This window comes from Pseudomonas sp. NPDC086251, from assembly GCF_044746405.1.
Taxonomy (GTDB): Bacteria; Pseudomonadota; Gammaproteobacteria; order Pseudomonadales; family Pseudomonadaceae; genus Aquipseudomonas.
Window position 1 is genome coordinate 1 of the sequence record NZ_JBIVBY010000026.1, and the last position, 57,671, is coordinate 57,671.

Below are 57,671 nucleotides of genomic sequence, written 5' to 3' on the forward strand. Positions count from 1 at the left end.
GGGGCCATAACCCCACTCAGACGCCGGATAGATGAAAGCAAGCCAAACACGCATCAAAAACAGTATTGCAGAAAAGGGGGTAACCATAGATGTAGGAGCCGAGCTTGCTCGCGAAGGCGGTGTATCAGGCGACATCTTTATTGGCTAAGCGGCCGCTTTCGCGAGCAAGCCCGCTCCCACAGGGGATCTTCAGCGAACACAAAATCAGTGAACGACCCCGATCAACTGTAGGAGCCGAGCTTGCTCGCGAAGGCGGTGTATCAGGCGACATCTTGATTGGCTGGGCGGCCGCTTTCGCGAGCAAGCTCAGCTCCTACAAGGGGCGTGTCAGGACTTTGCTTCTTTGGTCCCCAGCACGTCGCGAATGCTGTCGACCACGTTGCTGTCCTTGATCACATCGTTCAGCCAGCCCTCGAGCGGCATGTTGCCCCATTTGATCGCGCGTTCGATCAGGTAAGGGACGGGGCTCTGCGGCTCGGTCTGTTTGAAGAACTGGGCGATGCCTGCCAGCAGGGTGAACGCTTCATCGCGGGTCTGCGGGGTGGTGCGAAGCGGTGTGCTTGAAAGACTTTGTTCAGGCTGGGTCATTGCGGAACCTGCGGGTTGTTCGCCAATGCTTTCAGGGAAGGCCGGAGTCGGCGCGACAGGGGCCGGGGAGAGTTCGATCCCTCGATCCTTGAGCAGCTTTTCAGCCAGTTGTCCGGCGCGAAACAAAACGTCATTGAGCCCGGCAAAGCTCGGCGCTTCAGGGCCAAAGTGCCTGTCCGCGGTGCTCTGAAGCTGCTGGCAGGCTTTCAGGCACGCGGCTATTTCGCCGGCTTTCAGACGCAAATGATCCGAATCGGTCAGCACCACCGAACGCTGGAAAACCTCCGCGTTGATCTTGCCTTCGTCAAGGGCGGCGCGCATGGCCTGCGGGTTTTGCAGCGCCAGGTTTTCGATGTGCCTGGATTCGTCATAACGAAGCAGACCGTAATGCTGTCCCTGGGTGATCGGCAGTGCGCCGACGATGTCCGCCAGCGAGGTTTTCATCCACGCCAGGCGTGCGGCGCGTTCATCGACGCCGTCCTCCAGGGAGGGAAACAGATCCGCCCAGAAGGTTTGCAGAATGCGCTCGGCCAGCGTCAGGCCGAAGGTGATGCCAACAAAATGGTACTTGTGCGCCAGGCCTTCACTGAGCCAGGCGACCAGCATCAAGTCTTTGCTCTGTCGAGCCAGGCCTTGTGCCGCCAAGGTAATGGTCAGATCCCAATCGGAAGCCTTGAGATCGGTTTGCCAGTCACCCTGGGTAAGGTAATCGGGGTCTGCTCGACGAGCTTCCTTCACCTGATCGAACAAGGTGGAAAAGCTCAAGTCTTCACCGCTCCCCTCATTGATGGGCGCTGTCAGTTCGGCCAGCGAAAGGTCGTTGAGAAATTCAGACATAGGCAACTCTGATCAAAATAAAAGAACACCGCGCCTGTTTGGCAGGCACGGTGCTGAATGCGGACCGCGTGCGCGGTCCGCTATCGCTACGCTTAAGCGAAAACTTTGTTCGCCGTGCGATCCCAACCACCGGTGACGTTACCGCCGCCCTGGCCATCGGCACGGCTCTGTTGGGTGTAGGTGGTCTTGATGCGCGCGAAGTTGAAGCTGATTTCTTCAATCGGCAGATCGCTGACCGCTTTGTCTTCACCGCCCTGACTGCCGCCGGCGACAGCCTTGACCGAGGAGACCACGACTTCTTCCAGGTTGATGGTCAGGTAGGTGACCTTGTCACCGCCCGCGCGGTTGACGTTCAGCTGGATCTTGGCGATGTGCGTGCCTTTGCAGCAGGCTTCGAACAGCTTGGCAGAAGCCTTGTCCACGGCTTTGCGGATGCTGAAATCGCTCAACGACACACGCTCCGACGAAGCACCGCCCGAAGAGCTTGCCGTCGCGGAAGTCGCCTGAGTTGCGCCGTACTCGTAGCCCAGCACTTCGATCCAGTCCTTGTGCTTGTCGTCGAGCACTTCACCTGGAATGCCTTCGATCTGAATGTATGCGTCAAATGCCATTTCTAATTTCTCCTTACCTTCATTTAAAGGGCTGTAACAACCTGCGGACAGATCACAACCCTTCGTTTTTAACCTCTTTGAAACGATCAAGAGAGGTGTCTTACCGGCCTGGGCCGAACATCAAGCGGGCCCAGGCAACAGTTTTCCTTCACAAGTACGGCCGACTCAGTTGAGCGCCCGTACTTCGATTTCCACGCGCCGGTTAGGTTCCAGGCACTGAATAAGCTGGGCCCTGGGTTGCTGCATGTTGCATTTGACCAAGGGCTTGGTGCTGCCTTCGCCGACGGCTTCCACCAGTTCACCCGGCACGCCTTTGCCCACCAGGTAGGTCTTGATGGTTTGTGCGCGCTGCCGGGAAACCTGCAGGTTGCCCTGTGGGTCGCCCAGTTGATCGGCGTGCCCGGCGATGATGATTTTGCCGATGTCCGGCGTGCTCAACAGCTTGCCGGCGATAGCGCTCAACTGGCCCTGGCCTTCGGTTTTCAGGCTCTGGAAGTCGGCACGGCCAAAGGCGAACAAGGTGTCCGATTCCAGGGTGATGGTCTCGATCGAGCGCAACGATTGCGTGAGCAAACTGTTGATGTAGTTACGCGAACTGGACGTCAGGAACGCGTTATCTAGGATCCGCGGCACGTCTTCCTCGTGGATCTGGTCGCTATAGAAATTGATCTGCCGGCTGGCGAACTCGTAATCCTGATTCGAGCCCGAACCGTCATTCGAAGCACCGATGGTTTTACCGGTCTGGCGGGCGATCGCCGGGTACCAGTAGTCCGGTATTTTCGCTTTCAGGAACGCCGGATCAGCCTTTTCGCGCTGGGCACGCGAGAGCATGACGTAGGTGTCCAGCGTGGTCTTGCCGAACGCCGCGATGGACTGCGCCCGGTTGTCGCTGGGCAGCGCCTTGGGTTCGACACTGTCCACGCCGGTCACGGGCAGCAGTTCCTTGCTGTTGCGCTGATACACCTTGAGGGTGGTCAACAGGTACAGCGAGCGGGTCAGGTTGTCGGCGGTCGGCTTGAGCATCACGCTTTCCAGCCGGCTGAAATACTGACTGCGCACCAGCGGCTCGACTTTGTAGCCCTGGTAAAGCCCCAGGCGCATGCGCATCGGTACACCTTCATCGTGATGCTGCGCGTAGTAATGGGCGGTCCAAAAGCGCATGCGATCCAGCGTTTGCCAGTCGGTATATTGCCCCGTCGCCGAGGCGTCGGTTTTGGCCGCCTGGGCCAGTTCCGTGGAAATGGTCTGCACGGTGTTTTTATTGTTCACATACGACCAGCCCAGCAAGCTGCACAGCAGTACCGCGACCAGCCCGGCACCGCCGATCCACGCCGCCTTGCACCGACGTTCGCGGTGGTTGGTGGTGTACAGCGCCACCAGATGCTGGTCGGGAATGATGACTTTGCGGAACAGGCTGTTGATGAACAACGGACGCGGTTGCGCATTGCCGCTGGCGATCTCTTGGTCGCTGTCCAGTGAGAAGCGCTCGGTGACTTGACGCGTGTGCCCGCCCATTTCCGGTTGGTCGGCATCCAGTGCACTGGTGAAATAGAAACCGCGCAGCAGTTCGGCCTTTTGATACGGGTTGGCGCGCAACAGCGCGTCGACGAACAGTTGCAGCCTCGGCTTCAGCGCCGCCAGTTCCAGCGGGAAGCGGTACACCGCTGAATCCTGGCGGGTGATCTGAATGTCCTGCATGACCAGTTGTTGACTCGCCACCTGCTGCCAATAGCTGACCAACTCGTCCATCGCCACGCCGAATTGCCGGCCCCAGTCGGCCTGTTCGTAGCCTTTATGGGAAAACGTCTTGCCCATGACTTCGCCGCGGGCCACGTCATCCAGTTGGCGATAGAACGGGGCAAAACCCGGCACCAGGTCACATTTGGTGAACACCAGGTAGACCGGCAGACGCACTTCCAGCAGCGCATGGGTTTCCTGGATGCGTTCGCGCAGGCGCTTGGCAATACGCTCCTGGTCTTCGAGTGAGGTTTGCAGAATGTCGTGAATGCTGACGGTGACGATCAAGCCGTTCAGCGGCCGGCGCTGGCGGTGCTGACGCAACAGTTGCAGGAAGGCCCGCCACTTGCCGGCTTCTTCCTGGTTGTTCATGTAGCGCCCGGCGGTATCCAGCAGCACCGCCTCGGAGCTGAAAAACCAGTCGCAGTTGCGGGTGCCACCCAGACCGGCGACGCGCGCGCCTTCACGCTCCGCATACGGGAAGTTGAGGCCCGATTGATAGAGCATCGTACTTTTGCCGGCCGCCGGCTGGCCGATCACCAGGTACCAGGGCAGGGCATACAGCGCATCCTTGGGATTGCTGCCGCGCGGCTTGTTGCTGTGCAGCCGCTCGATGCTCTGCAACAGGCGCTCGCGCAACAGGCTGACTTCCTCGCGATCCGCCGGACTGGCGTTGAGCACCGCTTGATCGGCGTCGTCGCGCAGCAATCCTTCAAGGTTGTGGTGCCGCGATACGCCCCGATAAAGCAGCAGCACGTAACCGGCCGAGAGCAGCAGGAACACGCCGATGCCGGTCAGCAAGCTGTTCAGCGAGCTGAAGTCAAACGCACGCCCAATGCCCCACACCACGAAGATGGTGAGGAAAAAGCAAACCCCCAGAATGTAGGGTTGGAAGCGCAAGAAGTAATACTTGATCTTGTTCATACGGACTTCACATCCAGCGCGTCGACAAAGCGGTCGATAACGTCATCAAGAGGGCGGTCGATTTCGGGAAAGGCGTGTTTCGGGTGGTGCTCATCAAAGGCATCAAATGACGCCAGCACGTCATGGCTCTGCAAGCGGTTGCCGCTACCGGTCAGCACGCGATAGGCATCGCTGTTGTTGCGCGACGGGAAGCAGATCAGCCGGGGGCGCATAAAGTCGTCCGCCAGCAGACTGACCTGCGGCACGCCGCTGCCGGCAGTCATTCGCGCCAACCAGGTGATCCACAGATCGGCGGTCGGATTCTTCAAACCTCTTTCCGCCGGCAAGGGCAGGGAAATCCCCATCGGCGTTGGCTGGTGCAGCTGGCTTTTGAACGCCAGCAGCCGAGTCAGTACGGCATTGGTGACAAACTCCGGGTAGGCGCCTTCCAGCGCGGTGGCGATGTCGCGCAGGTTGAAGTTCACCAGGAATTTGTCATGCACGCGCCGGAACAACTCGAAGTCCTGACCTTGCAGCGGACGCAAGGCCTTGATGCGTTCGAACAGCACGGACGTGCTTTCACCCTGGGCGGCCATGTGCAGCAACGGCCGGATCTGCCCGCTGAACAGTTCGCTCAGGGTGAAAGGATTGACCAATGGCCCGGAGTCGCTGGCTTTGACCGTTTGAAAAATGAAAAACGGATAACGCCGCTGGCTGGAATCCCTCGAGCTGATCAAGCCGCCGACCAGCCAGTTACCGCTGCGTGCGCGGTAGCTGAAAAAGCACACCGGCAACCCGTCGAACAGCTCCCGCCAGGTCTCGAGGGGCTGCAGGGCGGCCAATGCGCCTTGCAGCCAGGCATCGAACTCGCAGACGTCGTCGGCCGCACCGTGCAGGCTGACGAAGTCCGGGCTCGCCGGCACTTTTCCGAAACAGCCAATCATTGGCCGCGTCCCTGATTCAAGGCGAGCGTGCTCACTGGACGCGTCCGCCGCTGGCGTTGAGTGCACTCAGTGCCTTGACGTTCGCCAGGTCGGTCAGCTTGACGCCGCCGTAGTTGCGCACGGCGAGGCTGACCTGGCCGCTGGCGGTGTTCCAGCTGAAACGCTGTTGAATGCCATCCAGATCACTGACGCGGGCGCTGTCATTCATGCGCAACAGGCCCCAGCGACCGGGGTAGTCGAACACCGTGATGCGTTCGCCGCTCAGCGTGACCACGTCCATGCGCGCACCGGGTGCGGTGGTGGTGCCTGGCCAGGAGAAGCGGCTCCAGCTGGTCTTGCCGTTGCGGTAGTGCTGCACCTGACCGTCCAGGGTGAAGATGATGTCGGTGAACCAGGCTGCTGGCTCCAGCATGATTTCAAAACCGTTTTCCCGGTCCGACAGGCTGGCAATGACCTGGCCCAGCGAGCTGGCCTTGTCGATGCTGTTGACCATGTTCGGATTGACCAGCGGCGTTGCCTTGCTGGCGCTGCTCATGCCGAGGCCTTCGCCACCGGACAGGTTGCCGATTTCGTTACGCTTGAAGTTCGGCAGCAAGCCGGAGTCCGGGTCGACGAAACGCTGCAGGTCCTTGACCGAGGCTTCATTGCGACTGCCCGCCGCGATCGGGTAACGGTGCGCCATGACTTGTTCCCAAGGCTTGGCGATCTGTTGCGCCCAGGCCTTGGCGATCTGCTCGCCGGCCGGATCGCGCAGGGTTTCCCAGGCGAACTGAATCGGCAGGCTGAACAAGCCTTGCAGCGAAGTCGACAGGCCGCCCTGACTGGTGTCGACGGTGGTCTCCACGTAGTTGCGCACGCTGGTGACTTCGCTCGGTTGGCCTTCCAGGGTTTCGCTGATCAGTTGCTTGCTGCTTTTGCCGACGTCTTGGGAGCGCTGGATGTTGTTCATCCGCACCTTGAGTTTGCGCAGCGCGGCCAGGTAGCGATCCATGATCGTGCTGTCGGCGCCCTCGGCGTTCTGCACGGCGAAGACCCGCGACACCGGCTCGAAGCGCTTGGCCAGGCTGCCGTCGTCCACCGCAGGCAACGGCGAAATCAGCGCGTTGGGCGAAGTGTCCTGCCCATCGAAAATCCCTGTGACCTTGCCCCAGAAACCGTCATCGCGCTTGATCCCCGGTTGCTGCGTTTCACGCGGTGCAGGCACATCCCATTGGGTGTTGTCGTTGACCGCTGCCAGCAGGTTTTTCACCGGCGAGTTCTGCACGTCGCTGAGCAGCGACAGTTGCTGGGTCGCGTTGGCCATGTCAGTGAAATGGCGAACACCGACGCTGTCGATCAAGGTGTACCAGGACTGGGTGTAGTCGCGTTTGTAACGCGTCATGAACTCACGGATGAAGTTGGCTTTCTGCACCAGGCTGTCGCCGCCTTCGCCATCGAGCACCCAGTCCGATTCGTTTTGCAGGTTGCCCGACAGCAGTTTGATCAGCTCAGGCTTCACAAACTGTTCCCAACCCTGACGGGTGAAAATCGCCGGCACCGCTTCGCTGCCGTACAACAACTGACGCCCTGGCAGCGGCACCAGATCGCTCAGGCCCACGGCCGGAAACTGGCGGCTGGACTCCAATTGCAGGCGCAGATATTCACGGTCCACCAACGAGCTGGAGATCATGAATGACTTCAAGCTATTGCGGGTTTCGCTGATCAATTGCTCGTTACGGGGCAGGGACGGTGCCTGGCCATTTTTCAGCAGTTGCACGTAGACCGGCGAGTTGTCTTGAATAACCGCTGTGCTGACCGGGTTGTCGGTATTGGCGGTGTTGGCCCAGGCAACCGGCAACGCCGCGCCGACGAACTCTGGCTCAGGATGGGTTTCAGGTTGCGTCAGCATCAAGTAGAGCTTCAGCGCGTTATAGGACTCGATGATGGAGGCGACCTGGCGCTCATCCAGTCGACCGAGCATTTCCTCGGACAACGAGAGCCCGCCCGTAGTCGCCGACAGTTCAGCGGCATCGCTCGTCGTCGCTGGGTTACGCAGTGCGGTCAACGCATCACCGCGCACCTTGTTCGCGGAACCCTTGGCCGCTGCGCTCAAACGGCTGGTGACATCACCGGCGCTGCGCGGAACGCTGCTCAAGCGGGTCGGCAGTTTCAGCCCTTGCGCGCGAGCTTTGGCTGACGGACTGCCGGCCTTGGCGGGCGCTACCGCGAAGCTGTTCTGCGGGTCCATGGTTTTTGCGAATTCATTGAAGGCGCGCATCTGCAACTGAAGTTGCAGAGTGATCGGTTCGAGCGCCTGAGTGCGCAACTGCTGCAAATAAGCCGTCTGTGCGACGCGGTAGATGTCATCGCCGCGATACAGGCCAGCGCTGAGTTGCAGCGGCACGCCTTTGGCACGATGCTTCTCGATGACGGCGAGTTGATCGCGGAGCAATTCCAAGCCTTGGCCCGAGGCCAGCAACTCGGCGCGCTCCGGTGATTGCTGCAGCTCGTTCAGTTGCTCGCGTAACGCGGCCAGCCACTGACGGTTGTTCTGGAAGGACAGGGTTTGCCAGCCAATGAACACCAGTGCAGCCAATACGGCCACGCTCAGCACCGCAGGGCTAAAGGATTTGTTGTGTCCCGAACGCGACTGATAAAGCGTCAGGTCGCGGTCCGGGAAAATCACCCGGCGGAACGTATCGGTAATGAAATAGCTGCGGTCGCTGATTTTCTTGCCGCTGCTGGCGGTGTGCTTGTCGTGCTCGGCTTCTGGCAGCAGCGAAAACGACTCGGCGAGATCATCTTCATAGACCTGGCTCAGTTGCTGATCGGTCTGCAAGGCGCTGGTGAAATACAGGCCGCGCAACAGCAGTTGCGTACCCGAATGACCGGTCTGGGCGAAGTGCTGGAGAAATTGCTCGAGCACCACTGACAGTTCGGAAAAATAGTTCGGGAAGTTCAGCAGCGCGCTGTTGGCATCGGCGCCCAGCGCGATCATCTGCGCGTCGACATGCCGGCGAATATGGCTGTGCAGATTGGCCAGCTTGGCATCCAGCACCGGGCGCAAACCCTGGTTGCGGATTTCCGACAAACCGAAGGTCATGCCCAACGGTTGCTGGCGTTCGTTCAGGTCCAGGCCTTCAAAAGCCTGGCTGAAACCCGGCAACTGATCGGTCTTGCTCAGCATCAGGTAGATCGGCGGGTTGGCGTCCAGGCAGTCGGTGTATTCCTCGATGCGCGTCACCAGTTGCGCGGCGAGCTCGTTGCGCTCGGTGGCGCTGGCCGCCAGCAGCTCAGGCAGGCTCACCACCAGCACCAGGCCGTTGACGGCGGCTTTGTTGCGTTGTTTTTTCAACATCCGCAGGAACGCGGCGAACTCGCTGGCCGACTGGTCGTCGCGCAGGTAACGGCCGGCCGTGTCGATCATCACGGCTTCAGGGCTGAAGTACCAATCGCAATGTTGCGTACCGCTTTGGGTGTCATTGGCGCTGTTGGCGATGCTCGCGGACAGGCCGGAACGCGTCAGCAATGAAGTCTTGCCGGCACCGGACATGCCGATGACCAGGTACCACGGCAAGTCATACAGCGCCGACGAACCGCCGCCACCGGCCGAGCGGTCGGTGCGCAGCATCGCGATAGCGTGCTTGAGCCGCTCGCGCAGCACTTGCTGGTCGCGGAATTCACCGGTGGATTTAAGCGATCGATCGACCTCGATCTGCACCAGGTTCTCAAGGTTGTGTTCAGCGCGGATCCGCTTGTACTGACGCAGCACAATGATCAGTAGATAGAAGGCGCTGATGATCGCCATCGCCTCCAGCGTGTAGCCACGCAACCAGCTCACGTGCGGTGCCACGAACCAGCCAACCGCCAGGCTCGCCAGCCACAGCACGGGGATGACAAACCAAAAGCTTTTCAACAAACGCAATAATGTCTTCATGTCTTCCTGACTCTATTACCTGAGGTGTGCTCAGGCACTGAACAGCTGGCTGATTTGTTCGGACAATGCGGCTACGTCCTTGGCCAACAGCCAGTCCAGCGTCAGGTAAACACCCACGCAGACCAGCGCAATGAGCACCAGATAGAGCCAAACGGGAACTTCATGGCGCAGCATCTGCGAAACCTGGTCGGGCAATGCCCAATCCGGCGAGAGCGCCTTGGGCGTCTTGCGGTAGCGCGCGATGTCCTGGCCCAGGGTGTTGGCCAAGTAGCGCAACTGGTCTTTCTGGCCGAGGCTGAATTTGCCTTCGAAACCCAGCGCCAGGCACAGGTGATAGACCTCAAGCACATCCAGATTCTGCTTGACGTCACTGCGCAACGAATCGATTTTCTCGAAAAAGCCTTCGCCCGCCAGGTGCACGCCGAAGTAGCGGAACTGCAACGGTTGCAGTTCGAAGTGGCGACGCAGGTCGTTTTCGCCGGAGCGCAACACGCTTTCGTCGAGGAACGCACACAGGGCGTATTGCGTGTCCTTCACTTGTTCAACGCTGTAGTTGGCGTTGCGGGCTTCGCGTTCCAGCGTCGAGAAGAAGGCGTCGATGCTCGCCTCAAAAGCGGTGACCGAGGTCACTTGACGGCCTTTGCGCACGATCAGCGCCATGCTGATGAAGTCCTGCACCAGGTCTTTCAACACCGGTTTTTCAGTGGCGGCCGCCACGGCGCCTTGCATTACGGCTTCGTTCATTTGAGTACCGCCATCAGTTCAAGCTTGAGATTGGTAAAGGCGCTGGGTGCGTAAAAAGAGATGGCCTGGGCACTCATCATGCGTTCATACACCCGGCCGTGCGGCTCGATGGAGAAGTAGTGATTGTCCAGTCGCACCGGAATCGCGTTGGGCAAGCGGGTCGAGTGATTGAGCGTGACGCCGGGCATGGCGCTGTTGACCACGACTTCAATGTCTTCCGGCGAACCGACTTTGAACGCGCGTGGCACCAGTTCCAGCAGGCTGGAACCGGGCATGTCGGCGTGCACCGAAATATAGAAATCGGCCTCGGCCAGGCGAGGATCGAGCAACTGTCCCTGCCAGTACGAAGGCTTGGTCTGGGTCAGGTTGATCATCACGCATTGGTTAGGCACGACGTTGTCGAGCAGGACACGGATCATTTCATCGAGCTTGACCAGTGAGGCCGCCGGGTCGTGATGGTCATACTCGGGGATGTCGTTGAGTTGCGTGTCCAGCGAAAACGTCAGCAAGCCGCCCGCGAGTTCCGCCAGAAACAGGTACAAGCGCTCGGGGTGCAGGCGCGGGTGGGCGAGCAGGTGCGCCAGGCCCGGGTGCGCACGGTTCACCGTGTTCAACAGCCAGAACAAGGTCACGTCGCTGGAGCCGAACTCGGCAATCTGGTCCGCACGTTCGCGACGACGACCCGACAGCGCCTTGCTTTTCGATTGCAGCGCGCCGAGCAAGCGCTTGCCCAGGCCGGTCAGGGTTTCGTGAGTGCCAACGTGCAAGGTCGGGTGCACGAAGTGCGCATCGAGGTTGAAGCCACCGATGTTGTTGCGTGACAGCCGGGCGATCGGGCAGTGGCTGTAGCCATCCAGGTTGTCGCCGTCGATCAGCATCACCACGTTCAGGCGCAGGCTGGTGATTTCGTTCTCGAGGTCGCCTTCGTTGAGATCCGGCAAGGTGTCGAACTGCTTGCGAAAGCGCCGTGCGCTTTTTTGTTCCTGGCCGTCTTCGACGTAGTTCATGCCGAACGGCTCAGGCAGTTTCAGCGCGGCGTAGACCTTCAGGTCATTGCCCTTGAGCAAGTCCTTCAAGTCACGCGCCGCCGGCAGCGGATCGTGCTGCGGCGCGTCGTACAGGCTGCCGTCGGGAAACACCAGCTTCAACCGTTTCAGCTGCAAAGAGCCGGTGGCGAGCGCCTCTTCATCGACCTGGAGCATTTGCACGCCCCAATGGAAAGGCGTGTTGCGCAGCGTCGACTCCGCCAGCTGATGCTGGTGGAACTCATCCTGATATTGGAAATGTTGTGGCAAAAGGAACATGCCTTCCGACCACATCACCCGGCTTTGCTTACTCATGAACGCCTTCCAATAGAGAGTTTAATTTTGACTCGGTGGCTTTTTGCGCGGAGCTGGTCGCCGTGTCTTCAGCCTGTTGCACGGCCGCGTCCTGCACACGCTGGGTGAGGGTTGGTTTCGCTGGCGAGTCGGGCAGGGCGGAGGCTTGGGCGAGCTGCTCCTGGGTCTTGGGTTTGTTCAACACATCGATACCGTTCACGACGGATACCGTGTTGTTGTCCACCAACACCCGCAGGCCATCGGCGGAAAACCAGATGCCATCCTTGCGCAGCGAGTTGGCGTCAAACGCCACCTTCCAGCGGCTGTTTTCGTCCGAGCGGAAAAACGCGGCAACGCCGACGTAGCCCGCGGCCTTGTTCAACGGCCACTTGTCGACTTGCCCCATGCCCGGCAGCAAGGTGATTTCGCGGTTTTCGAGCAGCGTATTGCCCAGGGCTTTTTGCGGGTCGTCCCACAGCGTGTCGGCGTCGATCGACGAAAAGCGCTCCAGCGACGTCAGCTGGTACACGCGAATCACGACGGACAGCGGTTTGCCGGACTCGTCGGGATTAAGCTGATTGCCGCCATCCGACGTCAGGATGACCTTCTCGTTATCGTCGAACAGCATGTCGCCGGCCCACGTATCGTCGACCCGCTTGCTGACACGGTCGGTGACGCCACAGGCCGTCAACGCCATCATCAATGCCACTGCGGTCAGGCATTTTGCCAATGCCGGCTGCGCAGGGCGCTTCCTTGAATGTCTGTTATCCATGATGGCTACCTTTAAATACTCATTCAGCACAGGCTGTAGGCGAAATCGCCGTCGCTGCCTAACGCGATGTTCAAACTCTGGATCGGCTTGTCCTGCGCCATCCGCTCCAGGACCCGTTGCGCCAGTTCCGGCATCAGGCTTTTCGACAGGATGTTGTCGATGTTGCGGGCGCCGCTGTCGACTTCGGTGCAGCGTGAGGCAATGGCTTTGACCAGGGCTTCGTCGTAGCTCAGGACGGCTTGATGGTTGCGCTCGAAACGCTTGCGGATGCGCTCGAGTTTGAGCGCGACGATGCGCTCCAGGATGGCGTCCTTGACCGGGTAGTACGGGACGATGGTCAGGCGGCCGAGGAACGCCGGTTTGAACACCTGGTTCAACTCGTCGCGCAAGCCTTCGACGATGTCTTCGGGCGTCGGTTGCTGCTCGGCATTCAGGCACCACTGCATGATGCGGTCGGTGCCGGTGTTGGAGGTGAGGATGATCACGGTGTTGCGGAAGTTGATCTCCCGACCTTCACCGTCATCCAGCACACCTTTATCGAACACCTGGAAAAACAGTTCGAGCACGTCCGGGTGGGCTTTTTCCACTTCATCCAGCAGCACCACGCTGTAAGGCTTGCGCCGCACGGCTTCGGTCAGCACGCCGCCTTCGCCGTAGCCGACGTAACCCGGTGGCGAACCCTTGAGGCTCGATACCGTGTGGGCTTCCTGGTACTCGGACATGTTGATGGTGATCAGGTTACGTTCGCCGCCGTACAGGGTGTCGGCCAGGGCCAGCGCGGTTTCGGTCTTGCCGACGCCACTCGGGCCGAGCAACAGGAACACCCCGATCGGCTTGTTCGGGTCTTCCATGCGTGCGCGGGATACCTTGATGCGCTTGCCGATTTCCTGCAGGGCGTGATCTTGTCCGAGCACCCGTTCACCCAGCAGCGCGGGAAGGCGCTGAACGGTGTCGATTTCATCACGGAGCATTTTGCCCAACGGGATGCCGGTCCAACCGGAGATCACTTCGCCAATGGTCCCGCCATCGACCAACGCATGCACCAGCGGTTGTTCACCCTGGACGCTGGTCAACTCGGCGCGTACCGCGGCAATCTCGCGGGCATCGGGAGTCTGGTTGTCCGGATGGCTGAGCGCGCCGAGTTTTTCCACAAGTTCCAGTTCGCGTTTCCACTGTTGTTCCAGGGTATCGCGGGTTTGCTGCTGCGTTTGCAGCTCGGTGTCGAGGATCGCCAGGCGCCGGGCATGGTCGCTGCCCTTGGCGGCTTCCTGTTGCAGCACCGAGATCTCAGCCTGAAGGTTGTCGAGGGTTCTTTTGCAGTCTTCCAGCGGCCCCGGCTGCGACGATTGGCCGAGGGCAACCCGCGCGCAGGCGGTGTCCAATACGCTGACGGCCTTGTCCGGCAACTGGCGCCCGGTGATGTAGCGATTGGACAAACGCACGGCTTGCACCAGCGCTTCGTCCATCACCGTGACCTTGTGGTGATCCTGCATCTTTGCCAGCAGGCCGCGAAGCATGTGGATCGCCTTGTCTTCGTCCGGCTCTTCGACCTTCACCACCTGGAAGCGACGGGCCAGGGCGGCGTCTTTCTCGAAGTATTTCTTGTACTCGGCCCACGTAGTCGCCGCGATGGTGCGCAATTCGCCACGGGCCAAGGCTGGCTTGAGCAGGTTGGCTGCGTCGTTTTGCCCGGCCTGGCCACCCGAACCGATCAAGGTGTGGGCTTCGTCGATGAACAGAATGATCGGGTGCAGGCTGCGCTTGGTTTCTTCGATGACCGACTTGAGGCGGCTTTCAAACTCGCCTTTCACCCCGGCACCGGCCTGCAGCAAACCCAGGTCCAACGTGTGGATGGCCACGTCTTTCAGGACCGACGGCACATCACCCTGGATGATGCGCAACGCCAAGCCTTCCACCACGGCGGTTTTACCCACGCCGGCTTCACCGGTCAGGATCGGGTTGTTCTGGCGCCGACGGGTGAGGATGTCGACCATCTGCCGAACCTCGAACTCCCGGCCCAGCACTGGATCAATCCGGCCTTCGCGCGCACTTTGCGTCAGGTTGATGGTGTATTGATCCAGAGCCGGGGTCTTGCCGTTGCCTTTTACCGTGCTGCGCGTTGCGACGTCCGCACCCGCCAACGGCTTGGCTTGCTGCGATTCGGCGCTGCCTTCGACCAGCGCGCCGAGGTTGACCCGCAGGTCGTCGGCATTGATTTTTTCCAGCTCGGGGGCGGACGCGATCACCACCCGGCGCAGCTCGTTGTCATCCAGCAATGCTTGCAACAGATAACCGGTGCGAATCTGCCCTTGCCCGAATTCGATAGAGGCCAGCACCCAGGCTTGCTCGATCATTCGCGTAATGTGCGGCGACAGTGCAGGCGTGCGGGTATTACCTTTTTTGAAGGTCCCCAGCGCGGTCACCAGCTGAGCTTGCAGGCGATCCGGCACCACATCGTAGTGACGCAAAATGGCTGGCAGGTCGTTGTCGTTGCTGTCGAGCAGCTGCAACAACAGGTGCTCGATCTCGACGTCGTAATGCTGTTCCGACAGGCACAAGGCTGCAGCGCTTTCGGTGGCGGTGCGGCTGGTGTCGTTCAGTTTGGCAAACAGGGACTTCAGGTTCACAGGGAGACCCCATCAAAAGGAATGTGGAAGAGGGCACAACGGGAAGGTTCCACGTCGACACCAGGGCGTTTGAGCCAGCCTTGCCAGCCCAGTGCAACATTGCCCTGGCGACCGAGGCGGGCCACGGGGATTGCTTCGGGTTTGAGCCGGGGCGACAACTGGAAGTCCAGTTCGGCGCCGACGTAGAACCGCACCAGCTCCACCAGTTTCTGGTAGTCCACGGTGCCTGGCTGGAAGCGTTGATAGTCGACCAGGTCCAGCGGACCGAGCTCGATGCGCACGCACGATTGGTAATCCCAGACCCGGTTGCCGGCAACTGCGCTTTGCCCGAGCACGGCGTTTTTGCGGCCCAGTTGCGTGCATTGGCTGGCGTCGAGTTTCAGCCAGCGTCCGGCAAACGGCTTGACCTTGAACGGCAGCGAAAAATAGAAGGACAGCATCACTTCAAGGTTCAGCGAGTTGCGCGGTTTCTGCGCGAACAGGCCGGAGAAATAGCTGAACAATTCGCGCCGCAGCGGTGAGCCTTGCTTGTCGAATTTCTGCTTCTGCGCCTCAGGCCCGAAGCCCACCAGGTTGAGCAGGTAGCGATCAAAATCCGAGGTGCCGTTGCGTTCGTATTCGATGTAGAACTTGTATTTCTGCCAGGCCTCGTAGAACAGCGTGGTCATGCGATGCGAGAACATATCGAGGAACGCATGGGCCGCATCATCGCGGTGCTGGATATGCCGCTCGATCAACAATTCGGTGTAGGGGCGCGGCAGCACGCCGGACGGCCCGACCAGCCCCATGAACGTGACTTGCACTTCAGACAGGGGCAAACCGGCCGCCGACACTTTGCCTTCACGCTCAAACTGCAAGTCGCTGACTTCACTCGCAGGGAAGTTCAGCGACAGCTGCGAGCGAAAACGCAACGGGTCTTCGTGCGGCCGAGTGTCCAGGTCCATGCGCCCGGTTCTGCTGTAATGCAGGCGGAGCAAACGCACCAATTGGAAAAACTCGAATCGGTGCGGCTCAGCCCGTGCCTGATCAATCAGACCAGGGGTTGATCGCCGGTTCGCGGTGGCCATTGGACGACTCTCTTTTCGCGCTGCAAGGTGCGAAGGGTTAATTGGGTAAAGCTGTTCATGGTGCAGTACTGGCCAAAGAAGTGGTCGAGCACCATGCCGAACAAAAACACACCGCTGCCGGTGTACTGGCTTTCATCGAAATTGAGGGTGATGCCGACGCCGCGGACAAAGTTCGGGCGCGGATGGCCGATGCGTGCCACCACCGGCTCGCTGCTGACCGAGACAATGCCGTTGATCTGCTTGCGCAGCGCCGACACGTTGCGATAGTTGTAGAGCGACAGCAGCTCCAGCAGCACTTCGCGCCCCTGGGACACCAGCGACATGTGGTTGAGCGAGAGGTGCGAAATCAGCCGCCAGATCACCCCGTTGCCCAGCGGCACGCGCGCGGTGGCGGTGGGTTTGCGCAGGCAGCGTATGTCCTGGATCACCGAGTTGCCGGGGATGTTGAAGTCGCCGCGTTCGCCACCGAACGGCAGCATCAACGGCAGGTCACGATTGCTGCAGGTCAGGCGCAGGCTCAAGGTGTCGTTGCTGGAATTGATCAACTCCAGTTCGCGATCCACCACCCGGATAAACACGTCCGAGCCATCACGCTGGCGCGACTGCACCGGCCGACGGCGGGCGATCCAGAAGCTCTGGCCGGGACCCTGATCGCCACGCGGTTCGAAGAACGGATGACAGGTGCCGACTTGATCGACACCGCCGACTTTGCGCACCCGCCGCACACGATCGATCGACACCACTTCCGCCGAGCCTTGCAGGCGCACATCCGGCGTCACGGCGTACTCGTGCTGGGCGTGAGTCAACTTGATCGGCTCGGCCTGCTGGCGGAACAGGTTGATGATCGGCGTGCAGTTGAGCTTGAAGTTATTGCGCCCGATGTTCTGCGTCAGGCGCGCCAAGCGATCGCTCAGGTCGTAATCGGAAAAGTAGAAATTGATCTCGATTTTCTCGAGGTTCTTGCCCGCCAACAGCCGCGCAAAACCCGACAGATCGAAGAACATGAACTTGTCCGGGAACGTGAAGTACTCGTGCAGCAAGCGATAACCCAGGAACGAGCGCTCCGAATAATCCACCAAGCCTTCATCACGGCCATAACCCACGGCTTTCAACGCGTTCGCCGGCAAGGTGATCTCGCGGGTTCGGCCCTCATCCTCGAACGACAATGTGGCCTTGGCCAGGTTGTTGAACAGCAACTCGTAGAGCTGCAGCATCAAGGTGCTTTCGCCGTCGAGGAAAAAACGCAGGCTGTCCAGTTCCATCTTGCCGAACGGCACATCGGAGGTCGCCGTCAGGCCGATGCGCAGGCGCGCGACCAGATCAGCGCTATGACCGTTGAACGCCGAGCGTTCCATTTCAATGAACGAGGCCTGATGCACTACCACCGGCCACAGTTCGACCGGGTAGCAGGTGCGGAATTTACACACCACGCCGTCAATCGGGTTGGCGCTGAGTTCGGTGTGCCGGGCGACGCGGAAGGCTTCGGTGACTTTTTCCTGCTTGCCCAGGTTGAACTCGACGATCGACATCGACGGGGTAGGGCGCAGGTAATGCGGGTACAGCACTTCGAGAAACGACTCGACGATTTCCGGCAGCTCATCGTCGAGTTTTTTGTGCACGCGAGCGGACAGGAACGAGAAGGCTTCGATCAAGCGCTCGGTATGCGGGTCTTCGCAGTTATCGCCCTCGATGAGCAACCGCGAAGCAATCTTCGGGTACTGGCTCGCGAACTCCTGGCCTAAAAAGCGCAGGTGCGACAGTTCCTTTTCGTAATAGGGCAGCAGATCGTCGAGCATCAGTTGAGGTTCTGCACTTTGTATTCCTGGGTGTTGACCTGCAGCACCGCGTCGAAGGACACCTGACGGGTGATGTCTTGCAGGCGCAATACTGCGTCCACGCGGAAGGTCAGCATGCGTTGGCCGGTTTGTTGGGCGAGCAGTTGGACTTTTACGCTGCGAAACCGTCGATCGCCGACGCTGATCGCTTTCTCCAGTTGTCGTTGAATCAACAGGCGGTCTTGTGGATCAAGCACGCTGCGGCTGGTGAAATCCGGCATGCCGTAGTCGAGGATGGTTCCGCTCAAATTGACGAAACCCTCCAGCTCGTTGGCGACCAGGGACTGGCGTGTGTTGACCAGTACCTCGAGGTCGCGAACGATGCTGGCCTTGTAATCGGCCAGCGAACACAAGCGTTGCGATGAGGCTTCCATGGATTGATGCGGATGATCATCCAGCAATCGATCCAGCAACGATGGCAACAGCTTGTGTTGACTACTCATATTGCCTCCCTGGCAATGGGGTGGATCAACCGCGAGTCGATTGCGGCAATTCGGCGACCAGGCGCAACGAAGCGGTCAGCTCGTCCAGTTGGTAATGCGGACGCAGGTACGTCACGGCCTTGTACACGCCTGGCTTGCCGGGAACTTCGAAGACTTCGGCCCGCGCTTCGCGCAACGGGAACTTGGCCTTGGCTTCCTGGCTGGCGGTGTCATCGAGCAGCACGTAGCTCGACAGCCACTTGTTGAGGAACATCTCGACGTCCTTGCGGGACGCGAAGCTGCCGATCTTGTCGCGCATGATCGCCTTCATGTAGTGCGCGATGCGCGAGGTGGCGAAGATGTATTGCAGCTGCGCGGACAGCCGGGCGTTGGCGTTGGCGATGTCGGTGTTGTAGTGCTTCTGTTTCTGCGCCGACTGAGTACCGAAGAACGCGGCGTAGTCGGTGCCCTTGCAGTGCACCAGCGGAATGAAGCCAAGGTCCGACAGCTCTTTTTCACGACGGTCGGTGATTGCGATTTCGGTCGGGCACTTGAGGGCGATTTCGCCGTCATCGGTTTTGAACGTGTGCGTCGGCAGGCCTTCCACCAGACCGCCACCCTCGACACCGCGAATCGCCACGCACCAGCCGTAACGGGAGAACGCGTCGGTGACCCGAGTGCCCAGCGCGTAGGCAGCGTTCATCCACAGGTATTTGTTGTGGTCGCGGCCATCGACGCTTTCCACGAAGTTGAATTCTTCAACCGGTGTGGTATCCGGGCCATAAGGCAGGCGACCCAGCACGTGCGGCAACGTCAGACCGACATAACGCGAGTCTTCGGAGGCGCGGAACGACTTCCACTTGGCGTATTCGACGGTGTCGAAAATCTTCGCCAGGTCCCGTGGGCCGGACATGTCGGTAAACGAATCCCAGCCGAACAGCTCAGGCGAGGCCGCCGAGATGAACGGTGCGTGAGCCGCTGCGGCGACATGGGAAATCTCTTCGAGCAGGTACATGTCTTCGGGGCTGCGATTGAACTCGTAGTCACCCAGCAACATGCCGAACGGTGCACCACCGAAGGTGCCGTATTCTTCTTCGTAGATCTTTTTGAACAGCGCGCTCTGGTCGAATTCGGAGGCGGACTTGAGGTCGCGCACCAGGTCTTTCTTCGACGCATTGAGCAGGTGAATCTTTAGCGTGGTGCTGGTTTCGGTCTGGTCCACCTGATACTTCAGGCCACGCCACGACGCTTCCAGTTGCTGGAATTCGCGGGCATGCATGATTTCATTCATCTGCTCGGAGAGCATCGCGTCGATTTCGGCGATGCGCGCATCAAGCACGGCAATCAGGTCTTTGCTCGGCGTCATTTCGCCTTCGAGCACCTGGCTGACCAGTTCGCCGATCAAGTCACGTGTGCGGGTGCGCTCAGTCTCGGAGCGCGCCACACGGCTTTGCGAAATGATGCTGTCGAGCAGCGAGGATTGCGGGGCGAAGTTTTCCACTTCAACCAGATCGCCGTCCTGTTGAGTCACGGTTTGCTTATCGTTCATCTTCAGGCTCCTACTCTTTGCTTTCGGTGGCTGGAACGGCGGCTTCACGGCCGAATTCCTTGCCCAGCGTTTTCAACTTCTCAGTGTTCTGCAACACGTCCATGAGCAGCTCTTCGAGCTTGTCGTTGCCGCCCATCTTGTTGCGCAGATCAGCCAGCTTGTTACGCACTTCCAGCAGCTTGCGCAGCGGCTCGACCTGCTTCACCACGTTCTGCGGCTCGAAGTCTTCGAGGGCGTTGAAGTTGAGCTCGACGCCCAACTGCGTGCCGTTCCTGGCCAGCGTGTTGTCGACCCGATAACTCAGGCGCGGCTTGATGCCCTTGAGCACGCCGTTGAAATTGTCGCGGTCGATGAAAATGAACTTGCGGTCCTTGAGCTTCGGCAGCGGCTCCAGCGGGTTGCCGGAGAAATCGCCCAGCACACCGACGACAAAGGGCAGCTCTTTCTTTTCCTGAGCGTCACCGATATCCACGTCGTAGGTGATATGGACCCGAGGCGCGCGAACGCGGTCGAGTTTGTGCTGGGTACTTTCCTTCTTCGCCATCGTGATCTCCTGGTGCGAACAATTCGCTGCAAGTCATTTGCGTTCCGGCCAACGGGTGGCCGGACGCGTTACATTCCTTCGATCGTCAGCAGAAGGCGCTGACGGATTTCATCGTTCATTTCAACAATGTTGTCGTGCCCCACCAACTCTTCGAAGCTGGTATTGCCGGCGATCTGCGTGCTGCTGCGGATAACCGATTCATCCGGCAATTGCGAGCGCACCGGTGAGCCGATGACGCAAAAGGGCAGGTCGCCAAAGTCTTTCAGGCGTTCGAAACTGAGGGGGAAGCGCAGGCCGCCAAACAGTCGACCCAAGCCGGGTGACTGGCTCAGGCAGTAGAACAACACCAGGTAGTGCACGACGAAGCGGTACAACTCGGCGCTGCTGCGATTGGGGTCTTTGATGACGGTGCGAAAGCGCGCCAGGTCGAATGAGTTGAAACCCACCACCCAGCGCACGGGGCTGGTGATGCGAATGGTCTGGCCGCTTTGCGAGAGCACCTTGTCGTACTCCAGCGGAAACAGTTCCGGCGTCGTCCCGATCAGGTTCAGGGGCACTTCCAGTTCATTGACCAGTTGAAAGGGCGCTGCCGACCCGATGCGGTCATAGAGTTCCTTGAACTCCTTGAAGTGGTGCTGGGTTTCGCGGCCGCTGCTGCGTTGCGCGCCTTGCAGGTATTCACCGAAAAACGTCTGTGGACGGATCAGCAATGCGAGGGTCGACAGGTAATCCGAAGCCTGCGCCTTGAGCGCATCGGAAATGGCCCGGGTCTGGCTTCGCAGTTTGATCAGTGCTTCAACGTCAAACGTCTGAGTCATCGGTATATCGTCCTTGAACGCTTCACGACCGCTTCCCGTTTTTATTCAGGGAGAACGTGAAGAGCTACGAATTTCTCAATTGAGCACCTGTTCACAAAGTGCGATGCCGATGTTTCTACATCGAAAATGCACATTGCCAGGAATTTGTAGGAACACGGTGCTGGCATATGGATGTCGAGTGGCCAGCAACGTCGTATATGGCAACATCTCGAATGGAAAAGTTCACTGAGGAAGGGATTTTTTCTCGTTTTTGATACATGCCGCAATGATGTCTGCTTGCCATTATTCGATGGATCTGTCTGACGGAAGCCTCTGAAACCCAGCAGGTTCAATGGTTTGAGAAGGGTTATGGATCCAATTTTTTAAAAAAATTAAATTGAAAAAAGGTGAACCGGTTCACCAAATACAGTTTTATTTAGCTTCGGCAAAAAATGAGAACAGAGGAAAGTGATGATTGTTGCGCAGGGAAGTGATGGCAACGCAGAGTATTTTGACTAAGGAAAGGTTTATCTCGCCGTTCTGTTTGTAGGACGCCATTGTGGGGTTACATAGGGCTGGTATCGCTGTATAACGCGCTCAGCACAACTACGTCCCAGGAAATTTTCGCGGCGGGCTGTGCAAGTGCGCAAACGCCTTCGGGCGTTTGTTAAATGGATTTTGCGCTCGCAAAGGACAGTAGAGCGGCGCATTTATTGGGCCTGTGTCTCATGAAAAGCTTAAAGCTCATTGCTGTCCTCATTCTCCTGCCGCTTTGCCTGGGTTTGTTTGGCATCTGGGAGCTGCAACGCAGCAGTGAGACCGAAACGGAACTCGCCCGGACCAACGCTGACCTGATCGACCTTCGTCCCCAACTTGAATCGCTGGCCGCGCAACCTGACTCACGTTCGATCACGGTCAATATTGACGATGAACAGGTCAGTGTAGCGTTGGCCTTGACTCGCCTCACTGAAGCCGAAGAGGTGCTCAGCACTCTGCAACCGTTGAGTGCAGTGATGACCGTTCTGGCCAAGGCTGTCGTCGTCCTTGGCCTGCTGGCCTCGCTGGCGGGTGTTTTGGGTCTCATCTGGCTCCGTTGGGCCGGATCACGCGCGAACCAGTCCCGTGAACAACTGCTGCGCACCTTCACTGAAGTGAGCCGGACTTTGCCTTACCTTCTGGTGGGCCATATCGTCGCCATCGGCGCGGCGGTCGCGGCCATCCTGGGCTTCGAAGCGCTGGGGATTTGGCACGCAGGGAAAATGTCTACCGGTGAATTCAAGCTGATGGGTATCGCCTTAGCAGTGATGCTGGGCTGCCTGTATTCGATCTGGCAAATGGGCAAGCAACTGCGCGTCATGCTGCGCATGTTTGAGTCGACGCCGATGCCCGTTCTCGGTCAGGTGGTCACGCCAGAACAAGCGCCGGTGCTGTGGGCCTACGTTCGCGATCTGGCGGATCAACTCGGCGCACTGGCGCCTGATCACATCGTCATGGGCATGACCGAAGGTTTCTACGTAACGTCCAGCGACGTCGATCTGTTGCCCTCAGGTACCGCGCTCAAAGGCCGAACCCTGCACATACCGATGATGTACCTGGGGTTGCTCGACGTTGCGGAAACCAGCGCGGTGATCGGGCACGAACTGGCGCATTTCGCTGGCGACGATACCGAGTACAGCCTGCGCTTCGTGCCGATCTACGACGGCATCGGCCGCAGTCTGGGGCTGATTGCCGTAACCATGCTGGAAAGCGACCTGCTGCAACGCTCGATCTTGCGTCCGGCCTTCATGCTCGGCATGTACTTCATGGAAAGTTTCGATCACGCGGTGAACCACTGGAGCCGCGTACGGGAACTGGCTGCGGACGCCGCAGGCGCAACGTTGGCCGGAAATATCGCCGCCGCATCGGCGCTGGTACGGATCTCTGCCATCGACCCGCTGTTGCAAGAGCGCGTGGATACGCATGTTAGCCAGGCGACTCATCCGGCGGATCATGACCTCACCCGCGACCTGCCGACCAGCGTGTTGCATGAATTGGCCGCTCTGACGCTGACCTTGCCTGACGAAGAAATGGAAACCCGGCTGCCGCATCCGTCGGACACTCACCCCTCCAATGGCGAGCGCTTGGCGTCGTTGCAGGTAACGGTCGAAGAGGCTGTGAGCCGCGGCACCCGACCCATCGTCGCCGCACAAGCCTGCGCCGCGATGGATCAGTATTTTGCCGATCCCCAGGCATTGCGCATCCGCGTTACCGAGGACTTTCTCGGCCACTACGTGACACAAGATGCGGCGGCAGTTGAAGAGCTGCGCAGCCATGCCAGCCAAGCCACAGAAGAAGTCCGGCTGCACGAAGGTGCGCGCTTGCGCGGCTGGATCACCCTGGTTTGCTTCGCCATGCTGATGTTGCTGGGCCTGGGTCTGCTGATGTGGCCGCTACTGTTCCCGGAGGCTGTAGGGAGCAAGAAGGGCGTGATACTGGTGACGGGCGGCATGCTCGCTTGCCTGATGGCGTGCGTGCTGCCGTTCTCGCTGCGCATGCTCATGCGAGCGGACAAGACCGCGTTACTGCTGACCCCCGATCAATTCGTTTTCGCCAACCTCAAGAAACCGCTGCCGATCCAGCACATCGCCGATTTCGGCCTGCGAGTGGGGCAGGGGCTGCATTTGAACCTATTGCTCGAAGACGACGCGCCCATGCCAGAACTGGCCTCGCGCTCGTTCTTTGCCCCTGATGTGAAGCTCGACAAGAAAAAACGCTGGGTCCAGTTGCAACTGATGCAGTTCTGTCGCGACGACAAAAAACTCAAGGAGAAGGAGCTGGCGGAACTGATTGGCACGTACCTGAACGCAGGGACGGCGCGGCATTTGTTGCAGCAGCGGTTTGAGCAAGTGGATTAATGACTACCGACGCATACGTCATAGAGTTCTGCTAGCAGCGCATGCAGTTTGTTGTTCTCGTCCAACAAGGGTTTTGCCTGCTCGTACAGAACGAGGTCATTGATCGAGCCTGATCCACCGTAAAGCGATACGATTTGAGATAGCGCGTCATGGGGCAGGGCAAGTCTGCATTTTTCGAGTTTGTCCGCCCATTCAGGGCTGCCGAACTTGCGCAGTAAGTCGGTCGTCTGGACGATGATTGAAGAGATTTTGCTAATGCTTTTCATATCACAACACTATGTGCGAGGAAGATTAGTCTGTTTACAGCCAGCCCAGTAATATCGTATCGGCTGCTGTAGGCGTCGGTTCCGGGTACGCTTTGGCAGGCGCCGCTGCTCTGTTTGCGGTTCCAGCAGCGCCATTAGTTGTGGTAGTAGCCGTTGGATTCGTTGCAGGTTTGGTGGTGCAGTGGGCGATGGTTGAGTTCGGGGTGGATAATGTGATTGGCAACGCGATGAAGATTGAGAATCCATAATGATTGACTCAGATAAGCTAAAAAAATTTACATGGTTTTTATTCGGTCTTTTTGTTTTGTTGTTCGCCTTTGGTCCTTCCGGGTTTAAGTATTTTTGGCCTGCATATTTCGTCGTGTCTTTATCTGCATTTATATGGACCTTGTATCTTGTCTATGCGTGTGAAAAATTTACTCTGTACATGACTTCGATACTCATTACGGTCGTTAGCCTCTTCTGTTTATTAGCCTCCACCTCGGCTGATTTGGTCGCTGCGAGGTTCTGGGGTAAGACAAGTATTGCTGCCCTCATGATGTGGCCTGTTCCAATAGGGATCGTGTCGTTGACGTATTTGGTCCTGGCAAATGGCAAATCGTCATTTCACCCATTCGAATATGATGGAATCAAGGTGCAGCCCCGTCCGCAAGAAAAGCAAAAAACATCGACCGCGTATAGCCCTCTCTTGGTGGCTGGCGCAACCACTTTGGCAGCAAGTATTTTTACCAAAGCAGCCGGCACCCTCACTGCTGGGATGGTTGCGATGTTTGGGCTGCTGGCTTTCTCGGTCGCGTTATTGTTCCACGCACGCCACATAATCAGAGGCCTGCGCACCCTCCGCATCCAAGAAAAAACCATGCCCACCCCCTACACCTTCATGCAAATCGACGACATTCGCGAAGCGCGCAGTCGTTGGTGGTTGAGCAGATTGTTCAAGTGGGTCGCTTCCTGGCGCAAGTCGCCGGATGCCTGATTTTTTCAGCTCAGCAGGAAGGCAATCGATGAAGACGGTCAGCGACGCGTTGAAGATTGAGGATGATGAATGATCGATTCCCAGAATATTAAGAGAATTAGTTGGGGTTTTTTTTGGTTCTTGGTTTTTTTTATGGTATTTGGGCCTTCAAATTTAAAGTATTTTTGGCCGGCATTTTTTATTATGTCGCTGCTTGCATTCATGTGTACTATATATCTTGTCTATGTATGTGAGAGAATTACTTTTTATTTGACTTGGATACTTGTTGCGGTCGTAGGCACATTTTCCTATATGGCCTGTACGGCAGCCTATATGATTGGTGCAAGTTTCTGGGGAAAGGCAAGTATTGCTGCCCTCATGGTAGGGCTTTTTCCAATGAGCGTTACATTGCTAACATATTTGGTCTTGGCAAATGGCAAATCGTCATTTCACCCATTCGAATATGATGGGATCAAGGTCCAGCCACGTCCGCAAAACAAGCAAAAAACATCGGCCGCATATAGCCCTCTTTTGGTGGCTGGCGCAACCACCTTGGCGGCAAGTATTTTTACTAAAACAGCCGGCTTCCTCACTACCGGTATGGTTGTCCTGTTTGGGATGCTAGCTGTTTCCGTCACAATATTATTCTACGCACGCCACATAATCAGAGGCCTGCGCACCCTCCGCATCCAAGAAAAAACCATGCCCACCCCGTACACCTTCATGCAAATCGACGACATTCGCGAAGCGCGCAGTCGTTGGTGGTTGAGCAGATTGTTCAAGTGGGTCGCTTCCTGGCGCAAGTCGCCGGGTGCCTGATTTTCGATGATCACTACTTGCAGGCCGTTCAAGCCTGATGACGTATTACCGGTTAAGGAGTAGTTGAAGCGATGGATCTTTCCTCACTGTTTTTGGCGTAGAACAGGCGCATGTTCAAGCTGACCATGGCCCTCAAGGGCGGCCAGGAGTTGTTGCTTGAATCCTTTGCCGGGAGTGAAGGTTTATCGACTGATTTCGGATTTCAGCTGGATCTGATTTCCGAAGACACGAGCGTAAAACTCAAGTCTGCCATCGGCCAGGCCGCGACGATTGAAATCGAACTTGCTACTGGCGGTAGCCGTTATATCAACGGCCATGTGCTGAGCTTCGGGAACAACGGCAGTGATGGCGGCATGTCGCGCTATTCAGCCTATATGGGTTCATGGTTGAGCTTGATTGCGCAGCGGTATGACTCTCAAATCTATCAGGATCAAACCGTAGAGCAGGTGATCAGGAAGGTATTTGGTCGTTATGAAGGTCTCGCGAAATACGAGCTCCGCGTCAGCCGTACACTCAAGCCGCACAGCTATATCACTCAGTACCGCGAAAGCGACAGTCACTTCGTCATGCGGCTGCTTGAGCAAGAAGGGTTGTTCTTCTACTTCGAGCACACGGCCGACAGCCGCTGAGGTTGTCAGCCATTGAGTGAGCGGCGTCCTATTTTTCAAAAGCAGCAACGCTGACGGTGCCATTGTGCAAGTCGACCCAGTAGCTGACGCCATTCCAGTTACCGGCAATCACCGCATTTTTGTCGCAGAAGAGGTTCATGTAGGGCTTGTCGACTTCCGTGCCATGGGGGCTTTCTTCGATTTGCCAGAGCAATTCACCGTGCATTGACAGTGCGAAGACGTTTCTATTGAAAATCACATCGGGCGCGGGCTCTACCAGAATCAAAAGCCTGTTGTTGTGTTGAAGGGCCTCTTTGACGGGGTGAGGCAGGGAAATGGGTTGACCGGCTATCCATAGGGTTCCGTTTTCAACACGAAGCCACGTTTCGGTCATCTCTTTACCTCTAGCGATAATCCAGGGCAGTTATTGGAGTCTTAAGGAGGTGGTCCCTCCGAGCTCCAGCGTTTTGAGCGTGACGCGACGTAATCATCAAACATTTGAACCTGCTCTCTGGTCAAGTCATCGTCCCAATAATAATCAACGTGTTTTCTATCGCTAAGGAATTGTTCCGATTGTGCTCCATGAGTCAGTAGCGAAACGATGGCAGCACATTGCAAGAGCCAATAGATTTCAAACGAGGATTCAGTGCCTCGACAATAGCCAAGCTTTTCCCCTTGCTTGTACAAGTCAGCGGCCAGTTGGCTGGCTGTATCGCGGTTTATCGTCGTCTCTGATGTCAAACCGGCCGAGTCATTCGCTATGACGAATACCCGATAGCGCTGCAATAGGAGAGCATCCACAAGCGTCAGGTCCGGACAGGCGGGGGGCATTAGCGGGACAAATACCTCCGCTTCACGATTGATCGGTAGCCAGGACAGATTCCTCTCCACTAGGGAAGGTGCCTTGGCCAACTCGGTCAAGGGGGCTTCATCAACAACCTTCTCGGTGGGGGGCGAGAAGAAAACCAGTCTTTTGCCTGAAAAGAGCTTTCAAATGATGCAGTAGTTTTGACATGGGGAAGCCTTCTGCGGTCCAACCAACGTTATTAATCCATATCCGCTTCTATCTGTATATTAAATAGCCGAGCCTCTGTTAGTTCCAGGCTTCTCAATGAGCAACTCGTCCAGTTCTCGGCGACGGCATTTCATAGCGAAATCCACTGCGGCATCAATGTCTTCTTGAAAAAGTTCGAAGCTTGCGCGATCTATTTCGTAATATTCCTCGTAGCCAACCATGCCGTTGCTCACTGGAATCGACACGTAAAAGCGGCCTGTAGTCTCTTCGACTCCTAAAGAGAACATGTGTTTACGGCTTGTGAAAGCGTCACTGAATTTCATCGTATCCTTGATTCCGATTTCCTAGGCGGCTTTTCTCGCGACAGCAGAGCTGCTGTTCTCAGGACGAACGTGTCCACCTTATATTCTGATTTTCAGTGTCGCTTCATCGATTCCCATAAATCACTTCGTCCATGTCGTCATGGAGTGGGGCGCTTTCGAATAACTGTTGCGCCAGGTGTTGTATATGTTCTGACCAAGCAATCGTTTTGACCCATTCTTCGGGCATTCCCGTCACCCCGTACAGCGCCCCGGCTATCTGGCCGGCCGTAGCTGCCACGCTGTCGGCATCATCCGCCAGATTGGCAGCCAGCAGGATCGCATCCTTGAAACTGTCTGTGTTCCAGACTGCCCACAGAGCTGCTTCCAGCGTATCGATGACGTAACCAGAGGAACGTATTTGATCGCGGTTTTTTTGTTTGTATTCGCCAGCGTTGATGATCAAGGTGCGGGGATACAAAGCACGAACCATTGGCGACAAGGTTTCTTCTTTGTCCGCCCCATTGAGGGCCAGGTGCAATTGAGCGCCAAGCAGTTCGCAGCAATTTACCGCCTCTACAGCCCGGTGAGTGCAACGGCTTTGCGCCGAGCTTTCTCGCCAAGTGCCGGACAAAGAGTGGCGGCGGAAGATGGCGGTGGGTGCCAGTCTGATGATTGTTCCATTGCCAGCTGTGGAGGGGTGATCGTTGCCGTACCAGTCAACACCATGGGCCAGTAGTCCTTCCAGTGCGGTGCGAGTGGTATTGCCAATGTCAAAACATTTTCCGTTATGGCTGTTTTCGCCATTTTTATACCAGCGACAAAGCCGTTGTGTGTAATCGAGGAAATCGAAATTATTGTTTGCTACGTAAGTGTCTGCGAGGGCCAGCGCCATGCTCGTATCGTCAGTCCACTCTCCCGGTTTTAGCTTGAAGGGACCACCTCCGACCATGTCATTAACATGCTCTCGATCACGGGGCAGAAACTCCAGCGTTGTACCCACTGCGTCGCCGATCGCTAGCCCAAGCAGGCAACCCTTTGCTCTGTCCAGCGCCTGTTCTTCAGTTAGGGTGCAAGGTCTGGAAGACAGCCAGCCAGGCTTCTTGTTTGCCAACTTGGGGGCGTCCGGCTGCAACATGAAATCCATGCGCTGACGCAGCTCAGGAGATGGAGGTGGAAGGAGATGGTCGTAACGCTCAGTGTATTTGGAGAGTGTTTCGTTTGAGCTTCTTAAATCGATCATGGGCTCTCTCCCGTTTGGTGTGCTCTCAAAGATACTTTCATTCTGGGCAACTTGGGCGTCGTCGTGAAGATTTCAGCTCCGATCAGACGTATCCCATAACACCTTTCGAATTGCGTCCAGTCGTGCGTTATCTACGACTCGTTGCTCAACGGTATCCCTATCAATATAGACGTCAGAGAATCCTGATTTGGTTCCTGTCATTGTTCTATACATGGATGTTGCTTCGCGCCACTCGTTACTGTCAGAAAGAGGGTTTTCAGACAGAATTCGAATTATTGCATTTATACCTGGATCAAAGTTTCTACAATGTTCGTTGTGTGGAGTTTCTTTGAACTCAATCAGCAAGTCTATGTACTTTGAATTTGTCATGATTTCCCTAGTCAATTCGAGAGCACTCGATTCGCTTCACGTTTTACTCAATTTTTCTTTGAAAAGTTAATGGGCGTCCCAATCTCGGCTACCTATTATTTAAATATGGAAGTTGGTGTAAGCGCTTTAAAGTTCGTGATAGTCCACCTTAAGCCAGCGCCGGGTTGGCGATTCGCCTCCAATCATTTCGGTAATACTATTTTTAGCCCATTTGCCGATTGCTCAGCTATGTAGTAGACATCCATCAGCACCCTTGCCAGTTCGGCATCGGTGTCTTCAAACTCTTTTGCACCAATAGCTCCCAGTGTCAGATCGTGCAGTCTGGACTTGTCCTGTTCGGTTCCATCAAATACCGACCTAACGTACATAAGCTGGTTTATGATCGATGTATAAACAGGAAACTGTGGGCAGCCATCACGTCGATCGATGGTAATGGCAAGGGCTTTGTCGACGTATTCGAGTGGGGTCAAAGGTTTCATCATTCACCTGAGCTGATTAGCTTAAAGCCTTCCTTTTACCCGCCCTTCAGGCCAGAAGGTTTGATTCCTTCCTCCGAGTGCCGGGCTGTGGCCAATGTCTTCCTGAAATGTTCTTCCATCTGCGACTTGAGTCGACACAGCGTCCCGTAGCGTAAGCGTCTTTTCTATCAGTAGTTCGCTGCTCACACTGACGCCTTTCATCTGCCGTCTGCCTGAATACGCACTTCCTGATTGCCGATCATTTTGCAAGGCCAGCTATTTTACTGTCTGACTTTTTTCATGATTTCTTCTATCATTTTAAGCGTGTCCGAGCCACGGCCATCGATAAGTTCAACATAAAAATTGCTGTAAGCATCCGAAAGCTCCCGATACTTCCGAAGGTTTGACTCATCCATGATGCGATGGCCTGGTATATCCCTTGCTTCAACTTGGGTGTTGATTTCACCACGCTCAGCTGCGGCTATCAAATATTCCATCTGTTCATACAAGGTCAGCGCTGCCGGTTCTTTTTCTTTATACAATTCAAGTTGTTTTCGCAATTCGATCGCGGTCTGTTTTAACGCTAGAATATCCATCGCTAATTCCTAGTTTGCGATTTCGCCAATAAGCTTTGCTGCAGACCACTCTTGCCGATTAGGCACTAGATACTGAGCCGCCTCTCCCGTTCTCGTGATTCTACCCCCAAATTCTACCGTTGGCGCGACCTTGCTAACGAAAACCTCAGTAGGCGCAAGTGGCTTAATTTCAAAAATAGAATATCTGGAATTTTCGCTGATGACCGGCAAACCGAGAGCATCTGCTAGCGTTTTATCTGACTTAGCTGCCGCCTGCAATTCTTCCATGGTAGTGAAAAATGGTGAGTAGTCGGAAATGCCTTTTTCACCCACCGGTACGATTTTCACAAGCGGCGTTGTTATGCTAGTGGTTACGGGTACCGTACTTACTGACGCCACTTGGCTAAAGGCTCTCTCTAAGAGACTTGCAGAGGATGCATTAGGGTCTGCCAGTGCGAGTTTGGCGATGTATTTTTGCCCGTCTGCGCTCTGGAGATAATTATGGATTTCCTGGTTACTTAAGCCCTTTGGCTCAAATGTCTTCACCAACTTTCGTTTATTTTCGACGGAAACGAATTCAGTATCTTGCTTCGCGTAAAACTCGCGCATCTGATTTTCCCGCGCAAGCTTCTCAACTGACGTGACCCCTCTGATCTGTAGCTCCGGATGCTCCAAAAGTAGTTTTTCGTTTTTCGTGAGCTATACAGCTAACGGCTTGTTCGAAATCTCTGATCGAAGCTTGGCACTTCTCGTCGCGATGCTTTCCATGCCGCCAACAACACCCGCTTTCGCCTGGCCGCGTGTCAGGTAGGTGACAATGGCAGTCAGTAGCAGCAACACCAGTTGCTCCTGGCCACGGGCCAGTTGTCGCGCTGCGCGTTCGGTGCGTTCCTGGACCAGCGATGCAGAGCCGCCGCTAGGGTCCAGGCCCGCGGGCTTCACACCTTCTTCGGCGTGCCATGCAGTGGCAAAGCCTTCCTGCAACGTGGAGAGGCAGGCGGGGAGGCCGTCGTAAAAATACTCAGCGATGGCCGACAAGCCCAGTCCCATAAGAATCAAGTTGCCGACTTGCAGGCCGATACCGGCCCCGGCGGCAGCTCCCGGTGCTGCGCCAATCCCGAACGCAAAGGCCCCTGCCGCACCACCGGCGATAGTGCCAACCGCAACGCTGCCACCCAGAATCATCGACACTTCTTTGACCAGTTGCAGCAGCACAGGAAGGATCTGCTCGATTTCGATCGAGGCCCATTTGCGCTTGAGGTCCATCTGGATGATCGGGTATGAGAGGGCGAACGCTCGGTTCACCGCATCGATGCGGTAGCCGCCTATGTAGCCATAGGCTTGGCTCGCCCCATTGCCGACGCGACGGGTAAAGCCGTTCCAGTTGTCGTGAGCGCTCTGCAAGCCCTCGTGGACGCCCTGGTTCAGTTCGCTGAATTTCTGATCGAGGTTGCGTTCGACGTCGGCCCAGATGGGCACATTCGCTAAAAGATCCATTTACACATCACTGTCCTTGGGGGAAGAAGCGTCCCAACCTAATCGTCTTGTAAAACACGGACGCTTGCGACGGCTTGATTCCTCCGACTGGCCGATGGTGGCGTTGGTGCCGCTAGCGCATGATTCTCCCCAAGTTTCACCCCGGTCCTTTGGGTGTCAAAATTCCAGATTTGCGTCTACGCATGCTAAAGCTGATCGTCCGATAGGTTGACACCATCGGCTCGGCGGTGTCTCCTCTTTACGATTGGGTGTACGTCCAAGCAACTGTGACCGGTTTCTCTTTTTTGAAACACTGATGGCACTTTCCCATTTGTCCGTTGTCTCAGCGGTTCAGTCTGGTGAGCCGCACGGCTGCCGCCACCAGCATAATGATTGGCGGAAGGCTATAGCCTATGCCCTACAGAATTCTAGGGGTGTAGTGCGGCTCGATGCGATGCAAGCGTTAGGAACGTCTCGCTGGAAGCGTTAATTTTGGCGTCCCGATTGTAGTTCACCAATACCTCGACTGGTCACTCCAGCGCGGTGGTATTCCGGTCGAATCCAAGGATATATGCAGAAATATGGACATCACTAGGCTGCTGACACCGTCAAATTGCCATCTATTGCAAGATACCGATCTGCGTCGTAGGTGCGAATTATGGAGCACGACTGGGTCGATTGATGCCGCGGTTCAGAGTCTGAGCGGGCAGACAGTGAAGGAGCACGCATGAGTAACTTTCTGACACCTCCCACTTCGGCCAGCATGCGATGTGAGCGCAGGCAGCCGGGCCTACTAGGGCGTGGGCAGCAGGGGTTTGCAGGCGAGTCCGCAATGGATTTCTACATGCAGCCTGGGCAATTCGCCGGAGAATACGCGACCGATGATTACACGGCTGCGGTGTATTTGGTGCATCAGTTGTCGTCACGCGACGAGCAAATGAGTCCTGACGAGTTCAAAAGCGCTGCTTTGTTGCTACGTGAATTGCTGCAAAAACTCAAGTACGCAGCGAATGTGTCAGTCGAAGCGCTGCAATCTCTGCAACAGGCCGCCGAAAAAATCCCAGAGATTGGGCCACTCATGTTTTCGGCGGGCAATTTGCCCGGGACCATTGCCAGTGCTGCGGGTGCTGCAATGGCCGTCGCTAAGGCCAGAAAGGTAACTGATCTTCTAGATCTAACTGCTGAGCAGAAATCAAAGCTAAATGCTTGGGCCAATAGTCGAGGAGCTCCCGGCGCTCAGTCAGCTAGTAAAACGTTCAAAGGCAGTATTAAAATAATCTCCAAGAAAGGTCAGTTGTTTTTCGAGATTCCTGTAACTGCTGTAGCGCGACACTATAAGATAATTGGTGAAGTTGGGCAGTCAGTCGCTCATATCCCGCTAGGTGATACTCGTGCGTCACTAGCGAGCCGTGCGCATTTACATGCCGGTGGCGCGACAGGAAAACTGAAAGTTATGACTGGCAACCCTGTCGGGGTGCTTTTGGCAGTGGGCCCGCAGATGGCTATTGATTTATCAGACGCTACATCACCTAAAGATTTTTACAATAGATCTGTCGCTAGTCAACCAACGAACCTGGCCTCGTTAGCCGGGGGCATGTTAGGTGGCGCTGGTGCTACGCTCTTCTATGGCGCGGCTTTTGCGGCCGCTGCACCATTAACTGTAGTTTTGGTTGTCGGCTTCGCTGCCGGTCTCCTTGCGCAATATATAATGGTTAGCAATGGCTATGATAAAGATGTCGAAAATTACCTGAAGAGATGATAGTCAAATGATTTTAGACTTCAAGAGTCTTAAGCAGGGTGCATGGGTATCACTGAGTTTATTGACTTTCGCCATGATTCTAGGCTTAGCCAAGACCCCATTTTTTTGGCAGGTCTATATTTTCATTTTTATTTTTAAACTTGGCTGGTTTGCTTACTTGATTTGCGCATGTGAGAGATTTACTTTTTATATGGCGTCGGCTTTTGTTTCGGTTTTAGGTTCGTTCGTTCTAATGGCCGGTAGTGCGGCTTATCTTTTGGCCGTCAACAGTTTGGGCCTCGGAAGCGTTGAAGCAGTAGTTTTAGGCGTGCTACCAGCCTTCTGTGTGTTGTTAGTATATTTTTCCATAGCGTACACTAAGGCGTCATTTGATCCTTTTGAATATAATGGAATTAAAGTTCAGCCTCGGCCGCAAAAAATTAAAAATTCTGTCGCTACTTATCCTTTATTATTGCTAGCTGGCGCGACGACGCTAGCGGCTAGTGTCTTTGTTAAATCGGCAGGTATACCCGCTGGCGGTGTCGCCGGTACGTTAATACTCACATTAATCTCTATATGGATTTTAATTAAAGTGCGCCATTCCATTAGAGGCCTCCGAACCCTCCGCATCCAAGAAAAAACCATGCCCATCCCCTACACCTTCATGCAAATCGACGAAATTCGCGAAGCGCGCAGTCGTTGGTGGTTGAGCAGATTGTTCAAGTGTGTCGCTTCCTGGCGCAAGTCGCCGGGTGCCTGATTTTCGATGATCACTACGTGCAGGCCGTTCAAGCCTGATGACGTGTTACCGGTTAAGGAGTAGTTGAAGCGATGGATCTTTCCTCACTGTTTATGGCGCAGAACAGGCGCATGTTCAAGCTGACCATGGCCCTCAAGGGCGGCCAGGAGTTGTTGCTTGAATCCTTTGCCGGGAGTGAAGGTTTATCGACTGATTTCGGATTTCAGCTGGATCTGATTTCCGCTGACGCGAGCGTAAAACTCAAGTCTGCCATCGGCCAGGCCGCGACGATTGAAATCGAGCTTGCTACTGGCGGTAGCCGTTATATCAACGGCCATGTGCTGAGCTTCGGGAACAACGGCAGTGATGGCGGCATGTCGCGCTATTCAGCCTATGTGGGTTCATGGTTGAGCTTGATTGCGCAGCGGTATGACTCTCAAATCTATCAGGATCAAACCGTAGAGCAGGTGATCAGGAAGGTATTTGGTCGTTATGAAGGTCTCGCGAAATACGAGTTCCGCGTCAGCCGTACACTCAAGCCGCACAGCTATATCACTCAGTACCGCGAAAGCGACAGTCACTTCGTCATGCGACTGCTTGAGCAAGAGGGGTTGTTCTTCTACTTCGAGCACACGGCCGACAGCCACACGCTCATCATCATGGACGACTCCAGCGTTCTGACGCCGCTGCCCGAGCAGCCGCAAGTGCGCTTCCACACAGCATCAGTGACCGAAAACTCTGACTCCATCACTCACTGGAGTTCCGCTCGGGAGTTCCAGGCCGGAAAGATCTCGGTGCAAACCTTCGATTATCGACAGCCGGGAAATCGGATTCCCGTCACGATGAACAGCCTCAATCAACAAGGTGATGTTCCGTCGTATGAAATCTTCGATTACATGGGGCAGTACACCCACGGCACGTATGAAGATGGCGAACTTCTGGTACGTAACCGCATTGAGGCGCTTGAGCTCAAAGGCAAGACATTTGTCGGGTCAAGCAACTGTCGCGCTATGCGCCCAGGCAATACGTTTGAGCTGACGCAGCATTACGAGCATGACGCTGGCTCTGCCGATGACAGGCAGTTCCTGGTGATGAACATCGAGCACCGCGGCAGTAACAATTACACCTCGGGAAGTCAGGCTGGCTACGGTAATAAATTTTATTGCGTGCGGAAAAAGATCAAATTCCGTCCACAGATGGACCTGGTCAAGCCTGCGATTTCCGGCCCACAAACCGCCATCATCGTCGGCCCGCCCGGCGAAGAAATATACACCGACGAAATGGGCCGCGTGAAAGTGCAGTTCCACTGGGACCGCTACGGCGAGTTCAACGACAAAAGCTCCTGCTGGGTCCGCGTCGCCCAGTCCGGAGCCAGCGGTGGTTTCGGCAGCATTCAGATTCCTCGTGTAGGCGATGAAGTCGTGGTGGTCTTCCTCGACGGCAACCCTGATCGTCCGTTGATCATGGGCAGCCTCTACAACAGCCAAAACATGCCACCGTGGTCGTTGCCGGCGAACAAGACGCAGAGCGGGTTTTTGACGCGGTCGATGAAGGGCGATGGTGGTACGGCGAACTTTTTCCGCTTTGAAGACAAGGCGGGGGCCGAGCAGGTCATCGTGCATGCCGAGCGCAACATGGACACCGAGATCGAGGTCGACGAGATCCACAGCGTTGGCAGCAATCGCACGATCACGGTCGGTGGCACGCACACCGAAACGATCAAGAAAGACACGGTGATGAATGTCCAGGAAGGTTCGTTGACGATTCAGGTCGACAACCAGTTCATTCAGGTCAACGCCAAGCAGCACATCATTCTTCAGGTGGGGGACAGCAGCATTACCCTCACGCCGGATGGCATCGAGATCAAAGGCAAGACGATCGTCACGACCAGCACTGGCACTACCCAGATCACGGGCTCCGAGGTTCGGGTCAATGACTAGGGAATTGTGCCCATGACCAGAACCAGTATTTACGATCGTATTTCCGCCAAGCGTATTGCGCTGGAGGAAGCCGCGCGCCTTGAACAGCAAAACGCGCCGGTCGTTGAGCGAGAACTCGAGCCGGAACCCGTGCCCGTCGTTGCCCTGCAAAGCACGCCTAGCAGCTTCAATTTCGGTGGTTTCAATCTGGCTTTCCCTGCGGGTTTCAACTTCCGCGATATCCAGACGACTATCGAGCACGAAGGCGAGCCAATCATCTTGACGATCAAGCGTCGTGATATGGCGCAGGGCCAGAACCTGGAAAAGCTGTTCGACGCCTCCGTGCAGATGTTTCGCACGATTTATCCGGAGTTACGCATCATCCGTCAGCGCGAATACAGCGTGGCAGGCAATGCCGCCAAGTGCCTGGATTTCCACTTCAAGATCGGTCACGCCGAACGCCACGGGCGCCTGGTGGGCGCCATTGTTCCTGTTGCCGGGAGTGACGAAGTGCAATGGCTCAATATTTCGTGCGTGATTGATCCGACCAAGCCGGCGCTGAGTCTTTGGCTGGTGGATTTCGACAGCATGCTTGAAGGCCTCGCGGCCCGCTGATACCTCACTTTTCGATTTCAGGAATTTACATCACATGGATTATGAATTGCAGGAAGGCAGCATCGCGTTGCCGCAGGGTTTTCAGGACCGAACGGTAAACATGTTTGTGCTGGGGGCGAGCGTTCCTGCACCGTTGAGCATCACCATCTCCAGGGACATGCTGCTGCCCGCCGAGGCGCTCAAGGCCTACGTCGACCGCCAGGTAAAAATGCTCGCATCGAAACTGCGTGGCTATACCTTGCTAGGCAAAAAGGCGGTCGAGCTTTCCAGCACTGCGCCGATTGAAGGCATCCAGATCGATGCGTATTACATGACGGACGGACGCCCGTTCTATCAGCGTCAGGCGGCATTCCTGGTCGAGTCGGGCCGCGCAATCATCTTCTCCACTACCGCACAGGCTGACTTCAGCAGTGAGCAGAACCAGAACTGGGCAGACCTGCTGGCCAGCTTCCAGCCTCGCCAGCCAAGCGCCACGAAGACCGACTCCAGCGAACAGGAGTAACGGTCATGTTCGAAGCCGCAAGGTTTGGCGATGAAATCGGCCACACCAGTGCCCTGGATGGGTTTCTGATTGGGGCCGCGCTCGGGATTGCATTGATTGCGACGGTCGCTATCGCGACGTTCACCTGTGGGTTTGGGGTGGCTCTTTTGGCGGGGCTTTTGGCAGGCGTCGGAGGTAGCCTGCTGACTGCCGCAGGGGAGGCGATAGGCAGTATGTTTTCATCGCCCTCCGGAACCATCGTCTCCGCGTCGGACAACGTATTCATCAATAGCCGCAAGGCCGCCCATGTCGAAAAAAGCATTGGCGCCTGCGACAAGCATCCCGGTCCGGTGCAAGTCGCGGAGGGCTCGACCAACGTCTTCATCAATGGCACGGCGGCGGCGCGCAAGGGCGACAAGATCACCTGCGGTGCGAAGATTTCCAGCGGCTCGGGCGATGTTTACATTGGCGGTGGCACACACCGCTATCTGCCGGTAGACGACGAGATCCCCGGGTGGTTACGAACCACGGTCGATATCCTCATGGCAGTCGCTGGTGCGGCGGGCGGTATCGCTCAATTGATCAAGGCAGGAACACAGGCGGGCATGAAGGCCATCATGCCCTGCGTGTTGAAATTCACCGCCGGCTTCGTCGCGGGTGAGGTTGCCAGTCGCTACGTCGTAGGACCGGCTATCGAGCGTGCAGTCGGCGGTCTGGTCGGCAACCCTGTCGATGCCACCAGCGGCCGCAAGGTCATCCCTGACGAAACTGATTTCAGTCTCCCAGGCCTGATGCCCATCGACTGGTCACGCTTCTACGCCAGCGACCTGACCGTCGACAGTGTGCTCGGCAAGGGCTGGGTGTTGCTTTGGGAACAAAGTTTGCGCCGCAGTGGCAGCTTCGTTTACCTGACCGACAATCAAGGTCGCACGGTGCCCTTCGTAGACATCCAGCCCGGCGAGCGCATCTACAATCCGCACGAACAGGTCTATCTGGTCTGCACCGAAGGCGGTCACTACCTGCTGCAAACCCTCGACAACATCTTCTTCTACTTCGGCGAAGTACCGGACGATAACGTCCCCGTACCGCTGCAACGCATCGAAAACGCCCTCGGCCATTTCCTGCATTTCACCCACACGGTCGAAGGCACGCTCACCGACATCAGCGCCACCGGCGGCGTACGTGTTCATCTGCATTACGACAACCCACTGGGTCGCCTGACCGATGTCAAACGTATCGTCGATAACCAGGCCGTCGAGACACTGGTGCAGTATCGCTACGACGACAACGGCCAGCTCATCGAGGTGATCAATCGCAACAGCGATTCGGTCCGGCGCTTCAGCTACGTCGACGGCGTCATGGCCAGCCACAGCAACGCTCTGGGTCTGACGTGTAATTACCGCTGGGAAACCATCGGTGAGCAGCCCCGCGTGGTGGAACACTGGACCAGCGATGGCGAACATTTTCATTTCCGCTACGACGTGACGGCCCGCACCACTTGGGTCACCGATGTGCTCGGGCGCGAAGCTGAAATTCACTACAACGACGATCATCGCGTCACCGCCAGTCGCGACTTCGGTGGCGAGCACTACGTCATCGACATCGACGACAGCGGCAACATGACCGGTCTGACGCTGCCAGACGGCAATACGGTCAAGCTCAAGTACGACGAGTACGCGCGACTGGTCGAAGAAACCGATCCGCTCGGACGCAAGATCAAGTACCAGTATCACCACCTGACCACGCTGGTCACACAGGTCGATTATCCCGACGGCAGCACCTGGAAAGCCCGCTACGACGCCAAAGGCAACCTCATCGCCGAAGTCGATGCATTGGGCAACAAAACCGAATACCTCAACAGCGATGACGGCTTGCCGCACACCGTCATCGACGCCACCCAAAAGTCCAAATACCTGTGGTGGAACACCCTGGCCCAGGTCGAGCGCTTCCAGGATTGCTCGGGCAAAAACACTCATTACCGCTTCGACGAACGCCATCACCTAATTGCCGTCACGGATGCCCTGAACCAAACCACCACCCTGGAACGCAAACCCGACGGCGAAGTGCTGCGTATTCAGCACCCGGACGGCAGCGCCGAGTCGTTTACCTACAACGCCCTCGGCCAGGTGCTGACGCACACCAACGGCAAAGGCCAGACCACGCGCCTGCTGCGCACCGCTCGCGGCCTGCCGAGCAGCCGCCAGGACGCCAAAGGCCAGCGCATCCGCTACGAATACGACCAGGCCATCCGCCTGACCGCGCTGGTCAACGAAAACAACGCGGCGTACCAGTTTGCCTACGACGCATCCGACCGCTTGGTCGAAGAAAAACGCATCGACAACCTGACCCGTCGATTCAGCTACAACCTCGGCGGGCACCTGACGCGGGTCGACGAAATCGGCTACGGCGAACGCGCCGAACGGCCACAGCGCCACACCGAATTCGAGCGCGACACCATCGGCCGATTGCTGGCCAAACTCAACGCCGATGCGCGGCAGGATTACACCTACGACGACGGCGATCGCTTGCGGTCCATCGAACGCCTGCCCACTGCCCACGGCAAAAAACTCGGCGTCAGCGAAGAGACACTCGACTTCACCTACGACCTGCTGGGCCGCCTGATCAAAGAGACCACGCCGCAAGGTGCCTTGTCCTACGACTACGATCCGCTGAGCAACCTGAGCACGCTGACCCTGCCCACCGGCCAACACCTGAATCACCTGTATTACGGCAGTGGCCACCTGCACCAACTCAACCTCGACGGCCAGCTCATCAGCGATATGGAACGCGACGACCTGCATCGCGAAGTCCTGCGCACCCAAGGGCAGCTCACCAGTTGTTTCGGCTACGACGCCATGGGCCGCAAGGCCTGGCAATTCGCCTCGACCCTGCCGGCGGAAAAACTCTCGCAACTGCACAACCCCGGCATCCAGCCCGAACTGCTGGTGGAGCACGCCTACAACCCGATCCACCGCCGTCACCACTACGACCCGGCCGGCGAACTGACCCGCACCCTCGACAAGTTGCGCGGCGAGATCAAGTACGACTACGAAGCCAACGGCCAACTGCACAGCCGTGACACCGGCAAGTTGGTGGACAGTGAAGAGTTCCGCTACGACGCGGCGGCGAACCGGCTGAACTTCAACACCAGCCAGTTCGATCACGTCAAAGACAACCGGCTCAAGCAGTGGCGGGATCAGGAATACACCTACGATGCGTGGGGCAACCTGATTGAAAAGCGCAGCGGCATGAACAAGCTGCAGACGTTCAGTTATGACGGTGAGAATCGGCTGGTTAAGGCTGAAACGCTGGTCAACGGCAAGCTGGAAAGTACCGGCGCTTATCGTTACGACAGCCTGGGACGTCGTGTGGCCAAGGTGTCAGAAGTCAACGGCGTCACCGAACAGAAGATTTTCCTGTGGCAAGGTCTGCGCATGCTGCGCGAGGAAACGCCGGGGCAGAGCAGCCTGTACGTTTACGAGCCGGGTAGTTATGCGCCGTTGGCGCGGGTGGATCAGGCCGAGGGCGGGGAGCAGAAGCTTTACTATTTCCACACCGATCAGATTGGTACGCCGTTGGAGATGACTGACCGGGAAGGGCAGATCGTCTGGCAGGCGACGTATAAGGCGTGGGGGTCGGTAGAAAAGCTAGAAGTGAATGAGGTCGAGCAGAATCTGCGCTTTCAGGGGCAGTATTTCGACGACGAGACGGGGCTGCACTACAACACGTTTCGGTATTACGATCCGGAGGTGGGGCGGTTCGTTACGCAGGATCCGATTGGCTTGGATGGGGGAATTAATCTCTACCGATATGCACCTAATGCTAATACATGGGTTGACCCTTTGGGCTGGGCATACAAGGGGGTAGATTTCACTGGGTCTCCCGATTTATTCCCCGTTTCGGGTAGTCAAAAAAACATTGTGACAATCACGATGCAAGGAGCAAGGGGGCGGGATTTCACTCAGGCCTATAAAGAGGCAGGCATTAAGGCTTCCGCAGCTGACGACTATACGTGGCACCATGTTGATGATTTTGACCCAAAAACAGGTAAGACCACCATGCAGTTAGTGAAAACAACAGCACACGAAGCTACCTTCCCACATGGTGGTTCAGTTTCTCAGTTCGAAAAACACTTCGGTTTGCCTTCCGGGGCATATGGTACCGCTGATGCTGTAGGCGTATCTCAATCTAAGGGATGGCTCAACGGGCGCGCACCTAAGACTGCTTCATCGACTTGTTAAATAGGAATTAAAAATGACTTTAATTAAACTGTCTAAATCCGAGCCGACTGTTTGTATGTCTGATTTGGAGTTGTTGGAAAGTGATATTGGACACCCATTGCCAGAATTTTTTAAAGATTTTTATCTGGAGCAAAATGGCGGAGTATCCGATAAAGATTGGTGGGACAGCGGTGACGAATACGAACCTATAAGAGTGAAAAAATTCAAATCAGTTGCAGTGTCGGGTGTGGACGACGCTGCAGACACAAGATTTTTAGGCGGGTGCTATGTTGCCATGACTTCAAAAGCCGTTATCCCGCAGACCTTGCTGCCCTTTGCCATCGACGATGGAGGTAACTTTTTTTGCCTGGATTTGACTGAAGGTAATGTATGTTTTTATGCGACTGATTCATTTGATCCGGCAAGTAGTTTTACCGCCAATCATGCTAAGGCATATCGATGGCTTGCAAGTTCGTTTGAGATATTTGTTAAAGGATTAAAAGATGAGTCGGAAATCGATATTTAAAGTTTAATCTGCCTGCAAGGGTTTGAAGATTATTGTTTTTTATTACTGTCGCTTCCGAGATAGCCAAAAAGTTGGATCATAAAAAACAAGGCGTGCCGATTAGTAAATGGTTTCGGCGCTCCCGAAGAACCGGTAGCTAAGCAAAGCCTGAAACTCTTTCAAAAAGAGGCGCGAATAATGTTTAGAAAGGACGTGCTTGCTAAAGATGTCACATTAGGTGATACGCTGAATAAGTCTATCGGTAAAGCCTTCAACTTTAAAAATTACGGAAGGGTGTGGGTAAGAAGTATAGCAAAAATTAAAATAATTGAGCCTGGGATTGTTGTTTTTGACCCGGCTGTATTAAATAATTTTGTTGAAAGTAATGGCATAGAATCTAATGATTTGTTCGATTATTTTCTTAATAATGAAGAGATTGGAATAAGCGCAATAGAAAATGGGGTGCTTTTCCCTCTATATCAAATCCCTGAAATGGAATACAGCATTTTTCTAAAAGGGGAAGGCCTGAAGTCGAGTTTTAATGGTGCAGAGAGAGCATTTTGTTATTCGGGTATCCCGCTAAGAGTTGTGTCTGGTTTGGTTGTTGTTGCTGATTTAAATGCCTTGATGGATTGGGATAGTGCTTTTTTTATAGGTTATAGAAATACGTATACTGAAAGTCTTGGGAACAATGATTATTTGGATGTACTAAGTGGCTTATATGCGTTGAGCATTAGCGGATTTAAGGGGCTGAGTGGACCATTTGTTTCGCTAGGTTACGAGTTGGAGTTTAAACTTGTTGAAAGTCTTCCAGTGCTTTCAAGTGATGCTACAACAGATGATTGGGACTTTTGTATTGATTGAACGCTTTCGAAGCAGAGGACGCCAAAGATGGCACTGAAGCCCACATGCTGAGGTAGGATATGCCAATAGTATATCAGCCAGGTCTGAAGTCAGCTGATGTCGATTATATTGAGATGGAGCTTAATAGGGTTTTTTCAGTTGAATATAGGAATTTCTTGTCTAGAATGAACGGCTTTTACTTGACAGCTCCTGAATACGTGCAGATACCATTAAGCGCTGTTGATGAAGGTGCTATAAGTTTTGATCGTTTTTTTGGGTTCCTGCCTGAAGAAGACTGCAATGATGTGGTTTGTTTTAATAAGGAATTTATTGATGAGCTCGATTTCCTCAAGGAGGCTGTAGCTATTGGGGAGGATGGAGGAGGAAATCCCTACGTGATGATTGGCAAGCGGGGGGAACAAGGGGTTTATTATTGGGATAGAACTCACCTTCATGAATCCGACTCAAATAATAATTTTGACATTCCATTGCGGAGTGATTGTGGGAATTTGTTTCTTGTCTCTGGAAGCTTTAGTGAGTTTTATGATTTAGTTATTGGGTACGTATCCGGTAATCCAGATTTTATTAAGGATATAAATAATGGTTTTTTTAGTTCTTCATCAGCTGGGTTAGACTTTGTTTAATGGTTTTTGATCGAGATGGCTTATGATTCAAGAATTTTCTTTTAATACAGATACTGCAACCATCGCAGTATTTGATCTCGCAGCTATAAAACACAGGATCTCTGATACGCCAGACTGGTGGAGTATTATCAAGGACGAAGTCCAAGAGGTAAATGATGGAAACATAGCTTTTTTGGGGGTGGGACAAGACGGTAGTTATAGGATAATTATCGTCGAAGACATTGCTGAGGGCTTTGGGGCTCTACATCTTGTATTTCCATCGGGCCAGGTATTTATTGGCGCAGGAGAAGATACGACCGGTGGTGATCTGGAGCCTGACGGGTCAGACGCTATTCAAGGATCTGTCGTGAGTTTCAATCCGGGGAATTATTTGCTGAAGTATAAAAAAACGGGAACTGTTTTGGAGCTGGCTTTCTCTCCGTCAGAGGAGAGAAATAATCAACTTGAAGATTCGATAAGATTGTAAATGATGTTGCTTGTTTGTTTTGCCTGAGATATAGGGTGTTGCGTTTTGTTAGTGTGGTGGAGTGTTTTTATGTGACTATTTTAGTTTGAAATAGTTCTTTAAAATCTCATTGTTGGAGTGGCTGAAATAGCTCGTCAGCCACTCATTCTATGCTTTTTCGAATGCAGTTTTTTTATTGATCTTAGATAACTAATCAGGAATCATGAGAGCGCCTATTGTTACTGGTCCGAAGACGGTCATTACCTCCCGCGCTTCCAGGATTGCTCGGGCAAAAACACCCATTACCGTTTCGACGAACGCCATCACCTGATCGCCGTCACCGATGCCCTGAACCAGACCACCACCCTGGAACGCAAACCCGACGGCGAAGTGCTGCGCATCCAGCACCCGGACGGCAGCGCCGAGTCGTTTACCTACAACGCCCTCGGCCAGGTGCTGACGCACACCGACGGCAAAGGCCAGACCACGCGCCTGCTGCGCACCGCTCGCGGCCTGCCAAGCAGCCGCCAGGACGCCAAAGGCCAGCGCATCCGCTACGAATACGACCAGGCCATCCGCCTGACCGCGCTGGTCAACGAAAACAACGCCGCCTACCAGTTTGCCTACGACGCATCCGACCGCTTGGTCGAAGAAAAACGCATCGACAACCTGACCCGTCGATTCAGCTACAACACCGGCGGGCACCTGACGCGGGTCGACGAAATCGGCTACGGTGAACGCGCCGAACGGCCACAGCGCCACACCGAATTCGAGCGCGACACCATCGGCCGGCTGTTGGCCAAACTCAACGCCGATGCGCGGCAGGATTACACCTACGACGACGGCGATCGCTTGCGGTCCATCGAACGCCTGCCCACCGCCCACGGCAAAAAACTCGGCGTCAGCGAAGAGACACTCGACTTCACCTACGACCTGCTGGGCCGTCTGATCAAAGAGACCACGCCGCAAGGCGCCTTGTCCTACGACTACGATCCGCTGAGCAACCTGAGCACGCTGACCCTGCCCACCGGCCAGCACCTGAATCACCTGTATTACGGCAGTGGCCACCTGCACCAGCTCAACCTCGACGGCCAGCTCATCAGCGATATGGAGCGCGATGACCTGCACCGCGAAGTCCTGCGCACCCAGGGCCAGCTCACCAGCTGCTTCGGCTACGACGCCATTGGCCGCAAGGCCTGGCAGTTCGCCTCGACCCTGCCGGCGGAAAAACTCTCGCAACTGCACAACCCCGGCATCCAGCCCGAGCTGCTGGTGGAGCACGCCTACAACCCGATCCACCGCCGTCACCAGTACGACCCAGCCGGCGAACTGACCCGCACCCTCGACAAGTTGCGCGGCGAAATCAAGTACGACTACGAAGCCAACGGCCAGCTGCACAGCCGTGACACCGGCAAGTTGGTGGACAGTGAAGAGTTCCGCTACGACGCGGCGGCGAACCGATTGAACTTCAACACCAGCCAGTTCGATCACGTCAAAGACAACCGGCTCAAGCAGTGGCGGGATCAGGAATATACCTACGATGCGTGGGGCAACCTGATTGAAAAGCGCAGCGGTATGAACAAGCTGCAGACGTTCAGTTATGACGGTGAGAATCGGCTGGTTAAGGCCGAGACGTTGGTCAACGGCAAGCTGGAAAGTACCGGCGCTTATCGTTACGACAGCCTGGGGCGTCGCGTGGCCAAGGTGTCAGCGGTCAACGGCGTCACCGAACAGAAGAATTTCCTGTGGCAAGGCTTGCGCATGTTGCGCGAGGAAAGTCCGGGGCAGAGCAGCCTGTACGTTTACGAGCCGGGTAGTTATGCGCCGTTGGCGCGGGTGGATCAGGCCGAGGGCGGGGAGCAGAAGCTTTACTATTTCCACACCGATCAGATTGGTACGCCGTTGGAGATGACTGACGCGGACGGGAGCATTGTCTGGCAGGCGACGTACAAGGCGTGGGGGTCGGTAGAAAAGCTTGAAGTGAATGAGGTCGAACAGAACCTGCGCTTTCAGGGGCAGTATTTCGACGACGAGACGGGGCTGCACTACAACACGTTTCGGTATTACGATCCGGAGGTGGGGCGGTTTGTTACGCAGGATCCGATTGGCCTTGGTGGTGGCATAAACCTTTATAAATATGCCCGAAATCCTATCGATTGGATTGATCCTCCAGGGTTAAGCTGCGAAAACCTTAAAGGCAACTATACTGAGACGGACAAAGCAAAACTTCCAGCTGGGTAGCTGAATCGTTTAGTAATGGTGAATACAAGACAATAGTAACGACTAAAGATATTTACGCTTACCGGGTTTTTGGTGGGAATGCTAAGGCGGGCGGTGGTTTTGTCTCTACCACGCCAGCATCTAGCAGGATACAAGCGAAATTAGATGCTGCACTTTTACCGGAGTGGAAAAACACAAGGCAGTTTGAAGCGAAGATACTTGTTCCTAAAGGTACTACACTCAACGTGGGCTCGGTAGCACCACAAACGACCAAGTCAGGTACAGTTTTCAAAGGCGGCGCAGATCAAATTTTAATGCCGCAAAATTGGCCTGAGAGCTGGATTGTTGGTGTCAGAAACTTAAGTTCTATATAAAGGCAAATTTATGAGTAAAGATAGCCTGCTGGATTTGCTGCGAGATATATTGGGTGAGCTAAAAAAACTACAAGACGAGCGTGCAGAAGATTATCTTCACTCGATTATAATTAGTTATGAGAAGGTGATAGATATGTTGGTGATGGATGAGTTTCCTGAAAATTTAATTAAAAGTTCGCCAAGAGAGTATTTAGAAATTTATAGTGATTATGAAAACCCACTACTTGATAAGATGGATTTTGCACAAAAACAACTCAGCTTGTTTATTGGTGGGCAGCCTTGACCGTCAAGATGCTGCACGGGTCGTTAAAAATGGAGAAGCGGGATTTATTCGAATGCCGGGGCAAATGAACTAAAGGCTAACTAGTTGATATATTTAAACAGTGCTTGAAAAGTTTTCGTTGGGCTGTCGACACCTGAGATCAAGGGGGATTATTATGTTGAATGGTTGCCTAAGCCCACAATACGGTTCACTCCATTTTGTAATGTGCTCAAGCCACCTCTCTATTTTCTAAAATTCAGGTGCTTAATTATCCGGATAGAGAGAAAATGAAGTCGGTGGGGAGCCGAGACCATATTCAAGTGGTTGTGGAGTTTAAATGAGTTGTATCCAGGATTTTACAGTGATCGACAATCTCGGGTCGTATGATCGCGACGCTAATCCTCAGGGGTTAAGCGTCTGGGAATTGCTTCCAACGGGGGTTTCATGGTCGTTTTTTGGGCGCCCGTATAAAGTTGAAAGTTTAGATAAGCTCATCCCAAAGCTATTGCTGGGGAGTACTGGTATCGCTGTGGCTATTTCTCCATTTAATCTTAAAGAAAACAAGGCGCTAATTATTAAACCTGACGGAAATGTAATGTGGGATGTCGGGGCTATCGCTAAATCCATCGTTGGTGGAGGAATTTATTCTGATGTTTATTATGTGTCAGGGCAGCTGTGTTTCTTTGTTAATATAAATAATCAGGACTTTAGATTTTCGTTTGATGTGGTATCGGGAGAGATTGGAAAGTTAATTCCTTTCTATTAGATGTAAACTATATTTATATTATTGGTGATGTTTGAAGGTCGTATACGCAATATGCTCCTGCTGATATTGGTCGCGATATGCCAGTAGTTACAAGTTAGGTCTGTAATCTAAGTGCACCAATTATATTGGGGGTGGAGACTAATAGAGAGCTCTCAGCGGCTGAGACGTTGGTCAACGGCAAGCTGGAAAGTACCGGCGCTTATCGTTACGACAGCCTGGGGCGTCGTGTGGCCAAGGTTTCAGCGGTCAATGGCGTCATCGAACAGAAGAATTTCCTGTCGGTTTCAGGGGCAGTATTTCGACGACGAGACGGGGCTGCACTACAACACGTTTCGGTATTACGATCCGGGGTGGGCGGTTTGTTACGCAGGATCCGATAGGCTTGAAAGGAGGTTTCAATCTTTACGCATATGGACCAAATTTTCTTGCTTATATTGATCCTCTAGGCTTAAGTACTTGCTCTGCCGTAAGTCAAGCGCGCTCTGGTCAGTACGCAGGTGTTAGGAGTGCGTCTGCATACTTGAAAAGTAAAGGTGTTCCCCGAGCTTTTAGAAAGCAAGTTTTAGAATCTTTTGAGGTGGAAACCATTAAGGTTAGGCCTGCATCTGCTAATGAATATGGATTGAGGTATTTCGATGGCGTTAATGCTAAGGCAAAAGGGCGCTATTTGTTTGAGGCTTTTCCTGCAACTAGAGAAAGTCTGGCTGTTAAGACAGAGTCGAATCAAATGACTAACATTGCTCAGTTCAAAGTTTCACCAGGGGCAACGATTATAGAAGGGCGTGCTTCAGCTCAAGGCGTAGGGTTGCCGGGCGGACAAATGCAGAAATATATAACGGATCTATCGGATTTATTAGTGCCATGAAAAATCATAACAGTACGGTTAAAAAAATCACGCGGGCTGTCGAAAGTATTGATGAAGCAATAGCTCAAGGAAAGCAGGAGGTTTTTGCTGTGACTACTGTTGAGCAACTTGAAAAGTTTAAGATGTGTTTGCTGCAGGCTTTGAATTTAATTTCTATGGATGATGTTCCAGAGAAAAATAAACGCGAACTGGGTATGGCAAGAGTAGTTGTGGATCAATGGCCGTTTGATCTTGAGCTTGGCCTGTTGATTGTCGAGGCGGAGCAGGCATATAAAAGCTTATAAGTTACGTGGTCCGTAACGCGAACTGACCTGAATTTTTCGGTAGAGTTTGGCCGTCGGGTGAAACTCCTCATCACATCATGCCTTTAGAAGGTGGTGGAGCGAACAAGTGGTGGAACCTGGTGGCGACACACGGTGCGCTACCTAATCATTCTTTGCCAAGAATCCAGATCCACACGCGGCCGGCGGCGTTCTTCGGAGTACAGTTCAACAAGAAAGAAAGGCTCTGCCACCTTGAACAATAACTGATATAAGATTTTAGTATGATTGATATTGATGAGGAGCTCATAAAAATTGAAAGAGGTGATTTTTTCTCGAATATGGGAGCTGACGGGTTAAAGGATAGCGCGTTAATATATAAAGGAGACATCCGAAAGGTTTTCGTGGAGCCGTCGGTGTTTGAGTTCGGGCGGTACTATGATGATGTCGAATGGCTGCCTACCTCTCCAACCCAGCCAGATCCTTTTTATAATTTACCAAAGCCGCCTTCCGATCTTGTCGCTATGCGAATAAAGGTAAATAAGGCGGTAATGGCTGCTACCAAAAATCTTGATAAAAATAAATTTACATGTGTTCCGTATGATTTTAGCCTTGCGGCAAGAAATGGCGTGTGTTTTGCCTTTAGGCAATATGTGTCTGAAGAGTATTATGGTTTAGGCGATAGGTGGGCGAAGATAGTGGATGTGTATTATAAAGGCCATTGGCCCGTTGGCTTTTGTAAAAATAAGTTTGTCGTTATTTGAGTCTGGGAAGTGTAGGGTGTTCTGATCTTTGCCAGCAGTAAATATTTTTTGATTTTATAGTGGTGTCTAATGTGCTCTTTAATAATGTGAACAATTAAATAATACCTGTGGTGGAACACCTTGGCCCAGGTCGAGCGCTTCCAGGATTGCTCGGGCAAAAACACCCATTACCGTTTCGACGAACGCCATCACCTGATCGCCGTCACCGATGCCCTGAACCAGACCACCACCCTGGAACGCAAACCCGACGGCGAAGTGCTGCGCATCCAGCATCCGGACGGCAGCGCCGAGTCGTTTACCTACAACGCCCTCGGCCAGGTCCTGACGCACACCGACGGCAAAGGCCAGACCACGCGCCTGCTGCGCACCGCTCGCGGCCTGCCGAGCAGCCGCCAGGACGCCAAAGGCCAACGCATCCGCTACGAATACGACCAGGCTATCCGCCTGACCGCGCTGGTCAACTAAAACAACGCGGCGTACCAGTTTGCCTACGACGCGTCCGACCGCTTGGTCGAAGAAAAACGCATCGACAACCTGACCCGTCGATTCAGCTACAACCTCGGCGGGCACCTGACGCGTGTCGACGAAATCGGCTACGGCGAACGCGCCGAACGGCCACAGCGCCACACCGAATTCGAGCGCGACACCATCGGCCGGCTGTTGGCCAAACTCAACGCCGATGCGCGTCAGGATTACACCTACGACGACGGCGATCGCTTGCTGTCCATCGAACGCCTGCCCACTGCCCACGGCAAAAAACTCGGCGTCAGTGAAGAGACACTCGACTTCACCTACGACCTGCTGGGCCGTCTGATCAAAGAGACCACGCCGCAAGGCGCCTTGTCCTACGACTACGATCCGCTGAGCAACCTGACCACGCTGACCCTGCCCACCGGCCAGCACCTGAATCACCTGTATTACGGCAGTGGCCACCTGCACCAGCTCAACCTCGACGGCCAGCTCATCAGCGATATGGAGCGCGATGACCTGCACCGCGAAGTCCTGCGCACCCAGGGCCAGCTCACCAGCTGCTTCGGCTACGACGCCATTGGCCGCAAGGCCTGGCAGTTCGCCTCGACCCTGCCGGCGGAAAAACTCTCGCAACTGCACAACCCCGGCATCCAGCCCGAGCTGCTGGTGGAGCACGCCTACAACCCGATCCACCGCCGTCACCACTACGACCCGGCCGGCGAACTGACCCGCACCCTCGACAAGTTGCGCGGCGAGATCAAGTACGACTACGAAGCCAACGGCCAGCTGCACAGCCGTGACACCGGCAAGTGCATGGTGGTCTTACCTGTTTTTGGGTCAAAATCATCAACATGGTGCCGGAGGTGGGGGCGTTTGTTAGTAAAGTACTAGAAGGGATATTGGGAGTTGATTATGACTGATATAGATTCTTTGCAAGCATTACAGTGTATTAATGAGTTTTTCATTGAAATGAACTTGTGGGAGGTGGAGTTTTTTGCTGAGCGAAAAAACAATATAGCGAACGGAGGCGACGATCCTGAGATAAAAAAACGCTATAGGGATAAATTGGAGGAGATCCTAAATCGCTATGCGCTGAAGGATAAAAGTAATTTTGGTCGGTTAATAGATTTGGGTTGTCTTAGCCCTCCCACATATGATCCTCAGAGCGACGTTATAGAGATTGCATCCACTGGAAGTGATGAGGTTATTGTGGGGCTTCAGCAAACCGTAGGTGTGGAGGTTACATCAAGGATTACGATTATACATAAAGCGGGGAACTGGAAGATAAAGAAAAAAGAAAGCCTCGGCTATGATGATAAGTGGAAGCGGTCCCCCTTATAATCCGTATGGGATAGTGTGAAAAGTAACAGTGTGTTCGATTGGTTCAGGTTGTAGTGCTTTAAAATTAATCGTTGAGGCAGTTGCGGACGATACCTGTGACTCGTTTTTTTTCACAGTCGCGTTATTAGTTTTCTCAAGTTCGTGGCAATACTCGAAATGTTCTAGCTAGCAATGTGCCATTTAATGCAGGTTTTTAAGATAAGCCGTAGCTCACAAAAAAAAGGCAGTGAAGTATTTGGATGTTTGTAATGTACAAGTCTCTCTAAGTTAACGTTATTCTTTTCTACTTGTAACTGTGCCGACGAAAATAAAATCGGTTTGTATTAAGGGGTCAAGATGTGTCGGCTCCAAGCGCGCTATGCAGAGCAGTTTCTCAACATTCACTCTATATCTTTTTGGATGTGAATTAAAAGTTCAAGTTTACTGCGATGATGAAGAAAGCATTTCCATAGATTTGCTGACGACGCTGTACTCTATCCACAAGGCGGGTAAATCGATTTCACACGATACGGCTTTGCGAAACTTCCGCTATACAAATGCAGGTAAGGGGCGCTTAAATTGATCTTGCCAAAAGTGCCCACAAGGTCAGGATCCTGTGGTTGACAATATAAGTTTAGGGAGTAGATATGAACGACATAGATGACGCAATGTTGGAATTGATTAGGGTTCACAATAAATATAGTCTGCCCGGCAGTTTTCGGCGACGTAGTCAAGTTGACGCAAGGTGGCCGTCGAATTTAAATCGTTCCGTTCAATTAGATTATTTTTTTAATAACTACGAGCCAGTCGATGTCAAACTTGAATCGGGGTTCACGCCAATAAAATTTGTAAATTTGGACTCGCTGGAAAAGGCGCAGATAGGCTATAAGTGGACAAATATTGATACGAATACTAAATTAAACGAAGGCGGGGATCATGCTTCTGTTGTAGTTTTGGATGATTCAGGCGGTGGGAAACCTCTGGTTGCAAAAACCAATATTGAAAACACACCGGTTTTCGCTAGCTATGGTGTGGTTGCTCCTTTTAGAATTTCAGATTCGTTAGCTGATTTTCTTAATGCGCTGGCAAAGCTTATCGAAATTGTCTACGGTGAATTTAATATTTTTGATGTCTCAGATGATGATGGCTTAAGCTCATTGTTTGTTGCGCGGGTGGAAGCAGATATTTCTCCACTGTTAGGCAATAAAAACTTTCGAGGGTTTTTCGATTATTTTTATGGGTGAATTGATTTTTTAGCTTGCTCTGGAAGGTTTATGAATATTAAAGATTTGCTTGAAAATAAGTATGGTGGTGTGGTAAGGAAAAGTCATGATATGTTTTTTTTTTCAGCATGAAACCAAAACATATGTAATTAACTACTGGCTAAAAGCGCGAGAAGATAATTCTAAATTACTCGTTATCTCTCAAGACTTTATCGATGACGCATTGGCGGAAATTATTGTTGACTCAGTTCCTTTCCTTTCCTTAATAGATAAGCCGTTAATATTCCCGATCGCCGCTGGTGAACACTCTTCTGGTTTGTTTACTCATATAATTGTTTTTCCACAAAATTACCATGGGTCTATGAAGGATGCAGGTATAGATCGAGGGGATCTCTTTTGGTGTGTTCCTATTTTCCGTTGTGAGTTTTCTGGCGAGGAAAGCGTTGAAGAATTCATGAGTATGCGTGTACATTTTGTGCCTGTTCTCGATTGGAAGCGCACGATCCGTCCTAAAGTTAAAGTTTATTTTGACAATCCTAAAACTGGCGCAGGCGCCGACGAAACCCGTGCTCTGGTCAAATATTTGACTCTGCTTCAAGAGATTGACAATCTTGAAGGTGTTTCTAACGGCTTTATTGAGTTAGAGAACTATAAGGGTGAGGTCGTAGAGGTTTTGTCTCCTGCAAAAAGCGAATTTATTCTTATCCTGAACAGGGAAGATGAGATTGCTATGTCCAAGGAGGTATTAACAACCCGTTTGGACGAGTTTGTGATGAGTTGAGTAGATATGCGACGCTGGTGACTTGACGACGCTGGCTTCCACACCGCTTCGGACGCAAACAGCCAGAACACGCACCTGCTGCGCACACTTCGCGGCCTGCCGAACAGTCGTCAGGATGCCAAAGACCACGCCGCTAGGCGCCTTGTTCTACGTCTACGATCCGCTGAGCAACCTGACCACGCTGAGCCTGCCGACCGGCCAGCAACTGAACCACCTATATTACGGCAGCGACCACCTGCACCAACTCAACTTCGACGGCCGGCTCATCAGCGACCTGGAACGAAAGGGGTCGGCGAACACATTCCGAGCCAAGCCTGTAAGAGGGATTGTGTCCGCGTATTTTTAGGATCGAGGGATGCCAGGGAGTGGGATCACGGTTTCGGGTAGGCGTAGGGCGAATAGCGCACAATGTTATCCGCCGGATGGGGTGGCGGATAACGCGTTCCGCTTTAGATGGAAAAGTTAGGGACTAGGCCAGTTCCAGCCGCCCGGACTCCATGGTTTCCACAAGGCTGTGCAACCAATCTTCTAGCGTTGGGGCAACCACTTCGCGTCGTGGGTCGTCGTGCCAGAAGTCGATAATCTCACCTGGTTTTTCAGACACTATATCGATACAGAGATGATCGCCGCCAAAACTCAGCGTAAAGGGTACCCACTGCCGTTTCCACCATTCTGGGTCTTCGAAGTCATACCCAATCATTCCGTCGAGCTCCAGCTTGCTGCTCAGGCTGTCTTCGACAGAGATGAACATGTGATTGGTAAATAGCGCTTCCTCGGTACTCCCATTCTTCCATAACCAGAGCGCCCGGAGGTCTGTTGGGAGCGTGATGCCAGTTCGGCGCTCGTAGTCGTCCAATGCAGCAACTGACACACCAGTAGCAAGTGTTGCGTAATAGGCTGGCCGGTGCTTTTGCAACCAACCGTCCATGCGGGTGATGAGATCTTGCATGTAAAAGATTCCTGTGATTGTTCGGTAGGAGGACTCGAGGTCGGAGATTGCAAGATCGCTATGCGTACGTAAGCACACTATGGTTCGTAAGCGAAACACAATGAGCCCCTCCGCTTAAACGCCTTACGAGCTTTCCGCTTTGTTCAAATACCAAGTCGTGCAACAGGCTGTAGCCTTCAGCAGAGTTCGTCTTGGTACGGATTTAATCTATGAGGAAAAGCACAACCACGCTATCAGACGTTTCGGAAGAAAGGGGGGTAAATCCGGACGCGAGTCGTGCCGCCGTTTGATACTGTCAGAACGGTGTTGCAGTTGAATATGTCGAAAGAAATGACTGTCAGCGATGCCAGCTCGAAATACGGCAGTATCAAGTCATCAGTCTCCTGGTAGCCTGTGCGAAACTATGTATTGCGCACCGAAAACGGTACCCCTCAAAGCTTCGCCAACAACTGCACCAACTGCCGCTTCGCCGCCTCCCCACTGTGCGCCCGCCTAAGCAAGCCCTCCGTCATGTTCTTATACATCTCCACCGCCTCAGGCGAGGAGGTGACGCTGGCGATTCCCGTATGGATATTAGGTAACTCACCCAATCGATACGGACTCACCGCAACATAACTGGTGTGCGGCTGCTGGAAGATCTGGAACGTAGCGCTTGGCAATGTTTCGTCGATCAGGAAGATGTTGAAGCGCGAGCCTTCGCTGCCGATTTTGTCGATCAGGTTTTCGACTTCACGACGGGCGAGCAGGGCGCGTTCCATTCTTACGCTGGGGGGCAAGTCGAGACGGCCGACCAGGCCGATGTGCAGGTAGCGTTCGATCTGTCGCAGGCTGATGATGGATTGGACTTCGAATTTCTGCTTTGAAAAGGTCGCTTTACGTTCGTTGAGAATGTCGAGTATTTGCGCCTGCATGGCGTCTTGGCTGGCATCGAAATCGTTCGGCCGGGCTTCATCGAGCATGGTCTTGAACAGCTCGGGGTATTCCGGTGAGGTCAGCAGGTAGGAAAACGGATCGAAATAGGACTGGATGCTGACGGAGCGCGCTTCGAGTTGGCGCATGCGTTCGAAGTATCCCAGGGCGTTATCGAAATACTCGGTATCCGAACCCAACAAGCTGTTGAGGGGCACCTTGAGCAGTTGTGCCAGGCGATCCAGGGTTTCCAGTTTGACGATTTTACCCAGCTCAAGGCGATACACCGCCGCTCGGGAGATATCGAGTTTTTCCGCCACCTGGTCGGCATTCAGTTGGCGCCCGATACGGTAAGCCCTGAGGCGCTCACCGATGGCTTGGTAGTCGATTTGGCTCACGGTATCTCCGAGTGGGCAAAGAAAATTTCTTGACCTCGTTGGGGCTTGGTTGTATCAATATTTAGACGGAAACAGTCCCGTTGTCTAAAAAATACAAAAAAGGTGACGCCATGTCCATGAATATCCCCATTCCCGTCGGCTGAACCCGAACGCTTCACCCCCAGTTTGCGCTGACCGCATTTGCCAGCCGAGCCCATTCAACGTCATGGGAGGGTCGCGCGTTGCCTGGAGAAACCCGAGGAGACGTTCAACCCACTCACATGTGCTTAAAGAAAACGCCCGCAAACCAATAAAAATACGGAGCTCACCCATGCGTCATTCCATTGCTTTGACTTCGTTCGTTTCGATTTCGCTGGTCACGTTGGCGTCGTGTGCGCTGGCTGCGCCGGGCTTCAGCGACACGCTGATCGGTTACCGCTACAGCGAGAATTACACCGATCCCGGCAAGACCAGGGACGTGGCCAAGAACATCCTGCAAGTCACCCATGTCAGCAGTTACCGACTGGGGCAGAACTTCATCAACCTGGATGTGTTCAAGTCCGACAGCACGGACCCGGCCAAGGGCGGGGGCACCGGCGCCACCGAGTTTTATCTCACCTACCGCAACCAATTGCAGTACGGCAAATTCTTCGACAAACCGCTGGCGTTCGGCCCGGTCAAGGACGTCGCGCTGACCGCTGGCTTCGACTACAACACCAAGAACAATGAGTTCGCCTCCAACAAGCGCTTGCTGCTGCTTGGCCCGACGCTCAAGTTCGCGCTGCCGGCGGGCTTTCTTGACGCCAGCGTGCTCTACGCCCGGGAGTGGAACCACTGTGGCCTGGACGTGTGCAGCAAACCGGGCAATCACACTGACCTGCTGTTCGACCCGTTCTTCCAGTTCAACCTGACCTGGGGCGTGCCGTTCACGGCGGGCCCGCTGCCGCTCAAGTTCCAGGGTTATTACACCTATAGCAGCAAGAAGGGCGATGACTATCAAAACCGTCCCACAGGCGCGGAGCAACTGATGCGTACCTCGTTGATGCTGGATGTCGGGCAGCTGGGCTGGGGCGAAAAAAACGTATTGTGGATCGGCCCGGGTTACGAGTACTGGCGCAACAAATTCGGCAATGAAAGCGGTCCGGGCACGGACGTCGATGCGTTGTCGATCAACCTGGAGTGGCACCTGTAGACACGCAATCTTAAAATTTCGCCTGGTCAGTATCAAAAATTAGACAATCCGTCTCATTTGTTCGTAGACTCAGCGCTCGCTCCGGTGAAAGCAGGAGGCGTTGTTTCCTTCAAGGGATGAGTCAGCGGTGATCCCCGATCACGGGCAGGCCGCTTCAATCAGTGATAACAACAAGAGGTAATGACTGTGAAGACGCACAACGACTCAAGTGCCGCCAAGGCGGACGCGTCACCGCGCAAGGCGTTGATCGCCAGCGTGACCGGCTACGCCATGGACGGCTTCGACTTGCTGATCCTCGGTTTCATGTTGCCGGCGATCACCATCGGGTTGGGGCTGACCACCTCCGAGGCCGGCTCGCTGGTGACCTGGACCTTGCTCGGCGCTGTGGCTGGGGGCCTGATCTTCGGTCAGCTCAGCGACCGTTACGGCCGGGTGAAGATGCTCAGCGTGTGCATTCTGGTGTTTTCGATATTCACCGGGTTGTGTTCGCTGGCCCAGGGTTACTGGGATTTGCTCACCTACCGCACCCTCGCCGGGTTCGGTCTCGGTGGCGAGTTCGGCATCGGCATGGCGTTGATCGCCGAGACCTGGCCGGCCAAC

General features: G+C 54.6%; 49 protein-coding genes and 4 pseudogenes (1 of these 53 running past the window's edge). 27 read left to right on the top strand and 26 right to left on the bottom strand.

Features of this window, described 5'->3' with window-relative positions; all coding sequences use genetic code 11:
* Nucleotides 1–327: 327 nt before the first annotated feature.
* The 15 genes from tssA to ACIPL2_RS25615 all read right to left on the bottom strand — a co-directional run bounded on the left by tssA (nt 328) and on the right by ACIPL2_RS25615 (nt 21,233).
* Nucleotides 328–1,425 carry a type VI secretion system protein TssA gene (gene tssA, locus ACIPL2_RS25545; RefSeq protein ID WP_401361000.1) on the bottom strand — a complete coding sequence of 366 codons (1,098 nt, stop codon included), beginning with the start codon at nt 1,423–1,425 and terminating at the stop codon, nt 328–330.
* Nucleotides 1,426–1,517: 92 nt separating this feature from the next.
* Nucleotides 1,518–2,036 carry a type VI secretion system tube protein Hcp gene (locus tag ACIPL2_RS25550; protein WP_059404755.1) on the bottom strand — a complete coding sequence of 173 codons (519 nt, stop codon included), beginning with the start codon at nt 2,034–2,036 and terminating at the stop codon, nt 1,518–1,520.
* A gap of 165 nt (nt 2,037–2,201) precedes the next feature.
* Entirely contained in the window at nt 2,202–4,697 is a 2,496-nt protein-coding gene (tssM, locus tag ACIPL2_RS25555) for a type VI secretion system membrane subunit TssM (protein ID WP_401361002.1), read from the bottom strand.
* The gene (gene tagF / locus ACIPL2_RS25560) at nt 4,694–5,620 is read right to left on the bottom strand and encodes a type VI secretion system-associated protein TagF (protein WP_401361004.1); all 927 of its coding nucleotides are present in this window, start codon (nt 5,618–5,620) and stop codon (nt 4,694–4,696) included. Before tagF ends, tssM begins: the two co-directional genes overlap by 4 nt.
* A gap of 31 nt (nt 5,621–5,651) precedes the next feature.
* The gene (locus ACIPL2_RS25565; protein WP_401361006.1) at nt 5,652–9,536 is read right to left on the bottom strand and encodes a type VI secretion protein IcmF/TssM N-terminal domain-containing protein; all 3,885 of its coding nucleotides are present in this window, start codon (nt 9,534–9,536) and stop codon (nt 5,652–5,654) included.
* A gap of 30 nt (nt 9,537–9,566) precedes the next feature.
* Nucleotides 9,567–10,280, bottom strand: coding sequence for a type IVB secretion system protein IcmH/DotU (gene icmH, locus ACIPL2_RS25570; protein WP_059404751.1), 714 nt, complete (start codon nt 10,278–10,280; stop codon nt 9,567–9,569).
* Nucleotides 10,277–11,620, bottom strand: coding sequence for a type VI secretion system baseplate subunit TssK (gene tssK, locus ACIPL2_RS25575; protein WP_149658798.1), 1,344 nt, complete (start codon nt 11,618–11,620; stop codon nt 10,277–10,279). The genes icmH and tssK overlap by 4 nt, the downstream gene beginning before the upstream one ends.
* Nucleotides 11,613–12,371 (bottom strand): type VI secretion system lipoprotein TssJ, encoded by a 759-nt coding sequence (gene tssJ / locus ACIPL2_RS25580; protein WP_401361009.1) that lies wholly within the window; start codon nt 12,369–12,371, stop codon nt 11,613–11,615. Before tssJ ends, tssK begins: the two co-directional genes overlap by 8 nt.
* A 23-nt stretch (nt 12,372–12,394) precedes the next feature.
* Entirely contained in the window at nt 12,395–14,998 is a 2,604-nt protein-coding gene (gene tssH, locus ACIPL2_RS25585; protein WP_401361011.1) for a type VI secretion system ATPase TssH, read from the bottom strand.
* A complete protein-coding gene (gene tssG, locus ACIPL2_RS25590) occupies nt 14,995–16,065 on the bottom strand; it encodes a type VI secretion system baseplate subunit TssG (RefSeq protein WP_059404747.1) in 1,071 nt (356 codons plus the stop codon). Before tssG ends, tssH begins: the two co-directional genes overlap by 4 nt.
* A complete protein-coding gene (gene tssF / locus ACIPL2_RS25595) occupies nt 16,029–17,861 on the bottom strand; it encodes a type VI secretion system baseplate subunit TssF (RefSeq protein ID WP_401361014.1) in 1,833 nt (610 codons plus the stop codon). The genes tssG and tssF overlap by 37 nt, the downstream gene beginning before the upstream one ends.
* Complete coding sequence (gene tssE / locus ACIPL2_RS25600) at nt 17,861–18,343, bottom strand: type VI secretion system baseplate subunit TssE (RefSeq protein WP_401361016.1); 483 nt, start codon at nt 18,341–18,343, stop codon at nt 17,861–17,863. The genes tssF and tssE overlap by 1 nt, the downstream gene beginning before the upstream one ends.
* A 25-nt stretch (nt 18,344–18,368) precedes the next feature.
* Nucleotides 18,369–19,871, bottom strand: a complete 1,503-nt coding sequence (gene tssC, locus ACIPL2_RS25605) for a type VI secretion system contractile sheath large subunit (RefSeq protein ID WP_059404744.1) — start codon at nt 19,869–19,871, stop codon at nt 18,369–18,371.
* A gap of 10 nt (nt 19,872–19,881) precedes the next feature.
* Nucleotides 19,882–20,415, bottom strand: a complete 534-nt coding sequence (gene tssB / locus ACIPL2_RS25610) for a type VI secretion system contractile sheath small subunit (protein ID WP_401361018.1) — start codon at nt 20,413–20,415, stop codon at nt 19,882–19,884.
* Between the two features lie 68 nt (nt 20,416–20,483).
* A complete protein-coding gene (locus ACIPL2_RS25615) occupies nt 20,484–21,233 on the bottom strand; it encodes a hypothetical protein (protein WP_401361020.1) in 750 nt (249 codons plus the stop codon).
* Nucleotides 21,234–21,940: 707 nt separating this feature from the next.
* Here ACIPL2_RS25615 and ACIPL2_RS25620 point away from each other — a divergent pair.
* On the top strand, nt 21,941–24,106 hold the full coding sequence (locus ACIPL2_RS25620; RefSeq protein WP_401361022.1) for a M48 family metalloprotease: 2,166 nt from the start codon (nt 21,941–21,943) through the stop codon (nt 24,104–24,106).
* Here ACIPL2_RS25620 and ACIPL2_RS25625 read toward each other — a convergent pair.
* Complete coding sequence (locus ACIPL2_RS25625; RefSeq protein ID WP_401361024.1) at nt 24,103–24,372, bottom strand: DUF6966 domain-containing protein; 270 nt, start codon at nt 24,370–24,372, stop codon at nt 24,103–24,105. The two genes, ACIPL2_RS25620 and ACIPL2_RS25625, sit on opposite strands and share 4 nt — an antisense overlap.
* Before the next feature lie 247 nt (nt 24,373–24,619).
* Between ACIPL2_RS25625 and ACIPL2_RS25630 the strand changes: the two genes are divergently transcribed.
* The 3 genes from ACIPL2_RS25630 to ACIPL2_RS25640 all read left to right on the top strand — a co-directional run bounded on the left by ACIPL2_RS25630 (nt 24,620) and on the right by ACIPL2_RS25640 (nt 26,775).
* Nucleotides 24,620–25,348: a hypothetical protein gene (locus tag ACIPL2_RS25630; RefSeq protein ID WP_401361026.1), complete on the top strand. Its 729-nt coding sequence runs from the start codon at nt 24,620–24,622 to the stop codon at nt 25,346–25,348.
* A 69-nt stretch (nt 25,349–25,417) separates the two neighbouring features.
* A complete protein-coding gene (locus tag ACIPL2_RS25635; RefSeq protein WP_401361028.1) occupies nt 25,418–26,146 on the top strand; it encodes a hypothetical protein in 729 nt (242 codons plus the stop codon).
* Between the two features lie 110 nt (nt 26,147–26,256).
* Entirely contained in the window at nt 26,257–26,775 is a 519-nt protein-coding gene (locus ACIPL2_RS25640) for a contractile injection system protein, VgrG/Pvc8 family (RefSeq protein WP_401361030.1), read from the top strand.
* 28 nt (nt 26,776–26,803) lie between these two features.
* On the opposite strand, the gene ACIPL2_RS25645 is transcribed toward ACIPL2_RS25640, so the two are convergent.
* The 8 genes and pseudogenes from ACIPL2_RS25645 to ACIPL2_RS25680 form a co-directional block, all read right to left on the bottom strand.
* On the bottom strand, nt 26,804–27,148 hold the full coding sequence (locus ACIPL2_RS25645; RefSeq protein WP_401361032.1) for a hypothetical protein: 345 nt from the start codon (nt 27,146–27,148) through the stop codon (nt 26,804–26,806).
* A 41-nt stretch (nt 27,149–27,189) separates the two neighbouring features.
* A complete protein-coding gene (locus ACIPL2_RS25650; protein ID WP_401361034.1) occupies nt 27,190–27,675 on the bottom strand; it encodes a hypothetical protein in 486 nt (161 codons plus the stop codon).
* Nucleotides 27,676–27,828: 153 nt separating this feature from the next.
* Entirely contained in the window at nt 27,829–28,092 is a 264-nt protein-coding gene (locus ACIPL2_RS25655; RefSeq protein WP_401361036.1) for a hypothetical protein, read from the bottom strand.
* A gap of 103 nt (nt 28,093–28,195) precedes the next feature.
* On the bottom strand, nt 28,196–29,311 hold the full coding sequence (tri1, locus tag ACIPL2_RS25660) for an ADP-ribosylarginine hydrolase Tri1 (RefSeq protein WP_401361038.1): 1,116 nt from the start codon (nt 29,309–29,311) through the stop codon (nt 28,196–28,198).
* Between the two features lie 551 nt (nt 29,312–29,862).
* Nucleotides 29,863–30,159 carry an immunity protein Tsi6 family protein gene (locus tag ACIPL2_RS25665; RefSeq protein ID WP_401361040.1) on the bottom strand — a complete coding sequence of 99 codons (297 nt, stop codon included), beginning with the start codon at nt 30,157–30,159 and terminating at the stop codon, nt 29,863–29,865.
* Nucleotides 30,160–30,419: 260 nt separating this feature from the next.
* Nucleotides 30,420–30,734 carry a hypothetical protein gene (locus ACIPL2_RS25670; protein ID WP_401361042.1) on the bottom strand — a complete coding sequence of 105 codons (315 nt, stop codon included), beginning with the start codon at nt 30,732–30,734 and terminating at the stop codon, nt 30,420–30,422.
* Nucleotides 30,735–30,743: 9 nt separating this feature from the next.
* The gene (locus ACIPL2_RS25675) at nt 30,744–31,322 is read right to left on the bottom strand and encodes a hypothetical protein (protein ID WP_401361044.1); all 579 of its coding nucleotides are present in this window, start codon (nt 31,320–31,322) and stop codon (nt 30,744–30,746) included.
* Between the two features lie 93 nt (nt 31,323–31,415).
* A pseudogene (locus tag ACIPL2_RS25680) lies at nt 31,416–32,210 on the bottom strand (DUF6861 domain-containing protein); the annotation flags it as partial.
* 811 nt (nt 32,211–33,021) lie between these two features.
* Here ACIPL2_RS25680 and ACIPL2_RS25685 point away from each other — a divergent pair.
* From ACIPL2_RS25685 to ACIPL2_RS25785, 21 genes and pseudogenes are all read left to right on the top strand, one after another.
* Nucleotides 33,022–33,948, top strand: coding sequence for a hypothetical protein (locus ACIPL2_RS25685; protein WP_401361046.1), 927 nt, complete (start codon nt 33,022–33,024; stop codon nt 33,946–33,948).
* A 7-nt stretch (nt 33,949–33,955) separates the two neighbouring features.
* A complete protein-coding gene (locus ACIPL2_RS25690) occupies nt 33,956–34,687 on the top strand; it encodes a hypothetical protein (RefSeq protein WP_401361048.1) in 732 nt (243 codons plus the stop codon).
* Nucleotides 34,688–34,758: 71 nt separating this feature from the next.
* A complete protein-coding gene (gene tssI, locus ACIPL2_RS25695; RefSeq protein ID WP_401361050.1) occupies nt 34,759–36,606 on the top strand; it encodes a type VI secretion system tip protein TssI/VgrG in 1,848 nt (615 codons plus the stop codon).
* 12 nt (nt 36,607–36,618) lie between these two features.
* The gene (locus tag ACIPL2_RS25700) at nt 36,619–37,200 is read left to right on the top strand and encodes a hypothetical protein (RefSeq protein ID WP_401361052.1); all 582 of its coding nucleotides are present in this window, start codon (nt 36,619–36,621) and stop codon (nt 37,198–37,200) included.
* A 34-nt stretch (nt 37,201–37,234) separates the two neighbouring features.
* Complete coding sequence (locus ACIPL2_RS25705) at nt 37,235–37,702, top strand: DcrB-related protein (protein ID WP_401361054.1); 468 nt, start codon at nt 37,235–37,237, stop codon at nt 37,700–37,702.
* Nucleotides 37,703–37,707: 5 nt separating this feature from the next.
* Nucleotides 37,708–41,922: an RHS repeat-associated core domain-containing protein gene (locus tag ACIPL2_RS25710; protein ID WP_401361056.1), complete on the top strand. Its 4,215-nt coding sequence runs from the start codon at nt 37,708–37,710 to the stop codon at nt 41,920–41,922.
* Between the two features lie 13 nt (nt 41,923–41,935).
* Nucleotides 41,936–42,427: an SMI1/KNR4 family protein gene (locus ACIPL2_RS25715; protein WP_401361058.1), complete on the top strand. Its 492-nt coding sequence runs from the start codon at nt 41,936–41,938 to the stop codon at nt 42,425–42,427.
* 177 nt (nt 42,428–42,604) lie between these two features.
* Nucleotides 42,605–43,270, top strand: a complete 666-nt coding sequence (locus ACIPL2_RS25720) for a hypothetical protein (RefSeq protein WP_401361060.1) — start codon at nt 42,605–42,607, stop codon at nt 43,268–43,270.
* A gap of 59 nt (nt 43,271–43,329) precedes the next feature.
* Complete coding sequence (locus ACIPL2_RS25725; RefSeq protein WP_401361062.1) at nt 43,330–43,893, top strand: SMI1/KNR4 family protein; 564 nt, start codon at nt 43,330–43,332, stop codon at nt 43,891–43,893.
* A gap of 22 nt (nt 43,894–43,915) precedes the next feature.
* Nucleotides 43,916–44,359: a DUF6386 family protein gene (locus ACIPL2_RS25730; protein WP_401361064.1), complete on the top strand. Its 444-nt coding sequence runs from the start codon at nt 43,916–43,918 to the stop codon at nt 44,357–44,359.
* 249 nt (nt 44,360–44,608) lie between these two features.
* Nucleotides 44,609–46,525, top strand: a pseudogene (locus ACIPL2_RS25735) (RHS repeat-associated core domain-containing protein); the annotation flags it as partial.
* A 417-nt stretch (nt 46,526–46,942) separates the two neighbouring features.
* Nucleotides 46,943–47,215: a hypothetical protein gene (locus tag ACIPL2_RS25740; RefSeq protein WP_401361066.1), complete on the top strand. Its 273-nt coding sequence runs from the start codon at nt 46,943–46,945 to the stop codon at nt 47,213–47,215.
* 340 nt (nt 47,216–47,555) lie between these two features.
* Nucleotides 47,556–47,960 carry a hypothetical protein gene (locus ACIPL2_RS25745; RefSeq protein WP_401361068.1) on the top strand — a complete coding sequence of 135 codons (405 nt, stop codon included), beginning with the start codon at nt 47,556–47,558 and terminating at the stop codon, nt 47,958–47,960.
* 134 nt (nt 47,961–48,094) lie between these two features.
* Nucleotides 48,095–48,825: pseudogene (locus ACIPL2_RS25750) on the top strand (RHS repeat-associated core domain-containing protein); the annotation flags it as partial.
* Nucleotides 48,822–49,109: a hypothetical protein gene (locus tag ACIPL2_RS25755; RefSeq protein WP_401361070.1), complete on the top strand. Its 288-nt coding sequence runs from the start codon at nt 48,822–48,824 to the stop codon at nt 49,107–49,109. The pseudogene ACIPL2_RS25750 and the gene ACIPL2_RS25755, both read left to right, overlap by 4 nt.
* Before the next feature lie 260 nt (nt 49,110–49,369).
* Nucleotides 49,370–49,849: a hypothetical protein gene (locus ACIPL2_RS25760; protein ID WP_401361072.1), complete on the top strand. Its 480-nt coding sequence runs from the start codon at nt 49,370–49,372 to the stop codon at nt 49,847–49,849.
* A gap of 102 nt (nt 49,850–49,951) precedes the next feature.
* Nucleotides 49,952–51,127: pseudogene (locus ACIPL2_RS25765) on the top strand (type IV secretion protein Rhs); the annotation flags it as partial.
* 105 nt (nt 51,128–51,232) lie between these two features.
* Nucleotides 51,233–51,661: an NTF2 fold immunity protein gene (locus ACIPL2_RS25770; RefSeq protein ID WP_401361074.1), complete on the top strand. Its 429-nt coding sequence runs from the start codon at nt 51,233–51,235 to the stop codon at nt 51,659–51,661.
* A gap of 626 nt (nt 51,662–52,287) precedes the next feature.
* On the top strand, nt 52,288–52,884 hold the full coding sequence (locus ACIPL2_RS25775; protein WP_401361076.1) for a hypothetical protein: 597 nt from the start codon (nt 52,288–52,290) through the stop codon (nt 52,882–52,884).
* 85 nt (nt 52,885–52,969) lie between these two features.
* Nucleotides 52,970–53,644 (top strand): hypothetical protein, encoded by a 675-nt coding sequence (locus ACIPL2_RS25780; RefSeq protein WP_401361078.1) that lies wholly within the window; start codon nt 52,970–52,972, stop codon nt 53,642–53,644.
* A 115-nt stretch (nt 53,645–53,759) separates the two neighbouring features.
* The gene (locus ACIPL2_RS25785) at nt 53,760–53,990 is read left to right on the top strand and encodes a hypothetical protein (protein ID WP_401361156.1); all 231 of its coding nucleotides are present in this window, start codon (nt 53,760–53,762) and stop codon (nt 53,988–53,990) included.
* A 123-nt stretch (nt 53,991–54,113) separates the two neighbouring features.
* Here ACIPL2_RS25785 and ACIPL2_RS25790 read toward each other — a convergent pair whose 3' ends face one another.
* Together ACIPL2_RS25790 and ACIPL2_RS25795 are read right to left on the bottom strand one after the other, a co-directional pair.
* The gene (locus ACIPL2_RS25790; RefSeq protein WP_401361080.1) at nt 54,114–54,593 is read right to left on the bottom strand and encodes an SMI1/KNR4 family protein; all 480 of its coding nucleotides are present in this window, start codon (nt 54,591–54,593) and stop codon (nt 54,114–54,116) included.
* Between the two features lie 431 nt (nt 54,594–55,024).
* Nucleotides 55,025–55,900, bottom strand: a complete 876-nt coding sequence (locus ACIPL2_RS25795) for a helix-turn-helix domain-containing protein (protein WP_401361082.1) — start codon at nt 55,898–55,900, stop codon at nt 55,025–55,027.
* Between the two features lie 310 nt (nt 55,901–56,210).
* Here ACIPL2_RS25795 and ACIPL2_RS25800 point away from each other — a divergent pair, with 310 nt between their 5' ends.
* Both ACIPL2_RS25800 and ACIPL2_RS25805 read left to right on the top strand, forming a co-directional pair.
* Nucleotides 56,211–57,071, top strand: coding sequence for a hypothetical protein (locus ACIPL2_RS25800; protein ID WP_401361084.1), 861 nt, complete (start codon nt 56,211–56,213; stop codon nt 57,069–57,071).
* A 180-nt stretch (nt 57,072–57,251) separates the two neighbouring features.
* A protein-coding gene (locus ACIPL2_RS25805) for an MFS transporter (protein ID WP_401361086.1) crosses the window boundary here: on the top strand, nt 57,252–57,671 show its 5' portion. The gene runs 870 nt beyond the window's last position; only the first 420 of its 1,290 coding nucleotides appear in the window; it begins with the start codon at nt 57,252–57,254; its stop codon lies beyond the right edge, outside the window.

Coding starts and splice junctions, on each gene's coding strand:
- tssA (WP_401361000.1), bottom strand. CDS start 1,425: ATGTCTGAATTTCTCAACGACCTTTCGCTGGCCGAACTGACAGCGCCC.
- ACIPL2_RS25550 (WP_059404755.1), bottom strand. CDS start 2,036: ATGGCATTTGACGCATACATTCAGATCGAAGGCATTCCAGGTGAAGTG.
- tssM (WP_401361002.1), bottom strand. CDS start 4,697: ATGAACAAGATCAAGTATTACTTCTTGCGCTTCCAACCCTACATTCTG.
- tagF (WP_401361004.1), bottom strand. CDS start 5,620: ATGATTGGCTGTTTCGGAAAAGTGCCGGCGAGCCCGGACTTCGTCAGC.
- ACIPL2_RS25565 (WP_401361006.1), bottom strand. CDS start 9,536: ATGAAGACATTATTGCGTTTGTTGAAAAGCTTTTGGTTTGTCATCCCC.
- icmH (WP_059404751.1), bottom strand. CDS start 10,280: ATGAACGAAGCCGTAATGCAAGGCGCCGTGGCGGCCGCCACTGAAAAA.
- tssK (WP_149658798.1), bottom strand. CDS start 11,620: ATGAGTAAGCAAAGCCGGGTGATGTGGTCGGAAGGCATGTTCCTTTTG.
- tssJ (WP_401361009.1), bottom strand. CDS start 12,371: ATGGATAACAGACATTCAAGGAAGCGCCCTGCGCAGCCGGCATTGGCA.
- tssG (WP_059404747.1), bottom strand. CDS start 16,065: ATGGCCACCGCGAACCGGCGATCAACCCCTGGTCTGATTGATCAGGCA.
- tssF (WP_401361014.1), bottom strand. CDS start 17,861: ATGCTCGACGATCTGCTGCCCTATTACGAAAAGGAACTGTCGCACCTG.
- tssE (WP_401361016.1), bottom strand. CDS start 18,343: ATGAGTAGTCAACACAAGCTGTTGCCATCGTTGCTGGATCGATTGCTG.
- tssC (WP_059404744.1), bottom strand. CDS start 19,871: ATGAACGATAAGCAAACCGTGACTCAACAGGACGGCGATCTGGTTGAA.
- tssB (WP_401361018.1), bottom strand. CDS start 20,415: ATGGCGAAGAAGGAAAGTACCCAGCACAAACTCGACCGCGTTCGCGCG.
- ACIPL2_RS25615 (WP_401361020.1), bottom strand. CDS start 21,233: ATGACTCAGACGTTTGACGTTGAAGCACTGATCAAACTGCGAAGCCAG.
- ACIPL2_RS25620 (WP_401361022.1), top strand. CDS start 21,941: ATGAAAAGCTTAAAGCTCATTGCTGTCCTCATTCTCCTGCCGCTTTGC.
- ACIPL2_RS25625 (WP_401361024.1), bottom strand. CDS start 24,372: ATGAAAAGCATTAGCAAAATCTCTTCAATCATCGTCCAGACGACCGAC.
- ACIPL2_RS25630 (WP_401361026.1), top strand. CDS start 24,620: ATGATTGACTCAGATAAGCTAAAAAAATTTACATGGTTTTTATTCGGT.
- ACIPL2_RS25635 (WP_401361028.1), top strand. CDS start 25,418: ATGATCGATTCCCAGAATATTAAGAGAATTAGTTGGGGTTTTTTTTGG.
- ACIPL2_RS25640 (WP_401361030.1), top strand. CDS start 26,257: ATGTTCAAGCTGACCATGGCCCTCAAGGGCGGCCAGGAGTTGTTGCTT.
- ACIPL2_RS25645 (WP_401361032.1), bottom strand. CDS start 27,148: ATGACCGAAACGTGGCTTCGTGTTGAAAACGGAACCCTATGGATAGCC.
- ACIPL2_RS25655 (WP_401361036.1), bottom strand. CDS start 28,092: ATGAAATTCAGTGACGCTTTCACAAGCCGTAAACACATGTTCTCTTTA.
- tri1 (WP_401361038.1), bottom strand. CDS start 29,311: ATGATCGATTTAAGAAGCTCAAACGAAACACTCTCCAAATACACTGAG.
- ACIPL2_RS25665 (WP_401361040.1), bottom strand. CDS start 30,159: ATGAAACCTTTGACCCCACTCGAATACGTCGACAAAGCCCTTGCCATT.
- ACIPL2_RS25670 (WP_401361042.1), bottom strand. CDS start 30,734: ATGGATATTCTAGCGTTAAAACAGACCGCGATCGAATTGCGAAAACAA.
- ACIPL2_RS25675 (WP_401361044.1), bottom strand. CDS start 31,322: ATGCGCGAGTTTTACGCGAAGCAAGATACTGAATTCGTTTCCGTCGAA.
- ACIPL2_RS25685 (WP_401361046.1), top strand. CDS start 33,022: ATGGATTTCTACATGCAGCCTGGGCAATTCGCCGGAGAATACGCGACC.
- ACIPL2_RS25690 (WP_401361048.1), top strand. CDS start 33,956: ATGATTTTAGACTTCAAGAGTCTTAAGCAGGGTGCATGGGTATCACTG.
- tssI (WP_401361050.1), top strand. CDS start 34,759: ATGGATCTTTCCTCACTGTTTATGGCGCAGAACAGGCGCATGTTCAAG.
- ACIPL2_RS25700 (WP_401361052.1), top strand. CDS start 36,619: ATGACCAGAACCAGTATTTACGATCGTATTTCCGCCAAGCGTATTGCG.
- ACIPL2_RS25705 (WP_401361054.1), top strand. CDS start 37,235: ATGGATTATGAATTGCAGGAAGGCAGCATCGCGTTGCCGCAGGGTTTT.
- ACIPL2_RS25710 (WP_401361056.1), top strand. CDS start 37,708: ATGTTCGAAGCCGCAAGGTTTGGCGATGAAATCGGCCACACCAGTGCC.
- ACIPL2_RS25715 (WP_401361058.1), top strand. CDS start 41,936: ATGACTTTAATTAAACTGTCTAAATCCGAGCCGACTGTTTGTATGTCT.
- ACIPL2_RS25720 (WP_401361060.1), top strand. CDS start 42,605: ATGTTTAGAAAGGACGTGCTTGCTAAAGATGTCACATTAGGTGATACG.
- ACIPL2_RS25725 (WP_401361062.1), top strand. CDS start 43,330: ATGCCAATAGTATATCAGCCAGGTCTGAAGTCAGCTGATGTCGATTAT.
- ACIPL2_RS25730 (WP_401361064.1), top strand. CDS start 43,916: ATGATTCAAGAATTTTCTTTTAATACAGATACTGCAACCATCGCAGTA.
- ACIPL2_RS25740 (WP_401361066.1), top strand. CDS start 46,943: ATGAGTAAAGATAGCCTGCTGGATTTGCTGCGAGATATATTGGGTGAG.
- ACIPL2_RS25755 (WP_401361070.1), top strand. CDS start 48,822: ATGAAAAATCATAACAGTACGGTTAAAAAAATCACGCGGGCTGTCGAA.
- ACIPL2_RS25760 (WP_401361072.1), top strand. CDS start 49,370: ATGATTGATATTGATGAGGAGCTCATAAAAATTGAAAGAGGTGATTTT.
- ACIPL2_RS25770 (WP_401361074.1), top strand. CDS start 51,233: ATGACTGATATAGATTCTTTGCAAGCATTACAGTGTATTAATGAGTTT.
- ACIPL2_RS25775 (WP_401361076.1), top strand. CDS start 52,288: ATGAACGACATAGATGACGCAATGTTGGAATTGATTAGGGTTCACAAT.
- ACIPL2_RS25780 (WP_401361078.1), top strand. CDS start 52,970: ATGATATGTTTTTTTTTTCAGCATGAAACCAAAACATATGTAATTAAC.
- ACIPL2_RS25785 (WP_401361156.1), top strand. CDS start 53,760: ATGCCAAAGACCACGCCGCTAGGCGCCTTGTTCTACGTCTACGATCCG.
- ACIPL2_RS25790 (WP_401361080.1), bottom strand. CDS start 54,593: ATGCAAGATCTCATCACCCGCATGGACGGTTGGTTGCAAAAGCACCGG.
- ACIPL2_RS25800 (WP_401361084.1), top strand. CDS start 56,211: ATGCGTCATTCCATTGCTTTGACTTCGTTCGTTTCGATTTCGCTGGTC.